At 59.7% G+C, this 57,671-nt stretch carries 50 protein-coding genes (2 of these 50 cut by a window edge); 30 read left to right on the top strand and 20 right to left on the bottom strand.

All coding sequences use genetic code 11. From position 1 onward, the window contains the following. A protein-coding gene (locus tag ACQZ63_RS13860) for an aldo/keto reductase (RefSeq protein ID WP_111802285.1) crosses the window boundary here: on the top strand, positions 1–423 show its 3' portion. 567 nt of this gene lie to the left of the window's left edge; only the last 423 of its 990 coding nucleotides appear in the window; its start codon lies off the left edge, out of view; its stop codon occupies positions 421–423. A gap of 25 nt (positions 424–448) precedes the next feature. Further along, the gene (locus tag ACQZ63_RS13855) at positions 449–1,291 is read left to right on the top strand and encodes an amidohydrolase family protein (RefSeq protein WP_448799280.1); all 843 of its coding nucleotides are present in this window, start codon (positions 449–451) and stop codon (positions 1,289–1,291) included. Positions 1,292–1,375: 84 nt separating this feature from the next. On the opposite strand, the gene ACQZ63_RS13850 is transcribed toward ACQZ63_RS13855, so the two are convergent. Further along, positions 1,376–2,602: an MFS transporter gene (locus ACQZ63_RS13850; RefSeq protein ID WP_112292321.1), complete on the bottom strand. Its 1,227-nt coding sequence runs from the start codon at positions 2,600–2,602 to the stop codon at positions 1,376–1,378. Between the two features lie 121 nt (positions 2,603–2,723). Between ACQZ63_RS13850 and ACQZ63_RS13845 the strand changes: the two genes are divergently transcribed. From ACQZ63_RS13845 to ACQZ63_RS13805, 9 genes are all read left to right on the top strand, one after another. Then, on the top strand, positions 2,724–3,314 hold the full coding sequence (locus ACQZ63_RS13845) for a TetR/AcrR family transcriptional regulator (protein ID WP_448799279.1): 591 nt from the start codon (positions 2,724–2,726) through the stop codon (positions 3,312–3,314). Positions 3,315–3,609: 295 nt separating this feature from the next. Continuing rightward, on the top strand, positions 3,610–4,647 hold the full coding sequence (locus tag ACQZ63_RS13840; RefSeq protein ID WP_111804669.1) for an NAD(P)-dependent alcohol dehydrogenase: 1,038 nt from the start codon (positions 3,610–3,612) through the stop codon (positions 4,645–4,647). Between the two features lie 378 nt (positions 4,648–5,025). Further along, positions 5,026–5,910, top strand: coding sequence for an AraC family transcriptional regulator (locus tag ACQZ63_RS13835; protein ID WP_003518205.1), 885 nt, complete (start codon positions 5,026–5,028; stop codon positions 5,908–5,910). 96 nt (positions 5,911–6,006) lie between these two features. After that, complete coding sequence (locus ACQZ63_RS13830) at positions 6,007–6,918, top strand: ABC transporter substrate-binding protein (RefSeq protein ID WP_013762239.1); 912 nt, start codon at positions 6,007–6,009, stop codon at positions 6,916–6,918. Positions 6,919–6,989: 71 nt separating this feature from the next. Further along, complete coding sequence (locus ACQZ63_RS13825; protein ID WP_013762240.1) at positions 6,990–8,492, top strand: sugar ABC transporter ATP-binding protein; 1,503 nt, start codon at positions 6,990–6,992, stop codon at positions 8,490–8,492. Continuing rightward, positions 8,482–9,459 (top strand): ABC transporter permease, encoded by a 978-nt coding sequence (locus ACQZ63_RS13820; RefSeq protein WP_112292320.1) that lies wholly within the window; start codon positions 8,482–8,484, stop codon positions 9,457–9,459. The genes ACQZ63_RS13825 and ACQZ63_RS13820 overlap by 11 nt, the downstream gene beginning before the upstream one ends. A gap of 39 nt (positions 9,460–9,498) precedes the next feature. Continuing rightward, positions 9,499–10,230, top strand: coding sequence for an SDR family oxidoreductase (locus tag ACQZ63_RS13815; RefSeq protein WP_448799278.1), 732 nt, complete (start codon positions 9,499–9,501; stop codon positions 10,228–10,230). Between the two features lie 25 nt (positions 10,231–10,255). Continuing rightward, the gene (locus tag ACQZ63_RS13810) at positions 10,256–11,866 is read left to right on the top strand and encodes an FGGY-family carbohydrate kinase (protein ID WP_111804668.1); all 1,611 of its coding nucleotides are present in this window, start codon (positions 10,256–10,258) and stop codon (positions 11,864–11,866) included. 55 nt (positions 11,867–11,921) lie between these two features. Further along, complete coding sequence (locus tag ACQZ63_RS13805) at positions 11,922–12,647, top strand: SDR family oxidoreductase (RefSeq protein WP_112292319.1); 726 nt, start codon at positions 11,922–11,924, stop codon at positions 12,645–12,647. 65 nt (positions 12,648–12,712) lie between these two features. Here ACQZ63_RS13805 and proP read toward each other — a convergent pair whose 3' ends face one another. Together proP and ACQZ63_RS13795 are read right to left on the bottom strand one after the other, a co-directional pair. Beyond that, positions 12,713–14,233, bottom strand: coding sequence for a glycine betaine/L-proline transporter ProP (gene proP, locus ACQZ63_RS13800; protein ID WP_162696607.1), 1,521 nt, complete (start codon positions 14,231–14,233; stop codon positions 12,713–12,715). Positions 14,234–14,418: 185 nt separating this feature from the next. Then, positions 14,419–14,715 (bottom strand): PRC-barrel domain-containing protein, encoded by a 297-nt coding sequence (locus tag ACQZ63_RS13795; protein WP_003518197.1) that lies wholly within the window; start codon positions 14,713–14,715, stop codon positions 14,419–14,421. A gap of 215 nt (positions 14,716–14,930) precedes the next feature. On the opposite strand from ACQZ63_RS13795, the gene ACQZ63_RS13790 reads away from it, so the two are divergent. From ACQZ63_RS13790 to ACQZ63_RS13775, 4 genes are all read left to right on the top strand, one after another. Beyond that, the gene (locus tag ACQZ63_RS13790; RefSeq protein ID WP_038494857.1) at positions 14,931–15,770 is read left to right on the top strand and encodes an inositol monophosphatase family protein; all 840 of its coding nucleotides are present in this window, start codon (positions 14,931–14,933) and stop codon (positions 15,768–15,770) included. Positions 15,771–15,823: 53 nt separating this feature from the next. Then, entirely contained in the window at positions 15,824–16,432 is a 609-nt protein-coding gene (locus ACQZ63_RS13785; protein ID WP_038494860.1) for a dual specificity protein phosphatase family protein, read from the top strand. Then, on the top strand, positions 16,426–18,108 hold the full coding sequence (locus ACQZ63_RS13780; protein WP_065705772.1) for a metallophosphoesterase family protein: 1,683 nt from the start codon (positions 16,426–16,428) through the stop codon (positions 18,106–18,108). The genes ACQZ63_RS13785 and ACQZ63_RS13780 overlap by 7 nt, the downstream gene beginning before the upstream one ends. 97 nt (positions 18,109–18,205) lie before the next feature. After that, a complete protein-coding gene (locus ACQZ63_RS13775; RefSeq protein ID WP_065705774.1) occupies positions 18,206–19,849 on the top strand; it encodes a Na/Pi cotransporter family protein in 1,644 nt (547 codons plus the stop codon). A 48-nt stretch (positions 19,850–19,897) separates the two neighbouring features. Here ACQZ63_RS13775 and ACQZ63_RS13770 read toward each other — a convergent pair whose 3' ends face one another. Further along, positions 19,898–20,884: a LacI family DNA-binding transcriptional regulator gene (locus tag ACQZ63_RS13770; RefSeq protein ID WP_003518188.1), complete on the bottom strand. Its 987-nt coding sequence runs from the start codon at positions 20,882–20,884 to the stop codon at positions 19,898–19,900. Positions 20,885–21,402: 518 nt separating this feature from the next. Here ACQZ63_RS13770 and ACQZ63_RS13765 point away from each other — a divergent pair. The 7 genes from ACQZ63_RS13765 (at position 21,403) to ACQZ63_RS13735 (ending at position 29,541) form a co-directional block, all read left to right on the top strand. Then, positions 21,403–23,256, top strand: a complete 1,854-nt coding sequence (locus ACQZ63_RS13765; protein ID WP_448799277.1) for an ABC transporter permease — start codon at positions 21,403–21,405, stop codon at positions 23,254–23,256. Further along, entirely contained in the window at positions 23,256–24,389 is a 1,134-nt protein-coding gene (locus ACQZ63_RS13760) for an ABC transporter ATP-binding protein (RefSeq protein ID WP_003518184.1), read from the top strand. The genes ACQZ63_RS13765 and ACQZ63_RS13760 overlap by 1 nt, the downstream gene beginning before the upstream one ends. Before the next feature lie 44 nt (positions 24,390–24,433). After that, entirely contained in the window at positions 24,434–25,561 is a 1,128-nt protein-coding gene (locus ACQZ63_RS13755) for an ABC transporter substrate-binding protein (RefSeq protein WP_111802282.1), read from the top strand. Between the two features lie 64 nt (positions 25,562–25,625). Then, positions 25,626–26,726, top strand: coding sequence for an ABC transporter substrate-binding protein (locus tag ACQZ63_RS13750; protein WP_448799302.1), 1,101 nt, complete (start codon positions 25,626–25,628; stop codon positions 26,724–26,726). Positions 26,727–26,799: 73 nt separating this feature from the next. Next, positions 26,800–27,888, top strand: a complete 1,089-nt coding sequence (locus ACQZ63_RS13745; protein ID WP_080801794.1) for an ABC transporter substrate-binding protein — start codon at positions 26,800–26,802, stop codon at positions 27,886–27,888. Positions 27,889–27,947: 59 nt separating this feature from the next. Beyond that, a complete protein-coding gene (locus ACQZ63_RS13740) occupies positions 27,948–28,865 on the top strand; it encodes an inositol monophosphatase family protein (protein WP_162691744.1) in 918 nt (305 codons plus the stop codon). Positions 28,866–28,914: 49 nt separating this feature from the next. After that, positions 28,915–29,541 (top strand): dual specificity protein phosphatase family protein, encoded by a 627-nt coding sequence (locus ACQZ63_RS13735; protein ID WP_013762253.1) that lies wholly within the window; start codon positions 28,915–28,917, stop codon positions 29,539–29,541. Between the two features lie 113 nt (positions 29,542–29,654). Here ACQZ63_RS13735 and ACQZ63_RS13730 read toward each other — a convergent pair whose 3' ends face one another. Next, on the bottom strand, positions 29,655–31,214 hold the full coding sequence (locus ACQZ63_RS13730) for a TerC family protein (RefSeq protein ID WP_019566897.1): 1,560 nt from the start codon (positions 31,212–31,214) through the stop codon (positions 29,655–29,657). A 301-nt stretch (positions 31,215–31,515) separates the two neighbouring features. Then, a complete protein-coding gene (locus ACQZ63_RS13725) occupies positions 31,516–32,532 on the bottom strand; it encodes a DUF1402 family protein (RefSeq protein WP_448799276.1) in 1,017 nt (338 codons plus the stop codon). A 258-nt stretch (positions 32,533–32,790) separates the two neighbouring features. On the opposite strand from ACQZ63_RS13725, the gene ACQZ63_RS13720 reads away from it, so the two are divergent. Continuing rightward, complete coding sequence (locus ACQZ63_RS13720) at positions 32,791–33,456, top strand: transglutaminase-like cysteine peptidase (protein WP_065663440.1); 666 nt, start codon at positions 32,791–32,793, stop codon at positions 33,454–33,456. Positions 33,457–33,526: 70 nt separating this feature from the next. On the opposite strand, the gene ACQZ63_RS13715 is transcribed toward ACQZ63_RS13720, so the two are convergent. The 6 genes from ACQZ63_RS13715 to ACQZ63_RS13690 all read right to left on the bottom strand — a co-directional run bounded on the left by ACQZ63_RS13715 (position 33,527) and on the right by ACQZ63_RS13690 (position 39,700). Next, positions 33,527–34,612, bottom strand: a complete 1,086-nt coding sequence (locus ACQZ63_RS13715; protein WP_025595105.1) for an ABC transporter ATP-binding protein — start codon at positions 34,610–34,612, stop codon at positions 33,527–33,529. After that, positions 34,609–35,436: a carbohydrate ABC transporter permease gene (locus tag ACQZ63_RS13710; RefSeq protein WP_003518166.1), complete on the bottom strand. Its 828-nt coding sequence runs from the start codon at positions 35,434–35,436 to the stop codon at positions 34,609–34,611. Before ACQZ63_RS13710 ends, ACQZ63_RS13715 begins: the two co-directional genes overlap by 4 nt. Continuing rightward, positions 35,433–36,335 carry a carbohydrate ABC transporter permease gene (locus ACQZ63_RS13705; RefSeq protein WP_003518164.1) on the bottom strand — a complete coding sequence of 301 codons (903 nt, stop codon included), beginning with the start codon at positions 36,333–36,335 and terminating at the stop codon, positions 35,433–35,435. The genes ACQZ63_RS13710 and ACQZ63_RS13705 overlap by 4 nt, the downstream gene beginning before the upstream one ends. A 114-nt stretch (positions 36,336–36,449) precedes the next feature. Further along, positions 36,450–37,682, bottom strand: a complete 1,233-nt coding sequence (locus ACQZ63_RS13700) for an ABC transporter substrate-binding protein (RefSeq protein ID WP_025595104.1) — start codon at positions 37,680–37,682, stop codon at positions 36,450–36,452. 68 nt (positions 37,683–37,750) lie between these two features. Then, the gene (locus tag ACQZ63_RS13695; protein WP_111802279.1) at positions 37,751–38,653 is read right to left on the bottom strand and encodes a sugar phosphate isomerase/epimerase family protein; all 903 of its coding nucleotides are present in this window, start codon (positions 38,651–38,653) and stop codon (positions 37,751–37,753) included. 12 nt (positions 38,654–38,665) lie between these two features. Further along, positions 38,666–39,700, bottom strand: a complete 1,035-nt coding sequence (locus ACQZ63_RS13690) for a Gfo/Idh/MocA family protein (protein WP_112155632.1) — start codon at positions 39,698–39,700, stop codon at positions 38,666–38,668. 139 nt (positions 39,701–39,839) lie between these two features. On the opposite strand from ACQZ63_RS13690, the gene ACQZ63_RS13685 reads away from it, so the two are divergent. Continuing rightward, the gene (locus ACQZ63_RS13685) at positions 39,840–40,877 is read left to right on the top strand and encodes a LacI family DNA-binding transcriptional regulator (RefSeq protein WP_019566904.1); all 1,038 of its coding nucleotides are present in this window, start codon (positions 39,840–39,842) and stop codon (positions 40,875–40,877) included. A gap of 8 nt (positions 40,878–40,885) precedes the next feature. Here ACQZ63_RS13685 and ACQZ63_RS13680 read toward each other — a convergent pair whose 3' ends face one another. Continuing rightward, the gene (locus ACQZ63_RS13680; RefSeq protein WP_112155633.1) at positions 40,886–41,764 is read right to left on the bottom strand and encodes a hypothetical protein; all 879 of its coding nucleotides are present in this window, start codon (positions 41,762–41,764) and stop codon (positions 40,886–40,888) included. A 129-nt stretch (positions 41,765–41,893) separates the two neighbouring features. Beyond that, a complete protein-coding gene (locus ACQZ63_RS13675; RefSeq protein WP_448799274.1) occupies positions 41,894–42,925 on the bottom strand; it encodes a GlxA family transcriptional regulator in 1,032 nt (343 codons plus the stop codon). A gap of 100 nt (positions 42,926–43,025) precedes the next feature. Here ACQZ63_RS13675 and ACQZ63_RS13670 point away from each other — a divergent pair, with 100 nt between their 5' ends. The 6 genes from ACQZ63_RS13670 to purU all read left to right on the top strand — a co-directional run bounded on the left by ACQZ63_RS13670 (position 43,026) and on the right by purU (position 50,427). Further along, positions 43,026–44,279, top strand: a complete 1,254-nt coding sequence (locus tag ACQZ63_RS13670; RefSeq protein WP_003518155.1) for a sarcosine oxidase subunit beta family protein — start codon at positions 43,026–43,028, stop codon at positions 44,277–44,279. Positions 44,280–44,290: 11 nt separating this feature from the next. Beyond that, on the top strand, positions 44,291–44,611 hold the full coding sequence (locus ACQZ63_RS13665; protein WP_019566908.1) for a sarcosine oxidase subunit delta: 321 nt from the start codon (positions 44,291–44,293) through the stop codon (positions 44,609–44,611). Then, positions 44,608–47,598 carry a sarcosine oxidase subunit alpha gene (locus ACQZ63_RS13660; RefSeq protein WP_448799273.1) on the top strand — a complete coding sequence of 997 codons (2,991 nt, stop codon included), beginning with the start codon at positions 44,608–44,610 and terminating at the stop codon, positions 47,596–47,598. The genes ACQZ63_RS13665 and ACQZ63_RS13660 overlap by 4 nt, the downstream gene beginning before the upstream one ends. 13 nt (positions 47,599–47,611) lie before the next feature. Then, on the top strand, positions 47,612–48,166 hold the full coding sequence (gene soxG / locus ACQZ63_RS13655) for a sarcosine oxidase subunit gamma family protein (protein WP_065705789.1): 555 nt from the start codon (positions 47,612–47,614) through the stop codon (positions 48,164–48,166). 17 nt (positions 48,167–48,183) lie between these two features. After that, a complete protein-coding gene (gene glyA / locus ACQZ63_RS13650) occupies positions 48,184–49,452 on the top strand; it encodes a serine hydroxymethyltransferase (protein WP_019566911.1) in 1,269 nt (422 codons plus the stop codon). Between the two features lie 90 nt (positions 49,453–49,542). Continuing rightward, a complete protein-coding gene (gene purU / locus ACQZ63_RS13645) occupies positions 49,543–50,427 on the top strand; it encodes a formyltetrahydrofolate deformylase (RefSeq protein WP_065705836.1) in 885 nt (294 codons plus the stop codon). Between the two features lie 24 nt (positions 50,428–50,451). On the opposite strand, the gene ACQZ63_RS13640 is transcribed toward purU, so the two are convergent. The 6 genes from ACQZ63_RS13640 to ACQZ63_RS13615 all read right to left on the bottom strand — a co-directional run. Continuing rightward, complete coding sequence (locus ACQZ63_RS13640; protein ID WP_065705791.1) at positions 50,452–52,545, bottom strand: mechanosensitive ion channel domain-containing protein; 2,094 nt, start codon at positions 52,543–52,545, stop codon at positions 50,452–50,454. Further along, positions 52,542–53,159: a ParB-like protein gene (locus ACQZ63_RS13635; RefSeq protein WP_065705793.1), complete on the bottom strand. Its 618-nt coding sequence runs from the start codon at positions 53,157–53,159 to the stop codon at positions 52,542–52,544. The genes ACQZ63_RS13640 and ACQZ63_RS13635 overlap by 4 nt, the downstream gene beginning before the upstream one ends. After that, complete coding sequence (locus ACQZ63_RS13630; protein ID WP_376909215.1) at positions 53,143–54,774, bottom strand: SulP family inorganic anion transporter; 1,632 nt, start codon at positions 54,772–54,774, stop codon at positions 53,143–53,145. The genes ACQZ63_RS13635 and ACQZ63_RS13630 overlap by 17 nt, the downstream gene beginning before the upstream one ends. A 219-nt stretch (positions 54,775–54,993) precedes the next feature. Next, positions 54,994–55,389, bottom strand: coding sequence for a (R)-mandelonitrile lyase (locus ACQZ63_RS13625; RefSeq protein WP_003518141.1), 396 nt, complete (start codon positions 55,387–55,389; stop codon positions 54,994–54,996). Positions 55,390–55,552: 163 nt separating this feature from the next. Then, a complete protein-coding gene (locus ACQZ63_RS13620) occupies positions 55,553–57,466 on the bottom strand; it encodes a PhoX family protein (RefSeq protein WP_025595095.1) in 1,914 nt (637 codons plus the stop codon). 129 nt (positions 57,467–57,595) lie between these two features. Beyond that, positions 57,596–57,671, bottom strand: partial view of a 4'-phosphopantetheinyl transferase family protein gene (locus tag ACQZ63_RS13615; protein WP_448799272.1) — the 3' portion only. Its footprint extends 638 nt past the window's final position; only the last 76 of its 714 coding nucleotides appear in the window; the start codon falls outside the window, past its right edge; it ends in the stop codon at positions 57,596–57,598.

Genomic DNA, 57,671 nt, shown 5'->3' with positions numbered 1-57,671 from the left:
AACCTCATGGAGATAGACGAGATCGACTGCATTCTTCTGGCGGGTCGTTACACGCTGCTCGACCGGTCGGCTGCAGCAAAGCTGCTGGGGCGTTGTGCGGAAACCGGCACCTCGCTCGTCATCGGCGGCGTCTTCAACTCTGGCATTCTTGCGACGGGTGCAAGGCCGGGTGCGACTTTCAACTATAGTGAAGCAGCAGCAGATGTCATGGAGCGGGTGCGCGCCATGGAGCTCCACGCTGCCGGGCACGGGGTTGCACTTGCGGCCGCTGCCCTGCATTTTCCGCTGCAAAATGCCGATGTCGCAAGTGTCCTGATCGGCACCGCAAAACCGGACAGCCTTTTGCGCAACCTGTCTATTTTCGAAACGGCCGTGCCGGACGCCGCCTGGGCGGGTTTCGACGCGCTCGCCCTCGAAAACTGACCGCAACGACAGGGAGGAGGACGCCATGGATCTGATCGATACTCACCAGCATCTGATCTTGCGAGGCAAGCTCGGTTATGCCTGGACACAAGGGGAGCCCAGCCTTGCGGGAAGCTTCACCCAGGCTGATTACGCAGCGCTTGTCGAGGGATGTGGCGTAGTGGGTACGATCTTCATGGAAAGCGGGGTGGATGACGGCGACTATCAGGCCGAGGCTCGCCTCATCGCCAGCATGATCGGCGAGGGTGCCTTGCCGATGTTCGGCCAGATCGCCAGTTGCCGACCGGAAACGGATAATGGTTTCGAAGCCTGGCTGGAGGAGTGCCGCCACCTCAACGTGGTCGGTTTCCGGCGCATTCTCCACGTCATGCCCGACGACCTCAGCCGCGAGGAAAATTACCGACGAAACGTGCGCACGATTGGAAAGGCCGGATGGCCGGTCGATCTGTGTTTTCATTCCCGCCAGCTTGCCATTGCCGCCGAACTTGTCGGGGCCTGCCCCGATGTGCGCTTCATGCTCGACCATTGCGGCACGCCGGACATTGCCGGAAACGATTTTCGGGAGTGGAGCGGGCGTATGGCCGACTTGGCGACGCTGCCCAATCTCTTCGTCAAACTCTCCGGCATCACCGCCTATTGTGCACCGGGATGCGCGACGCTGGAAAGCGTGACACCCTATGTGGAAACCGTGCTCAACTTGTTCGGACCTGAGAGAATGGTCTGGGGCGGCGACTGGCCGGTGGTCGATCTCGGCTCGGGTCTACCGGAATGGATCGGTATGACGAGTGAGCTTCTTTCGACGCTCTCGCCCGACGAGCAGGCATTGATCGGCAACCGCAATGCCAGACTGTTTTATTTGGCGACATAGCGTGCAGCTTTTCATGCCGATTGTGCATTGCGTCGGCCGGATATGCCAAGAAGCGCGCCGGCGCGCGCTTCATACGTCTGTGCTTTACTCGGCTGGCTGCGCTGCGGCTGTCGTCGCAGAGCGGTTGGCCTCTCCAGAAAGGCTGCGCTGACCGAGGCTGATAATGGTGACTGTCGAAAGGGTGGCGACAATCGATACCCAGAAGCCGTTGCTCGGGCCGAAATTATCGATCACCCAGCCGGAAATGAAGGCGCCGAGCGCCATGCCGATACCGATGCCGGTCATCACCCAGGTCACGCCTTCCGTCAGCATCGATTCCGGTACGCGGCGCTCGATCAGGCCAAATGCCGTGATGAAGATGGGAGAGATTGCAACGCCGCTGAGGAATACGGCGAAGGCAAGCAGGGAAACTGTCGTGCTTGCAAAGAGGAGCGGCAGCGCGGTGAGCGCAAGGACGCTGACGGCGATCAGCAATTGCCGTTGCAGCGGCATTTTGGGGTTGATCGCGCCCAGAAGCAGGCCGACGACAAACGAACCGATGGCATAGACGCCGATGACGAGGCTGGCAGCTTCCGGTTGACCGAGTTCTTTGGTGATGGCAACGGCACTTACCTCGGCTGTGGCGAAAGTCGAGCCTACGAAGATCAGGGCGACCGTGATGATCTGGACCGAACGCAGCCGGATAGCCGAATGTTGCCTGCTGCCACTTTCAACCGCGCGTACCTTGGGTTCGGTCGATCGTTGCATCAGAAAGGCAAAGGTACCGAGTGCCAGCGAGGCGGTGCTGATCATCATACCTGCTTCCGGAAAGAGTGAGACCGCGAGACCGACGGAGAGCGAGGCGCCGGCGATGTAGACAAGTTCGTCGGCGGCGGATTCAAATGCAAACGCAGTGTTCAGCTCAGGCCGGTCACGGAAGATTTCCGTCCAGCGGGCGCGCATCATCGCGGGAATACTCGGCATGGCCGCGGCGAGGAAGGCCGAAAGAAAGAGCGTCCAGGCAGGCCATCTCTGGTTGGTCGCGATAATCAGGATAGCAAAGGCGATGACCGATATGATGGTGGCCGGGACAAGGACGCTGCTCTGGCCCTTGCGGTCCACCAATCGGGAAATCTGCGGCGCAACGGCGGCATTGGTCAGCGCGAAGGTTGCCGAGACCGCACCGGCAAGCCAATATTCGCCATGGGTCTGGGAAAGCATGGCGACGATGCCGATCGGTGCCATCGCAATCGGAAGACGGGCAAAGAAGCCTGCGGCGGAAAAGCCTTTGGCGCCCGGAGCCCGGAAAATTTCTCTATATGGATTAGACATCGGGATGCACCTTGTTTAGGGAGTATCCACCACAAACATACGTGGCGTATGCAAACGAAATAATTGCATACGTCGCGTATGTCAACTAGTATACGCGACGTATGTAGAATTCGGAGAAAAAATGCGCAAACCTCGCAGTGAAATGATTGCCGAGACGCGGGCGAAGCTTCTGGTCGTTGGCCGCAAGGCATTTGGCAGCATCGGCTATGCCGAAGCTTCGATGGACGACTTCACTGCCGAAGCAGGGCTGACCCGCGGCGCGCTCTATCACCATTTTGGCGACAAGAAAGGCCTGCTGCTGGCGGTTGTGGGTGAGATCGACGCCGAGATGACGAAAAGGCTCTGTGACATCTCGTCTAGGGCCGCGACGCGTTGGGAGGGTTTCGTTGAGGAAAATGTCGGTTACATTCTCATGGCTCTGGAGCCGGAAATCCAGCGGATCATGTTCCGTGATGGGCCAGCCGTTCTCGGCGACCCTTCACGTTGGCCAAATGCCAACGGTTGTATCTCGGCCGTTGCGCGAAGTCTCGATGCGCTGAAGCAGGAAGGGACGATCGTCGACATTGATCCGGAGGCCTGTGCGCGTTTCATCAATGCGGCGAGCAGCAGTGCAGCCCAGTGGATCGCGAATTCCGACGACCCCGAAACGACCTCGAAACGCGCCGTCGACAGTTTCCGCACCTTTCTGGAAGGGCTGAGGATCACACGCTGATCCGCTTGTCGCCGGTTCTGCTTACACATCAGGGTCAATCTCGTTCCGGCTGAGTGGGTAACCCTGAGCCGGCGATATTCCCTGAAGCGCGCTGAGCGAATCGTGCTGTCTCTCTCCCCCGTAGACTCGTTGGCGCGCCAGGGATGATAAGAAATTGCGGGCTCATCGATACAGTTTTTCCTCCTTGAAGAAAAACCGGCCGATCCGGCTGATTTCTGTTTACTTTTGTCGAAATTGCAACGCATCACGCTGTTTGAATTCGCTGTAAGGCCTTTCGCAAACTACGGAGGATGAGATGAAAGCACTGGTGCTGGAAGAAAAAGGAAAGCTCTCGCTCAGGGAGTTCGACATTCCCGGCAAGCTCGGACCCAAGGATGTGCGCATCCGTACCCATACCGTCGGGATTTGCGGCTCGGACGTCCATTATTATACCCATGGCAAAATCGGCCATTTCGTTGTGCATGCGCCGATGGTGCTGGGCCATGAAGCTTCCGGAACGGTAATCGAGACCGGTGCCGAGGTTGTGCATCTGAAGCCGGGTGATCGCGTCTGCATGGAGCCGGGCATTCCCGATCCGACCTCGCGCGCCTCCAAACTTGGCATTTACAATGTTGATCCGGCGGTCAGCTTCTGGGCAACGCCACCCGTTCACGGTTGCCTGACACCGGAAGTCATTCATCCCGCCGCCTTTACATACAAGTTGCCCGACAACGTTTCCTTTGCCGAAGGCGCCATGGTGGAACCCTTCGCCATCGGGATGCAGGCAGCGCTCAGGGCGCGTATTCAGCCCGGCGATGTTGCCATCGTGACGGGCGCCGGTCCGATCGGCATGATGGTTGCGCTGGCGGCGCTAGCCGGCGGTTGCGCAAAGGTGATCGTTGCCGATCTTGCCCAGCCGAAGCTGGATATCATCGCAGCCTATGACGGCATCGAGACCGTCAACATCCGCGAACGTGACCTGTCGCAGGCCGTGGCTGATGCGACGGATGGCTGGGGTTGCGATGTCGTTTTCGAATGCTCTGGCGCTGCACCCGCCGTGCTCGGTATGGCGAAACTCGCACGTCCCGGCGGCGCCATCGTCCTCGTCGGTATGCCGGTCGATCCGGTGCCGGTCGATATCGTCGGCTTGCAGGCAAAAGAGCTGAGGGTGGAGACGGTTTTCCGCTACGCCAATGTGTATGACCGTGCGGTCGCTCTCATCGCGTCCGGCAAGGTCGATCTGAAGCCGCTGATCTCCGCTACCATTCCCTTCGAAGACAGCATTGCCGGTTTTGACCGTGCGGTGGAGGCAAGGGAAACGGACGTGAAACTGCAAATTCTGATGCCGCAATAATCCCTTCCGGCAAGCCGCCTGCCGATGCAGGGGCGTCAAAAACCCTTCGGAAAAGTATAAGCTCGACCTGCCGGTGATCGGCGGGTCGAGCTTTAAAAAATCATCACATCGATCTTTAAGATGCGCATTTTCTGGGCGTATGGCGTGCAACTGCGCGAAAAAATGGGCGCAACCGCTGGCTTAGTTGTCGGCGGATGCGCGGCACTCTTCAATTTCTGACAAAAAACAGTCAAAAAAGTATCGGTAATTTCCCCGGTATGATGTGGAAGTAAATGTGCAGCAGGCCATATGCTCCCCATCAACGCCTGGGACGAGCCATAAAGAGGAATGGCTTTGCTCCGCGAATACGGCGGACGTGACCGATGGGAGGAAACATCGATGCAGCCCGATCTGGAACTGGTACATATCCGCAAGGGCGAATCCTTCGCCGCCTGGCGGCATGGCTATCCGTTCCGCACCGTGCGCTGGCATTACCATCCCGAATATGAAATTCATCTAGTCGTGGCGACGTCAGGCACGTTCTACATTGGCGATTTCGTCGGTCGCTTCGGCCCGGGCCAGCTAATCATGACTGGCCCAAATCTCCCTCAAAACTGGATCAGCGAGATCGAGCCGGACGAGATCGTTCCCACGCGCTCTCTCGTCATCCAGTTTCCGGAAGCTTTTATCGAGGATGCCTGCGCTTCCATGTCCGAGATGGAGGTAGTTCGCGCCCTTCTGGACCGCAGCCGCCGCGGCATTCTGTTCGACGATGAGACCAGCGATCGCGTTCGCCCGCTGATACTGCGTTTGATCGAGGCGCAGGGGTTGAAGCGTCTTGCGATTTTTTGGGAAATTCTCGATCTGCTGGTCAATGCGCCGGCGCCCGAGGTACTGGCGAGCCTTAGCTACGAGCTGGACCTGACGGGCATCGGCGATAGCGGCATCAACCGCGCCTTGTCGCATCTGCGCCAGCATCTGACCGAACAGGTCGAGGAAATCGATCTGGCCGACATGGTTGGCCAGAGCCAGAGTGCCTTTTCCCGTGCCTTCAAGCGACATACGGGAACGACTTTGGTGCGCTATCGCAATCAGCTGCGTATCGATCTGGCCTGCCAGATGCTTCTGGTGGATCAGGACGTGAAGGTGGCGGAAGTCTGCTACGACGTGGGCTTTTCAAACCTTTCGAATTTCAACAGGCATTTCCTGAAGCTGAAGGGAATGTCGCCATCGAGGTTTCGTACGGTATTCGCGGCCCAGAAGGCAGCGGTCATGGCGGATTAAACCAAGATACATCGCGGATTTTTCACCAATTCGGGCAGAGGACTGTCCGGAAACGGGCTCTTATTGCCCAGATTTTCCAAACGGGAGGAAGTTACTATGAGAATGAAATCCAAGTTCCTGATGGCATCGGCCGCACTTGCAATGATGGCCGCTCCGGCGCTAGCACAGGACAAGCTGAAAATCGGCATGACGTTCCAGGAACTGAACAACCCCTATTTCGTGTCCATGCAGGAAGCGCTGAAGGAAGCCGCGGCAAGCATCGGCGCTGATGTTGTCGTCACCGACGCCGGCCACGATGTGGCAAAGCAGATTTCCGACGTGGAAGACATGCTGCAGCAGAAGATCGACATCCTGCTTCTGAACCCGACCGACAGCGCCGGCATCGAAGCCGCCGTGCACGCTGCCAAAGCTGCCGGCGTGATTGTCGTTGCTGTCGACGCCAACGCAAACGGCCCGGTCGACACCTTCGTCGGTTCGAAGAACCGTGACGCAGGCTACAAGTCTTGCAAGCATCTCGGTGATGCGCTCGGCGGCAAGGGTGAAGTCGCAATCCTCGACGGTATCCCGGTCGTGCCGATCCTGCAGCGCGTCGAAGGCTGCAAGGCAGCGCTTGCCGAATTTGCCGATATCAAGCTTGTCGACACGCAGAATGGTCGTCAGGACCGCTCCGTTGCGCTCGGCGTCGTTGAAAACATGATCCAGTCCCGTCCGAACCTCGCCGGTATCTTCTCGGTGAATGATGGCGGCGCAATGGGTGCACTCGCTGCGATCCAGGGCTCCGGCAAGGACATCAAGCTGACCTCGGTTGATGGTGCTCCCGAAGCTGTGAAGGCAATTGCCGACGGCGGCCCTTTCATCGAAACGACCGCGCAGTTCCCGCGTGACCAGGTGCGCGTTGGCCTTGCCATGGCGCTTGCCCAGAAGTGGGGCGCCCGCGTCGTTCCGAAGGAAGTACCGATCGACGTCATGGTCGTTGACAGCAAGAACGCCGGCGACTTCAGCTGGTAAGAATTCCTCCCCAGGTCCCGTCCCCGCCTCGTGTGGGGGCGGGACATGTCCCGACCATCGAGGAGGGTAAAATGCTGGAACTGAATGGAATAAGAAAAAGCTTCGGCAAGATCGAGGTCCTGCGCGGCGTTGACCTGCAGGCGCGCGCCGGCGAGGTGCATGCGCTTCTGGGAGAGAACGGCGCTGGCAAGTCGACATTGATGAAAATCCTGTGCGGCATTTTGCAGCCCTCGGAGGGCACGATCCGCATTGACGGAAAGGACCGCCGCTTCGCCAATTACGACGAGGCGATTGCCGCCGGTATCGGCATCGTGTTTCAGGAGTTCAGCCTGATCCCCTATCTCGATGCGGTTGAAAACATGTTTCTGGCACGCGAAATCCGCGGACCGCTGCGCCTGCTGAACAAGCGCGCGATGCGTAAACGTGCCGCCGAAATCATGAGCCGCCTGGCCGTGGACGTTCCGCTCGATGTGCCGGTGCACCGCCTTTCCGTTGCCCAGCAGCAATTCGTGGAAATTGCCAAGGCGCTTTCACTCGATGCCCGTATTCTCGTTCTCGATGAGCCGACTGCGACGCTTACCCCGTCCGAGACCGAGCATCTCTTCAAGGTCATGCGCGAGCTGCGGCGTCAGGGTGTCGCTATCATCTTCATTTCCCATCATCTCGAGGAAATATTCGAGATCTGCGACCGCATCACCGTCCTGCGTGATGGCGAACTCATCGGCTCCTGCCTCACCTCTGACGTCGATAATGACCGTCTGGTGGAGATGATGGTCGGACGGCGCATCGAGGCCAATTTTCCGCCCAAACCGAAGATCGATACAGCTGCGCGCAACGTGATCGAGGTCGAAGAGCTTCAACTGAAAAAAGGCGGGCCGGTCTCGCGCTTTACCCTGCGGCAGGGTGAGATACTCGGTTTTGCCGGGCTTGTCGGTTCCGGGCGTACGGAAACGGTGCTGGCCATGCTTGGCGCGCATTCCGCTTCGCGCCGCAAGATCAAGGTCGATGGCGTCGAGACCCGCTTTTCCGGCCCGGATGAGGCACTGATGCGCGGCATTGGCCTGCTGCCGGAAAGCCGCAAGGAAGAGGGTCTGATCACCAGTTTCTCCATCCTGCAGAACATCTCCCTCAACAACTATCGCAAGTACCAGAAGGCTCACTGGTTTATCGACCTGAAAAAAGAGCTGGAGCACACGAAAAAGGCGATGGCGCAGGTTCAGGTCAAGGCACAGGGACCCTATGCCCGCGTGGACACGCTGTCCGGTGGAAACCAGCAGAAGATCGTTATCGCCCGCTGGCTGAACCATGACATGCGCGTCCTGATCTTCGACGAACCGACGCGCGGCATCGATGTCGGCGCGAAGGCGGAAATCTATGCGCTGATGCGCGAATTCGCAGCCAAGGGCTATTCGATCATCATGATCTCTTCGGAGCTGCCGGAAGTGATCGGCATGTCGGACCGCGTCTGCGTGTTCCGCTCCGGGGGCATCGTCGCCACCGTCGAGGGCGCAGACATCAATTCAGAAACAATAATGACAAACGCCACCACCGGGAGGGTTGAACATGTCGCTTGATGCAAATACCGGCATTGCCGAAAAGACGAGCGGTTTCGGCCTTGGCAGCATGCTGCGCTCGCCACTCGCCCTGCCTCTGGCGGGCCTGATTGTCGTATCGATCCTGATGGGTCTTGCGAGCGACAATTTCTTCAGCGTGAACAACATCATGAACGTGCTGCGACAGGTTTCAGTCGTCGGCATTCTGGCCGTGGGCATGACATTCGTCATCCTCACGGGCGGCATCGACCTGTCGGTCGGCGCGGTCATGGCGCTTGTCGGCACGCTGTCTGCCGGCTTGATGGTGAATACCGGCCTGCCTGCGTCGCTCGCCTTGCCGGCCGGGCTGTTCATCGGACTTGGCATCGGTATCTTCAACGGAGCACTTGTCGCCTGGGGCAAGATGCCGGCCATCATCGTCACGCTTGCGACGATGGGAATGGCGCGCGGTCTCGGCCTCATCTATTCCGGCGGTTATCCCGTCAGCGGCATTCCGAGCTGGATTTCCTGGTTTGGCGTCGGCCGCGTTGGCGTCGTGCCGGTGCCTGTTATCATCATGGTGGTGATTTACGCCGTGGCCTGGGTGCTTTTGCAGCGTACGGCTTTCGGTCGTCACGTCTATGCACTCGGCGGCAACGAGTTGGCCGCGCGCCTCTCCGGCGTCAAGACCCGGCGCGTCAAGCTTGCCGTCTATGGTATCTCAGGCGTGACGGCAGCGCTTGCAGCTCTCATTCTGACCGGCCGGCTTATGAGCGGACAGCCCAATGCGGGTGTCGGTTTCGAGCTGGATGCCATTGCGGCCGTGGTTCTCGGCGGCACGGCGATTGCCGGCGGACGCGGGCTCATTCTTGGTACCCTTATCGGCGCGGTGCTGCTCGGCATCCTGAATAACGGTCTCAATCTGATGGGCATCAACCCTTATCTGCAGGATGTCATCAAGGGCGGCATCATCCTGCTGGCCATCTATATCGGGCGCGAATGGCGCTGAGCCGGCCCGGAAACATCTTCATAAACGCAGGAGAATTAAATGTCTGAATTGCTGCAAGGCAAGATCGCGGTCATCACCGGCGCCGCGTCCGGTATTGGCCTCGCCACCACCGAGGCGCTGCTGGAAAACGGTGCAACCGTCGTCATGGTAGACTGGAACGAGAAAGCCCTGAATGAACTTGTCGGTAAACTCGGCAAGCGCGCCATCGCGCAGGTCACGAACCTTCTGGATGCAGACAGCTGCAATGCCATGATCCCGGAAATCCTTGAGAAGGTCGATCACATCGACATTCTCTACTGCAACGCAGGTACTTATATCGGTGGCGATCTCACCGAAACCACGCCGGAAGCCATCGACAAGATGTTGAACCTCAACGTCAATGCCGTGATGAAGAATGTACAGGCCGTCGTGCCGCACATGTCGGAGCGCAAGACCGGCGACATCATCGTCACCTGCTCGATCGCCGGACATTTCCCGACCTATTGGGAACCGGTCTATTCGGGTTCGAAATGGGCGATCACCAGCTTCGTGCAGGGCATGCGTCGCCAGATGATCCCGCATGGTGTGCGCATCGCGCAGGTCTCTCCCGGCCCGGTCGTCTCGGCCCTTCTGGCAGACTGGCCGGAAGAAAATCTTCGCAAGGCCAAGGAATCGGGTAGCCTCATCGACGCGAGTGAAGTGGCCGATGCGGTTGTTTACATGCTGACCCGCAAGCGCACCGTCACCATCCGCGACATGCTGGTGCTGCCCACCAACTTCGACCGCGTTTAAACTACACTCCCAAGGAGTATCGCAAATGGCTTCCTACCTGATTGGCGTCGATGTCGGTACCGGCTCTGCCCGTGCCGGTGTCTTTGATGTGGCGGGCAGGCTTCTGGCCACCGCCAAGCGCCCGATCACGATGCATCGTGAAGACGGCGGCATAGCCGAACAATCGAGTGGTGAGGTTTGGAAAGCCGTTTGCGACAGCGTGCGGGAAAGTGTCTCGCGCGCCGGCATAGATCCCGCGGCCGTGGTTGGCATCGGTTTCGATGCCACCTGCTCGCTCGTGGTGCGCGGGCCTGAGGATGAGACCCTTCCGGTCGGCGCGCCGGATCATCCAGAGCGCGATATCATCGTCTGGATGGATCACCGCGCCGTCGAACAGGCGGAGCGGATCAATGCGGGCGAACATGCCGTTCTGAAATATGTCGGTGGCCGGATTTCCCCGGAAATGCAGACGCCCAAGCTGCTCTGGCTTCGCGAAAACAGGCCGGATATCTATGCGCGCGCCGAGCACTTCTTTGACCTGACGGACTTCCTGACCTGGAAAGCCTCAGGCGCGCTCGATCGTTCCGCGTGCACGGTTACCTGCAAGTGGACTTATCTCGCCCATGAGGAACGTTGGGATGCGGAATATTTCACCCGCATCGGGCTTGGCGATCTGGCGGAGCAGGGATTCCGCCGTATCGGTGAAAGCGTCGTTCATCCAGGCACGGCGCTGGGTAATGGTTTGACCGATGAGGCCGCAACAGCCATGGGGCTGGTTACTGGAACTGCCGTTGCCGCCGGTCTGATCGATGCGCATGCCGGGGGTGTCGGCACGGTGGCTGCGGGCGGCGACGCTTCGCGGTGCCTCGGTTACGTCTTCGGTACCTCTTCCTGTACCATGACAACCACCTCGGAGCCGGCTTTCGTGCCGGGTGTTTGGGGTCCCTATTATTCCGCCATGGTTCCCGGCGCATGGCTCAATGAAGGCGGCCAATCCGCCGCCGGTGCGGCCATTGATTATCTGGTGCAATTGCACCCGGCATTTTCAGAGGCAAAGGCGCTTTCCGAAAAAGAAGGCAATTCATTACCTGCATGGCTTGCCGACCGTGCATTGGCTTTGGCCACGTCTGCTTCCGCTGCCGTAAAGATTGCCGAGAATTTTCACGTGGTGCCGGAGTTCCTCGGCAACCGCGCGCCCTTCGCCGATCCTCATGCCCGTGCCGTCATTGCCGGTTACGGCACCGAGACGGGGGTGGATTCGCTTGTCGCGCTTTACGTGGCGGGGCTTCTCGGCCTCGGTTACGGGCTTCGCCAGATCATCGAGACGCAGGCGCGTCATGGCGCTCCCGTGGAAACGATCAGTGTCAGCGGCGGCGCGGGCGCGCATCCGCTTGCCAGACAATTGCTGGCGGATGCGACGGGGCTTCCGGTTGAACTCACTGAATGCGAGGAGCCGGTGCTTCTGGGATCGGCAATGCTTGGTGCAGTTGCTGCCAAGGCCTATCCCGACCTGATTTCCGCAATGCCCGCCATGTCGCGTATTGCCAAATATTCGGCACCGGACGCTGCATTCAGCCAAGTGCACCAGTCACGCTACGACGCGTTTCTGGCACTGCAAAATGCGGCGCGCGCCATTCGTTCCGCAAACCATTCCTGAAGCGCCACACGCTTCCATCGTCCGGCCGTCTTGGCCGCAAAATAAAGAGGATTCCATGCAGTTTTCCGGAAAATCCGTCATCATCACCGGCGCAGGCAAGGGCATCGGCCGTGCCTGCGCTATCCTGATGGCCGCGCGCGGTGCTGAGGTCGTGGCAATCAGCCGGACCCAGTCTGATCTCGACAGCCTGAAAAGCGAAATCGGCGGACGCTCGATCCGTGTCGATCTCGCAGATGTGGCGTCGACGCGGGCCGCGATGGTCGAGGCGGGTCCATGCGATTTTCTCATCAACAGCGCCGGCATCAACGTGCTCGAAAGCGTGCTTGATATGAGCGACGAAGGTTATGAGGCTGTGCTGGGCATCAATCTGCGTGCCGCGCTCGTCACCTGCCAGGAATTCGCCCGTGCCCGCATCGCAAAGGGCGGCGGTGGCGCAATCGTCAACATCACGTCAATTGCCGGTCATCGCGGTTTTCAGGATCATCTCTGCTACGCGGCCTCGAAAGCGGGGCTTGAAGGCGCGACCCGCGTTCTTGCCAAGGAACTCGGGCCGCACGGCATCCGTGTCAACGCCGTGGCGCCGACCATCACGCTGACTGAACTGGCTGCCGAAGCATGGAACGATCCGGCCAAGAGCGCACCGATGATGGTTCGCCATCCGCTGCAGCGCTTTGCCGAGGCCGAAGACGTGGCACAGAGCATCGCACTGCTTCTGTCAGATGATAGCAGCATGATTTCCGGCGCGGTGTTGCCCATCGATGGCGGGTTCCTCGCCGTCTGACGTTTAAGGGATGCGCGGGCTGCAAATGCATCGCCGCGCATCCTATTCCAGGACTGGATATCCGCTCAGGTCAGATCCGGATGTCTGCCAACCAGCTGGTTGCGTTTTGCCTGAAGAATTTCCTTCTGTTCTTCAAGTTTGAGCAATTCGTCGTCTATCTCATCGACGCTTTTCTCGATGTGCAGATATTGCTCTGCAAGAAGCGACTTCGCTTCCTTTCGGCTAGATGCATTCGGCGTGTCGCCATAAAGCGGCCGGTTGGCGGTTTCCTTGAGGAAAAATGTCGTCACAATGCCGAAGATGGCCGCGACCATGAGATAGTAGGCCGGCATATAGATATTTTCCGTTACCTCCACCAACCATGCAGTGAGTGTCGGCGTGAGCCCGGCAACGATGATCGAAATATTAAACGCGATAGCCAGCGCGCTGTAGCGGATGCGGGCCGGGAAAAGGGCCGGGAGGGTGGATGCCATGATCCCAATCAGGCAGTTAAGTGCGACCGCCAGGATAAGCAGGCCGAAGAAAATCTGAACAACCTGTCCGCTGGCGATGAGATGAAATGCCGGCAGTGAAAGAAACAGGATCGCCGTGCTGCCAACCGCCAGAAACGGCCTGCGTCCGATCCGGTCGCTCAAAAGCCCGATGGCGGGCTGGACGAACAGCATGCCAACCATAACCGCGATGATGATGAGGACGCCATGGTCCTCGCTGTAATTCAGCGTCTTCGACAGATATGTCGGCATGTAGGTAAGCAGCATGTAATAGGTGATATTGGTCACGAGGACCATGCCTATGCATATTGCCAGCGAGCGGGAATGTTGGCTCACGATCTCGGCGATGGGAACCATGGGGCGCTCTTTCAGCGACTGCCGGTCTTCTTCTTCGGAGCGCTGCAGGCGTTCGGTGAAGGCTGGTGTTTCTTCTGCCGCGTGGCGCAGATAAAGCCCGATCAGCCCGAGGGGTGCCGCCAGAAAGAACGGAATGCGCCAGCCCCAGTCGAGGAACTTGGCTTCACCCATCGCGGTGCTGAGCAGCACGACGAGCCCCGCGCCAAGCACAAAGCCGGCGATGGAGCCGAAGTCGAGCCAGCTTCCAAGGTAACCGCGCTTCCGGTCAGGTGCGTATTCCGCCACGAAAATGGCCGCACCGGTATATTCGCCGCCAACGGAAAACCCCTGGGCAAGCTTGCATAACAGCAACAGAATGGGTGCCCATATGCCGATGGTGGCATAACCGGGGATGAGGCCGATACAGAAGGTGCTCGCGGCCATGATGATGATTGTCAGTGAGAGGACTTTTTGACGCCCGAATTTGTCGCCCATGGCGCCGAAAAATACGCCCCCCAATGGGCGGATGAGAAAGGGGACGGAGAAGGTTGCGAGCGCCGCCACCGTTTGAACGGCGGGTGACGCGTCAGGGAAGAAGACCTTGCCGACGGCATAGGCGACGAAGCCGTATACGCCGAAGTCGAACCACTCCATCGCGTTACCGAGAGCGGCTGCCGTAACTGCTTTTTTGACCTTCTCGTCATCGATGACGGTGACGTCGTCGATGCTCAGCGGAGTGGCCTGTATCTGGTTGTTCAATCACTGTCCCCCTGAACTGCATTGCGCCCGAATTTTTTGAGCGCCATGAAAATGCTCGATACGCTTAAGCGTTCCATCGGTCGGCAGAACAATCGGGCCTTAGCTCATCTTATGGGGAGTATGGGCGGGGTCGCCCGACAGGAGAAAAAAGAACGCCCGGCTGGTAGCCGGGCGTTTTTCAAAGATTAGTGGTGATGCTCAGGCATTTCCTTGAGCTGATCCTTGGTCCACGAGGTAATCGCGTGGACATCGCCGTCTTCATCGCGCATGAAATCGAGATCGCTGAGCGGTACGGCGACGGGCTTTGCGCCGATGCCGAGAAAGCCGCCGACGTCGATGATCGCGGTGCTTGCCGCGCCGACGCCATGGACATGATCGACCTTGCCGACCTTGTGGTCATCTGCGCCATAAACTGTTGCACCTTCCAGAACCGACGGGGTCAGTTCGGTTTCAACGAGGCGTACGTGATTGGCGTGATCCATTTTTCTTCCTCCTGCTTGGGTTGCGATATGGAAACTCCCGCAGTGCAAAACCGTTCCATCGCGTCTGGGGGATTTTGGGCTAAACCGGTTGTCTGAATGCTTAGGGGACTGGTATGAACTCCAGCGGACCGCCCGCCACAAAATCACGCTTGAAAAGATTGAACACGTGTGCAATATGAACGCGTGTTCAATCTTTTGAGGGATGGTTATTCCGCATGGACCTGATGCCTTATCCGGATACGTTGGCAGCCCGTGCCGAACTGTGCCGCAGCGTTATTCTTTCCGCCGGGGAACTGGTGCTGAAAGGCTTTCAGGGCGAGGCGACACGCAGCTTCTCGATGAAGGGCCCGCAGGACTTTCTGACGGTGACGGATGCAGCCTCCGAAGCGCATATTCGCGGCGCGATCTCTGCCTGCTTTCCTAAGGACAGTTTTTTCGGCGAGGAGGGCGGCGGTGTGATCGGTGATCGCGTCTGGGTCGTTGATCCCGTGGACGGCACCGCAAATTTCGCCCGCGGCATTCCGCACTTCTGCATCTCCATCGCCTATGTCGAAAACGGGCAAACCGAAATCGGCGCTATCTATAATCCGGCTCTGAATGAACTTTATTTCGCCCGACGCGGCGAGGGGGCAACGCGTAACGGGCAGCCGATCCAGGTTGCGCAGACGGAACGTTTCGATGCGGCCTCAATCGAAATGGGCTGGTCGACCCGTATCGAGAATGCCACCTATCTTGATGTCGTCAAGAACCTGCTCGATATGGGCACCAACGTGCGCCGCGCCGGTTCCGGTGCGCTGGCGCTTGCCTATGTGGCCGATGGCCGCTCCGATGCCTATCTCGAATTGCACATGAATTCATGGGATTGTCTTGCGGGACTGCTACTCGTCAGCGAAGCTGGCGGCGACGTCTGCCCTTTCCTGGAGATCGGTAGTCTTGAAAATGGCGGGCCGGTGCTGGCCGCAGCCAGCGGTGTTGCAAGCGGCGTCAGCCGGGCATCGAAGATACCTTTGGCAGAGCGGCAGCCTTCGGATCGGCAGCGGGCCGTATCGGCCTGAGTTTAGACGAGCGCCCGTCCGTGAAGGGTGCTTGGTGCATGTGGAGGAATGAGATGGATGGACCCGTTTATGCCCGGCCTGCGATCAGCCTGATTGCGGAAGGGCTCGGCCCGCGTAACGTTGCGCTCTATATCGGCGGCAGCGATGGTGCGAGCGACCTTGGGCTCCTTCACCGGCACGGCATTACCACCGTCGTCAACTGCGCCGTCAATCTGGATATCAATCTCGTGCAGGCGTTGGCGGAAGATGGCGACAGGTGCGCGGTGGGGTATGGCGACATCCGTTATTATAAGCTCGGTCTTATCGACGGCGAAGGCAGTCCGGACACGATGATGCTGGGGGCCTATTATATTCTCGACGGCGCATTGCGGCAGACCATGCCGAAGCGCGAAACCTATCCGTTCCCCGATGGCGGCAATGTGCTCGTCAATTGCCGCAGCGGCCGCAGCCGCTCGGTATCGCTGGTCGCGCTTTTCCTGCACAAGCAGCAGCCGCATCTTTACCCTAACCTCGACGATGCACTGGCTGTGATCCGCACGAAGCGGGAATTGCGGCCGGACGAATGGTTCGAGACACCGAAACCGATGCTTTATGCTGCTGCCCGCCGCGCTTCCGACTGGATCGATATGGTCGAAGGCAGAAAGACTGTCCAACCATGCTGAAACGCACGCTTCCTTCCGTCGCCGTCATTGCCGACGCCCATTTCCATGACACGGCGGCCGATTTCGGTTTTCCCGGAATAGAGGTCGATGGAGAACGCATCACCATGCGTAGCTGGTCGGATACACGCGAATCCACCCGTGTTTTCAACGAAAGCGCCGATGCGCTGCATGCTGCACTCGAAGAAGTGCGGCAGCGGGGCATTCGCCATGTGGTGCTGCTTGGCGACTATACCGACGACGGCCAGCGCGCGACATCCGAAACGCTGAAGGGTATTCTGGAGCGTCATCGTGATACCCATGGCACCGCCTTTTATGCGCTGCCCGGCAACCACGATATTTTCGGCCCGCGTGGCCGACATCATACCAAGGAGTTTCTGACGGAGAACGGCAAATGCCTTTCCGTTTCAAGCGATGCGCGGCGGGCCGGTGATCGGGTGGTGATCAGCGACCGGATGTATTGCGAAGGCTACCCCGTTGGCCTTGGCCCGATGGGGGCTTTCGGATATTTCCGCCAGCCGGACTATCTGCATTGGGAAACACCGTTCGGGCTTTCCGATGCGACGGAAGATCGTCTCTACGAGGTGCGTTCCCCCGATGGCACCAATATCTACTGGCTGATGGACGCATCTTATCTGGTTGAGCCGGAGCCGGGCCTCTGGCTGCTCATGATCGACGCCAATATTTTCGAACCGCTTGACGGCACTTTCGAGACGGGTGAGGAAGCGGCTTTCACCGACAGTACCTCTGGCGGCTGGAATGCGCTTTTGCGCTGCAAGCCCTTCATCATCGACTGGATTGCCGATGTGCGCAAAAGAGCGCAGGCGCTCGGCAAGACTTTGCTCGGCTTTTCGCACTATCCGGCGCTCGATCCCTTCGATGGCGCAAGCGGTGCCGAAAGTGCGCTGTTCGGCGAAACCAACGTGGTGCGTCGCACGCCGCGCAAGGCGGTTGAGGATGCGCTGGTTGAGGCCGGGTTCCAAGTCCATTTCAGCGGGCATCTGCATGTGGAAGGCGTAACCCGGCGTGGGGAAGGGGAAACCTCGCTCACCAATATCGCCGTGCCGTCTCTGGTTGCCTTTCCACCCGCCTTCAAGGTCGTCCATCCCCAGCAGCACGAGATTTCCATCGAGACGGTGGAAATGGCCGCGCTGCCGATTAACAGCCGCATTTGCCGGGGGTATGCGCAGGAAATGGCACTTGCGGGCGAGGATGAGGACCGCGCATTTGCGGCCGGCAATTATGGTGATTTCCTGCTTGGCCACAAACGCGCGCTTATCAGGCATCGTTATTTCACCAAGGAGTGGCCAGCCGGGATCGTGGCGGCGATTGCGGATAAAACCATATCCGAGGTTATCGGCCTACTTGGTGAAAAAAGCCTTGCCTCGCATGATGCCGGGCTTTCCTCCGATCTGCCGATGTTCGAGCTTATTGCTGACTGGTATTGCCTGCGTCAGGGCGCGGGGCTGGCGCTTGTCCATATCGCGCCTCAACGGCTTTCCCTTTACCGGATGCTGGCGGAGCGGTTCGGCCGTGAGCCCGATCACCACGACGGTTCGGTTAAGAGTTTTATCGAAATCTTCTTCGGTGCCCTTGGGCTGTTTCTCGACCGTGCCGAAGGCGGTTTGCGGCATCTGGAGCTCCGTCTCACACCGCAACTCCAATCCGTTGCGGTGTGATCCGTAGGTTTTTTCGACGCAATCCGCGATGTGAACGGGGCAGATCAACGTCCCCTCGGGGAAGAGTGGCGGCAAGCAGGACAGGCGAGGTGATCTAGTGGAATCGGTCGTTGTCAGCATCAATCTGTTCGGCGCGGTGGCGCTGCTGCTTTTCGGCCTTGGGCAGATCAAGGACGGAATGTCGCGTGCCTTCGGCGCCAAGCTTCGCATCGGGCTTGCCGCCGGTACACGGGGAGGGTTTCGCTCCTTCATCGCCGGTCTCGTGGCGACGATCGCCCTGCAGAGTTCGACAGCCACGGCGCTGATGGTTGCCTCCTTCGTTGAAAAAGACTTGATCGCACCGGCGATGGCGCAAATCGTGCTGCTCGGCGCGAATGTGGGTACTGCGACGACCGCGTGGATTGTCGCACTCGGTCTTGGCTGGCTGTCGCCGATGCTGATCCTTGCCGGTGTCATTCTATTGCGTGGAAAGTCGGTGCAGCGGCAGGGTGCGGGTGCTGCCCTTGCCGGTGTCGGCCTGATGCTGCTTTCCCTGCATCTTCTTTCCGCGGCGACGGATCCGATCCGGCAGTCGCCGGCGCTTAACCTCTTCATTTCCATGCTCGGCAATGCCTGGCCGGTCGCGTTGATCTTTTCCGCGGTGCTGGCCGTGCTGGCATCATCGAGCCTTGCCATCGTCGTCCTCATACTCTCGCTTGCGGCAAGCGGCGGCATTGAAACAAGCCTCGTTATCGTGCTGGTACTCGGCGCCAATCTCGGCGGCGCGGTTCCGCCGGTGCTGGCGACGTTGAAGGCGCCGGTCGCGGCGCGCCGGGTGGCGCTTGGCAACCTCATCGTCCGGACCACCGGCTGTGTCGCAGCCCTGCCTCTTGCCGGGTACGGCGCGGCACTGCTCGACATGTCGCCTTTCTCGCACGCCAATCTAGCGGTCGATGCGCATCTCCTTTTCAATCTTGCTGTTGCCGCGATCGCATGGCCGCTATCGCCGTTGTTGCTGCGGATGACGACCGCGCTGCTGCCGGAAAAAGAGGGAACCGAAAGCCGCCGCAGCTATCTCGACAGTCATGATCTGGGTCAACCGGTTGCGGCGCTTGCCGGTGCAAGCCGCGAGGTCATGCTGGTTGGTGACCTGATCGAGCGCATGCTGCGTCAGGCGAATGACGCCATGCGCGACAGCGATCTTTCCAAGCTCAATGATATCAGTACGCTGGAAGGCCGGGTCGACAGTATCCAGCATGCCATCAAGGTCTATGTCTCAAAGGTGGGCCAGGACGGTTTGTGCCAGAAGGATCAGCGACGTGCGATGGATATCGTTGAATATGCCATCAATCTCGAACATATCGGCGATATCATCGAGAAGGGCATCCGCCCGGAAATCGCCAAGAAGATCAATCTTGGTCTCAGGTTTTCCGATGATGGCAAAAGCGAGCTGGAACGTCTATTCTCCATCACACTCGACAATATCCGCATGGCGCAATCCGTTTTCGCCACCCGCAATGCCGACCTTGCCCGTCGGCTGGTGGAGGTGAAGGAAGACGTGCGCCGGCTGGAAAAACAGTCATCGGAGCGACATCTCCAGCGCCTGCGCGACGGCCTGACCGACAGCATCCAGACAAGCTCAGTGCATCTCGACATGCTGCGCGATCTGAAGCGCATCAACGCCCATATCGCCGCCGTCGCACATCCGATCCTCGATGAAAGCGGTCTCCTGATCGAAAGCCGGATCAAGCAGGCGGGTTGAAGCCATGCCAGTAAAACGGCGCTGTGGTTTTTGCCCAGGAGTGCTCTTCTAGCGCGCGGTGATCCTTTCGACCATCTCAACGGGCACGACCTGAAGCCGGGTCTCGGGCTCGTCGCTGTCGAGGGCGGTCAGGACCTTCTCGGTCAGCGCGTCAAAGGATTGGGCAACGGTCGTCAGCTGATAGCTTTTCCAGCCCGCCTGCGGAATATCGTCGAAACCGACAATCGACAGGTCTTCAGGAATTCGGCGGCCCATCTCTAGCCTTGCTGCATCCATGAAGCCAAGTGCCAGCAGATCAGTCACGCAGAAGGCGCCGTCTATTGTCTTGTCCGTCAGCAACTCGCAGCCTGCCTGATAGCCGCTGTCATAACTCGTCGGACCGCCCGACCATGGAACGACCTCGATACCCTCGATGCTCATGCGCTGGGTGAAAGCGCCGGCGCGGCGCAGCTGTGCCGGTGTCTGGCTGCCGCTGGAAACGACCGCGACCTTCCGGCATTTTGCCGCCACAAGCCGCATGGCGGCGAGATCGGCGCCGTGGGAATCGTCGCTCAGCACCATGTTCGTATCGGTCCGGTCGAGGCGCTGGTTGATGAGGATGAGGCGCACGCCATTGGCAATGCATTCGTCGACGATAGATGCTGGCGGCTCGCCGGAGAGTACGACGATGGCCTGGGCGCGAAACTCGAAAAGCAGTTCGATCAGCGGCGCGATATCCTTGCGTGCATCGGCCGCATTCAGCAGCAGGCATTGCAAGCCGCGACGCAGAAGGCCGATGCTGAGGAGGTCGAGCTGTTTTGAAATAAACGGCGAGCTGAGATTGGCACCGACCACCCCGATGAGATTGGATCGGTCATTATTGAGGCCCTGGGCCAGACGGTTGACGCGGTAGCCAAGCTCATGCGCGGCTTTCAGCACCTTGCGCCGGACGGCCTTCGATACGCTGCCGCCGGGGGTGAATGTGCGCGAGACGGCGGAGCGCGAGACACCAGCCTTTTTCGCCACCTCTTCGGCCGTCACGAACCCTCTCGCCATTCAACTTCCCCGTTGCAAAACCTCATGTCTGATATCACAGGCCATAAGGGTCGACTATTCCAATCGAAATATTTCAGGTGCGAAGCGCTTTTGCTGATGGAAGGCGGTTCTCGCTTTCGCCGGCAAATATATCGTCCTTTCCATTTTCATTCTGCGGGAAAAAATGACTGCTTGTGCGTCGATAAAAAAATTTGCAAAACACGTTCAATAAAACCGTTTAAAAACAATGGCATATATCAATGATCACGTGTGCATTTTTTCGTTGACAAAATGCCGTTTAGGATGGATCATGCATTCCAAGGTTAAGCGCTATATGGAATATTTATTCCACGTTTTGCTTGCCGGCGATGTTTCCGGGAGGAGCTGGATCATCGTTGCTCGCGGGCCTGATGTGCCCGCTGCTGAAGCATTGACGCATTGCTCATGTTCGACGCACGCGCCGCCTGTTCCGCAGGTTGCGCGCAGGCAGATGCTTGCCGGCGTGTCGGAGCAATGTTGCGGCCATATGGGGAGGAATAATGGCTCTTTTAAGCGAATCAACGAAGGCGGAGGCACTGGGGCGTCCCCCGGCGACCGCGCCTTCGGCATGGCAGGCCTGGCGATATCGCCTCAAGGTCGCGCTCAGGGAGCCGACGACGCTCATCGGCGTGCTAACGGCGTTACTTTTCACCTATCTGATCGTCGTTCCGATCATCTCTATCGTTCTGGATGCCGTCCGTGTCCAGTTCGGCCACGAACGGCGTCTTGGCAAGGATGTCGGTGACCTCACGCTCTATTATCTCGACAGGGCGTTCTTCTCGCCCGTCGCAACGGATCTTTTCTGGCATCCGCTCTTCAACACGCTCACCGTCGCTTTGGGGGCGATTACGCTTTCGCTTGTTATCGGCACGGTGCTTGCCTGGCTTATCAGCCGCACGGACATGTTCGGTCGCCGCTGGTTCGCGACCGCGCTGATCGTGCCCTACATGCTGCCCGCATGGACCTTCGCTCTCGCCTGGACGACGCTGTTCAAGAACCGCACCGTTGGCGGCCAACCCGGCTGGTTCGAGGCGATGGGCCTGACACCGCCGGACTGGGTGGCCTATGGGCGCTTCCCGATCACCATCATCCTTGCCCTGCATTACACACCTTTCGTTATCCTGCTGTTCGGCTCGGCGCTGCGCCGCTTCGACTCGCAGCTGGAGGATTCGGCCCGCATTCTCGGCGCTCATCGTTATCAGGTGGCTTTGCAGGTCATCCTGCCCTTGATGCGCCCGGCGCTGCTCTCTTCCATGGTGCTGATCTTTGCAAAGTGCCTTGGCGAATTCGGCGTACCCTATGTTCTCGGGCTTCCCGTGAAGTTCGAAGTCCTCTCGACATCGCTGTTCCGCAGCATCGCCTCGCGCCAGACCGGTGTTGCCGGCGTCGTTGCGGCCTCGATCATGCTCATCGGCATCATCACGCTGATGATCGATGCCCGCCTGGTTCGCGAAGCCCGCCGTTTCGTGACGATCGGCTCGAAGGGGTCGATGAACCGGCAAAGCCGCCTCGGCAAAATGCGTCTTCCGGCAACGGGCTTTGCGGCCGCTGTCTTCATTCTCAGCGTCGGCCTGCCTTTGCTCACCCTCGCTCTCTCGACCGTCATGAAGATGCCGGCCAAATTCACGTTCGACAATTTCACGCTCGATTACTGGATCGGCAGCAATCTCAACACGGTGGCCTTGCAGACCGGCGTTCTTTTAAGCCCCGATCTATGGGCAGCCGCGAAGAACACGATGATGATCGTTGGTCTTGCCTCGCTCGCATCTGGCGTCCTCGGCCTTCTGGTCGGGTATGTCGTCATCCGCACGCCGGTGCGCGCCCTGTCGGTCTATCTGCGTCAAGTCACGTTCCTGCCCTATCTTGTGCCCGGCATCGCCTTTGCCGCCGCCTATCTCTCGCTGTTTGCGGTTCCGCGAGGGCCGATGCCGGCGCTCTACGGCACGGTGACGATCCTTATCCTCGCACTGATTGCCGACCAGATGCCCTATGCCTCGCGCGCCGGTATCTCGGCCATGACACAGCTTGGAAAGGACCCGGAAGAGGCAGCACAGATCGCCGGTGCCGGTTGGTTCCGCCGCATAGTCTCGATCGTCATCCCCATCCAGAAGGGATCGCTGGTGACGGGGGTTCTCCTGCCCTTCATCTCGGGCATCAAGGGCTTGAGCCTGTTCGTGATCCTCGCGGTGCCGAGCACGGATGTTCTGACCACCTATTCGCTGCGGCTGGTCGACTACCACTATACGCAGGCCGCAAACGCCGTGGTGCTGATCATCGCTGGCATTGCCTATTTCGGTACCCTGTTGGCCCAGAAGCTGACCCGCACAAATCTTGCAGAAGGACTTGGAAGCTGATGCCTACCATCAACCTGCGCGGGGCGCAGAAGAACTACGGCGTGAATTCCGCAAATGCGGTTTCCGATCTCGATCTCGAAATCCGCGACGGCGAATTCATGTGCCTGCTTGGCCCTTCCGGCTGCGGCAAGACCACGACGCTGCGCATGATCGCGGGTCTTGAAAACCTCTCCGGCGGTGAAATCCGTGTCGGCGACAGGGTGATAGATTCCGTCAATGACGGCATATTCGTGCCGCCGGAAAAGCGCGAAATGGGGCTCGTCTTCCAGAGCTACGCGCTCTGGCCACATCTGACCATCGAGCGCAACACCGATTTCGGCCTGCGCCTACGCAAGCTGCCGAAAGCCGAGCGGGAGGCACGCGTCGAGCGCGTCATGCAGGCGCTCGACATTGCCAAGTACCGCGACCGTTATCCGTCACAGCTTTCCGGTGGGCAGCAGCAGCGTGTGGCGCTGGCCCGCATGCTTGCCGTCAATCCCGGCGTGCTGCTTCTGGATGAGCCGCTGTCCAACCTCGATGCCCGGCTGCGGCTGGAAATGCGCGCCGAGCTGAAGCGGCTGCACAAGGAGTTCAAGACCACCATCGTCTTCGTGACGCATGACCAGTGGGAGGCAATGACACTTGCAACGACAATCGCCGTCATGAACGAGGGCACGCTCCAGCAGATGGGTACGCCGAACGATATCTACGACCGTCCGGCCAACCGCTTCGTCGCCGAATTCGTCGGCAGTCCGCCGATCAATATCCTGACCTTCGGCCAGCCCGGCGTGTCTGATATCGCCGACAATGCGGAGGCTTATTTCGCAACGCGCTATCCGCAGTTGCGCGGCATCGCCTCGGTCGGCATGCGGCCAGAGGCGATGGGTTACACGGCAAGGTCTGAGGATGTACCGCAGGGCAGCCTCTTCGGTGAAATGACGGTGACCGGCGTGCTTCCGACGGGCGGCAGCTGGATTCTCGAATTGAGGAGCGAGAACCACACGCTGTTCCTGACCACCCATGCCCTGCCGCGCGTCGATAGTGGCGACCGTGTGTTTTTCCACGTGCCTCCCGACGCCCTGCATGTGTTCGACGCAAAAGGGCAACGGATTACCGAAGCGGACGCCGTGCTGAGGAGCAGTAGCTACAACTGACAACGACGAAAAGACTGACAATCGCTTGCTGAAGGAGGAGCAGTATGAAGCGGAAAATGACGGGCGGCCTTAGCCGTCTCCTGTGTGCAACGGCAATTCTGGCAACGTTTGGCGGCGTGGCGAAGGCGGGGGAGCCTTTCGACCTCAACGCCCTGATCGAGGCTGCCAAAAAGGAAAAGCCGATCACCGTCTATGACAGCACGGGCAAGATCGTGGAAATGGCGAAGAATTTCGCCAAGAAGTATGGCGTGGGCGCGGAGGGTGCGAAGGTAAAGGCAACAGCGCAGCTGGAGATGGTCATCCGCGAGGCGCGGGCCAACAATATTCAGGGTGACGTCTCGATCATCAGCGATGCCCCGGCGGCGATGGCACAGCTTATTCCAATGGGCTTTGTTGAAAGCTGGTTGCCGCCGGATCTCGCTGGCAATATTCCGCCGGAATATCAGGATCCGCTGACCGTCGTCACCAGCGCCAATGTCTGGGCCTACAATACCGAGCTTTTCGACAAATGCCCCGTTTCCAATATCTGGGAACTGACCGACCCGAAGTGGAAGGGCAAGGTGGCGATGCAGGATCCGCTCGGCAAGGCATCCTATGTCGACTGGTTCAACCAGATGGCTAAGCATGGCGATGGGGAGGTGAAGGCGGCCTATAAGGCGCTTTACGGCAAGGACCTCGAGACCGCAGAGTCAAGCGCGACAGCGGCCTGGGTCAAGGCACTTGCCGCCAACGCGCCGCTGCTGACCGATGCCGATGCAGCGGCGGCGGAAGCCGTTGGCACGCCTGGCCAGAAGCAGCCCTTCATGGGCCTCATCAGCTCGGCGAAGTTTCGCGATAATGCCGACAAGGGCATGAAACTCGGCCTCTGCAATGAGCTGAAGCCGTGGATCGGCTGGCTTTATCCAGGTGTCGGCCTGATCACCACGGGCACGGATAGCCCCAATGCTGCAAAGCTCTTCATTCACTACGTCATGACTGCTGAAGGCATCGCGCCGCAGGCGATCGACGGCAAGATGTCCACCAACAAAGACGTAAAACTGCCCGCCGACGAACCTTCGGGTATCGGCGCCGTGCTCGACCGCGTTCTGCCCTACAGCATGGCCACCAGCCTGGAAGACTGGGATGCGCGCGAAACCTGGCAGGACTTCTGGCGCGTGAATTACAAGAAATAATGGGGGGACCGACACAGTGAATATCATGACCAAGAACCGATGTGGTGGCGAGCGGCGGCGGCGGATGGCGGCTTCAGCCCTTTCCCTTATCTTCTCGCTGGCGCTTGGCGGTGCTGCCCACGCGCAGGACGCCTTTAATCTCGATGCGCTCATCGACGCCGCGAAGAAGGAAAAACCGATCACCGTTTATGCGGTGACCGGCAAGATCGTCGACACCGCACAGGCCTTCACCGCCAAATATGGCGTGCAGGCAAGCGGCAAGAAAGTGAACGAGGCAACTCAGGTCGAGTTGATGATCCGCGAACATCGCGCCGGCAATGTCGTCGGCGATGTCAGCGTCGCAACGGATGTCGCCTCCGCCATGGGGGAACTTCTGCCGGAAGGCATTGCCACCAGCTGGTCGCCACCGGATATGGAAAGCGATATTCCGCAAAAGCTGCGCGATCCGCTCGTGGTCGTTTCGGATCCGCATGTGTGGACCTACAATACCGAGAAATACGACAAATGCCCGGTCACCAACATCTGGCAGCTGACGGAGCCGCGTTGGAAGGGCAAGCTTGCCATGCTCGATCTCTTCGACAAGCCGCTTTATGCCGACTGGTTCAACCAGATCGAAACCCATCATGATGCCGATGTCGCCAAGGCCTATGAGGAGCTCTACGGCAAGAAGCTGGAAACGGGCGAAAAAAGCGCGACGGCTGCCTGGGTGAAGGCCTTTGCCGAGAACGCTCCCCTGCTGACGGACTCGAGCACGGTTGCCGATGCGGCGGGCGCTCCGGGACAGACCGATCCCTTTTTCGTCATCACCTCGGCGGCGAAATACCGCGATAATGAGGCCAAGGGGCTGAAGCTCGGTCTTTGCAGTGGCGTCAGACCGTTTTCCGGGTTCCTCTATCCCGGCTTCGGCCTGATTGCCGGGCAGACCAAAAGCCCGAATGCTGCAAAGCTCTTCCTTCACTATCTGATGACGGAAGAGGGCATCTCGCCGCAGACGGTCGATGGCAAAATCTCCGGCAACACGAAAATCGGTCTGCCGGCGGACGAACCATCGCGGGTAGCCGATCATCTCGACGAGTTGATGGCCTTTGATGCCGCAACGGCGGCCGACGACCTCGACAAGCGCGAAGGCTGGCAGGATTTCTGGCGTGTGAACTACAAAAAATAACGGCAGGGCAGGCGCGAGCCTGCCTTGCCTTTTCCTTGGGAGGGGAACGATGAGAAGAAGCAGATTTTTACCGATGACGGCGATAGCCATCGCCGTTGCAGGCTTATCCGCAATGGGGGCTGCAGCCGAAGAAACCTTCGATCTCGATGCGATCTTGGCGGCGGCGAAGCAGGAAAAGCCGATCAATATCTACGACAGCACCGGCAAGATCGTGGAGATGGCCGACAAGTTCAGCGCCAAATACGGGTTAAAGGCGACAGGCGTGAAGGTTTCCGCCAACAGCCAGCTGGAAATGATCATCCGCGAAAGCCAGTCCGGCAATGTGCAGGGCGACGTGGTGCTGATCACCGATGCGCCATCGGCGCTCGCGCAGCTTCTGCCAGCGGGTTTTGTCGAGAATTACCTGCCGGGCGACATGGTTGCGAAAATCCCGGCCCAGTTCCAGAACCCGCTGGCAATCTCCACCAACGCCAATGTCTGGGCTTACAATACGGAAGCCTATGATAAATGCCCGGTGACCAACATCTGGGAACTGACCGAGCCGAAATGGAAAGGCAAGGTCGCCATGGTCGATCCTTTGAGCAAGAGCACCTATACGGACTGGTTCAACCAGCTCGAAGCCCACGGCAACGAGAAGGTGGCGGCCGCCTACAAGGCCCATTTTGGCAGGGATATCGAAAAGGATGCGGCCGCAGCCTGGATCAAGGCGCTGGCGCAGAACGGCCCGCTTGCCACCGATGGCGATGACCCGGTGGCAGAGGCCGTCGGCGCACCCGGCCAGAAGCAGCCCTTCTTCGGCCTGCTCAGCTCTGCCAAGTTCCGCGACAATGCCGACAAGGGCTACAAGCTCGGCCTCTGCACTGGTCTCGATCCCTGGGTCGGCTGGACCTACATCAAGCTTGGGCTCATCGCCTCCAAGACCAAAAGTCCGAACATGGCGAAACTCTTCGTCCACTACATACTGACGGAAGAGGGCATCGCACCGCAGATGAAGGACGGCAAGCTGCCGACCAATATCGACATCAAGATGCCGGCTGACGAGCCGTCGGGGCTGATGAAGGTTGCCGACAGGCTGATGGGTTACGAGTCCGCCACCGGCCTCAACGATTTCGATCGTCGCGAGGAATGGCAGGATGTCTGGCGCGTCAACTACAGGAAATAATCCAGGCTGGCGCGGTCCTGCCGCGCCGGTCCCTCCTTTGCGAAAAAAATAGACTGGATATGCCGATGCAAAGCCCTTCTTCGACTGAAAACAAATCTGGAAATGAGGAGGCGCTTTCCCGCTCGGTGCGGCTGATGAAAATCGCCGAAGCGGCGGCGCGTGCCGTGCGCGATCCGCTGCTGGTGGCATTCCGCTCTGATATGGCGGTGGATTACAAGGTCGATCTCCACGACATCGTCACCATTCACGACAAACGCGCCGAAGCCGCGATCCGCGCCGTCATTCTCGAACGGGAGCCGAATTCGGCGATCATGGGCGAAGAGGGTGGCCAGATCGGCAACGGCGAGGTGCAATGGTATGTCGATCCGATTGACGGCACGGCGAATTTTGCCCGTGGCCTTGCCTTCTGGTGCGTATCGATTGCCGCCGTCATCGGTGGGGAAGCCGTTGCCGGCGTGGTGTACGACCCCGTGACTGACCAGATGTTTTCCGCCGACCTCGAGGCTTCTTATCTCAACGGCGACAGGCTGCGCTCCCGCAGCGTCGCAGATGAAACCCGGGCGACGCTTATCACGGGCTATCCGGTCTCGCGCGATTTCCGGCTGGATGGGCGGGATGCGGCGCTTTCCAATTTCGGTGCGCTTGTCGAGACCTTTTCGACGCTGCGCCGGCCCGGCAGCGCTGCACTCAGCATCGCGCATGTGGCGGCTGGCTGGACAGATGCTGCTGCGGGCTTCGGCGTCAACGCCTGGGATGTGGCAGCAGCCATCCTCATTCTCAAGAATGCCGGGGGAACATACGAGCCGCTGACCTTGGGGAAGGTGGCGGAGGGGTCGGCCGATTTTCTCTGCCCCGGCTATATCGCTACGGGCGAGGGGGCGAATTACCAGACATTGCAGCGGGTGGCGCGATCCATATCCGCAAGCCGCATAGCCAGGGCAGCGATCTCGCCAAGCCAGACGGCTGCAAACGCCTGAACAAGCAAGGACATGACGGCCGCCACATCGGCGCCGATGGAGACAAGACATGCCGCAACCGGAAAAGACCCTATCCCGCGAACAGGAAACCGGCGAATTGCCGAAGCTCAGCCGCATCTATGAGCGGCATCCTCTTTATGGCGTCGATCTCTTCATTTCAGGTAAGGAAGGCGCCAGCGATCTGAAGCTTCTGCGTGAAAACGGCATCACCACCGTCGTCAATTGCGCCGTCAATCTCGACTTCAACTTCGTGGAGCAGCCGCAGATCGTTTCCGATCATGAAGGCAGCGTCTATGGACCCGGCGAAATACGTTATTACAAGATCGGCCTGATCGACGGCGATGGAAATCCCGATACCCAGATGGTTGCGGCCCATTACATCCTGCGGGCGGCGCTCGAACAGATACTGCCCGACAAGCCGTCCTATCCCCGGCGCGAGCGCGGCAGCGTGCTGATCAATTGCCGCGGCGGCCGCTCGCGTTCCGTCGCCGTTGTTGCGCTCTTTCTGCATATGACGTTGCCGGTGGAATTCCCGACGCTCGACGATGCCATCAGCTTCGTACGCGTGAAGCGTGAGCTGCCTGAAAACGAATGGTACAAGGCGCCGAAACCGGTGCTTGCGGAAGCAGCCCGCCGCGCCGCCGGCTGGATTACCACGATCGATGCCGCCCACTAGAGCGGAGGACGGTTTTCACCGGTCGGCCGCTTGCTTGGTGACGCAAATGTGGAGACGGGCCGTGGCTTGCACGTCACGTCGCCATTTCGAAACGGGTTCGGGATTTTTCCAGCTCACGCCTCGGGAAGCGTGGTGTTCCAGACCCGGACCTTTTCAATGTTTCTGTCCGAGCAGGAAACGATCTCGAACTCGAACCCGTCGCCGGAAACACGTTCGCCGATCTCGGGAAGGCGATTGAGGCGCCAGAGGATGTAGCCGGCGACGGTGGAGTAACGATCGTCCTCGTCCACCAGATCGATATCCAGCAGATAGGATACCCGTCTCACGTCGACAGCGCCGTCCAGCAGCCAGGAACCGTCCTCTGCCCGTTCCGAAATCTGCGATTCCTCGCCCTCATCCGGAAATTCGCCGGCGATAGCCTCGAGAATGTCGGTAGGCGTCGTTATTCCCTGAAGCGTGCCGTATTCGTCGACGATGACGGCCATCTGGAGCGGGGATTTGCGCAGCTGCTCCATGACCTGCAACGCGGTGGCGCTTTCATGCACGACGAGGGGTTGGCGCAGCGAGCGCTCTAGGTTCAATTTGCCGTCATGCAGAAGATCGCGCAGCAAGTCCCTTGTTGCGGCGACACCGAGGAACGAATCCAGCTTGCCCTGCGCGAGCATCAGGCGGGAATGGTCGAGTTCCAGCAGGCGGTTCCTTAGCGTATCGTGGTCGGCGTCGACATCGAGCCAGTCGATTTCCGTCCGTGGCGTCATGATTGATACTACCGGGCGCTCGGCAAGCGTAAGGACACCGCGGATCATGTCCTTTTCCTCGGATTTGAACAGGTCGCTTCGTGCCGCCTGTGCCGCGATGACGTCGGCTGTCTCGCCAAGGGACTGTTCTTCGCCGACACGGCCGCCCAGAAGCCGCAGAATGGCATCGGACGTCCGCTCACGCATATCACCGGCGGTGATACGTCTTTCGCGATTGCGCCTGCCAATCTGGTTTGCCGCCTCGATGAGCACGGAAAAGCCGATTGCGGCATAGAGGTAACCCTTGGGAAGGTGGAAGCCGAAGCCTTCGACGATCAGGCTGAAGCCGATCATCAACAAGAAGCCGAGGCAGAGAATGACCACGGTGGGGTGTTTCGACACGAAGCTCATCAGCGGCTTCGATGCTGCCATCATCACGGCCATGGCCACGCAGACGGCGGTAATCATCACCCAGAGATTGTTGACCATGCCGACGGCGGTGATGACGCTGTCGAGCGAGAACACGGCATCAAGCACGACGATCTGCACGATCACCTGCCAGAAGACGGCATGGACGACCTTGCCCTGTTTTGGCTTATGCGCGCCCTCCAGCCGTTCGTGCAGTTCCATCGTTCCCTTGGCGAGCAGGAACGCACCACCGAGAATGAGGATGAGGTCGCGCCCGGAGAAGGAGAAGTCCGCGACCTGAAATAGCGGCCGCGTCAACGTCACGATCCATGAAATCGAAAACAGCAGCAGAATGCGCATGACAAGCGCCAGCGACAGACCGACGATCCGCGCCTTGTGGCGTTGATGCGGCGGCAGCTTGTCGGCGAGGATCGCGATGAAAACGAGGTTGTCGATACCGAGGACGACTTCGAGGACGATAAGGGTAACGAGGCCGATCCAGATATTTGGATCTGCGAGGAATTCCATGGTCAGGGGCCTTTATGGGAACGGGCGCGAACGCAAAAAGCCCCGGACTGAACATCCGAGGTTGAAACCCGTTTCGTTGAAGAAAACAAGAAAGGACGAGGCTGGCTTCGCTTTACGCAAGCCAGCCTCGTTCGGTGTCGACTATCGTCGGTACTGTCGCCTTCGTCAGGCATATCGCGGAATTATCCCACTATCAGTCAATTCATGTGCACGTGGCAGTAGCAGATTCCGGGCGGTCGGGGAAGCGTTTTGCGTGCATCATCCTTTGCGAGGCAGATTTGCAATCCTCCCTGCAAGGGCATTATCGCGTTTTTTCACCGATATCCGAGGTGGTTCGCTTGTCGATGGCCTTGCCATCGAGGATGCCTCTCAGAACGTCGAGGCGCTCGTTGATAAGCCATCCATAGTAGTTTTCAACCGGCAGCAGGTTCTTTGCGCCTGCATCCACGGCCGTCCGCAGGCGTTCGGCGCGACGCCGGGGTTGGCCGACATTGTAGAGAGTGGCGGTGATGCCGGGATTGCCGGAAATGTCGAAGCCTTTTTCCCTGTAGGCGTCGATGGAATCTCGAAGGATAGCGGCGATGTAGATGATGCTCCGGTCAGGATCCATGACGTCACGGTAGATCTCTTTCGGCCTGTCGGCGGAGAGTTTCGGCAGACCACTGGTTCTGTTTACGAGATCGGTAACCTGCAGCGCCGTCAACGGGCTGATCTGGCCAAGACCAAAGGTCTGTCCGGCATAGAAGGGCTGGAAGAAGGCCCGCTGGAACGAAATCGCTTCATAGCTCACGCCATCGACGACCTTGCCGCGGAAACTTGCATCCCAAACGATATCGCGGCAGCTCCATTGCTCGGATGTCGTGGCAAGCGTCGCGCAGGAGCGGAATTCCGGACGCTCGAGAAACGTCTTCAGGGCAACGCCCTGATAGCTGAATTTTATATCGAGTTCCGCATAGGAAACGGCCTTGACGTAATATGTCTGAAGGCGGTCCACGGCGGTGACGTTGAAAGTGTGTTCGCCAACGATGGCGCCGACGATGTGGATAGGATCGATGCCATAGGCCGCTCCCGCCTTCCTGATCTTGCCGAGTAGACCGGGTTCGCTGTTTAGAAGATCGACCGTCTTGCGGAATTTTTCCTCATAGGTCGTGGAAAACGCCCTGGTCCTGATCGCCGAGGCCTGAGGTATTTCCGGCTGTTGGGCGGAGCGGTTTCCGGGAGGTACGACGACCATCTGCTGCGCTGCGGCATTTGAGGGCAGGCAGGCCAGTGCCAGAATGACAGCGGCCGCGCGGGTGGTCTTCGCAAACAGGCTCATGCAGCGTTCTCTAATATATGGATTACTATTGCGTGACGGCCTCTTCATAGGCAGGCCGCCCCGGCGTGGCAAGTTCCCGCTGCTCACTTTACCGTTGCTGGCCGTTCAGATGCCGTGGCTACCCCGGCGTTATCCCAGTCAACGCCGCTCCTTGTCGGGACCATAGGGAGCGGAATTATCGGGTTCGTTAAAAGTCGAGCATTTTGTTTCATGTGAACTCAAATCGCCACCGGTAGGTCATGTCGTCAGGAGACGAACATGACCCATCTCATCAAATTGCTGCAAGCATGTTTCATTCTGGCCGTCGCGGGTTTCGCTGCGCCGGTGCAGGCGTCTCCTTCGATGCAGACTGGCAAGTTCACGTCGCAGCCCATCGGGCATTACGATTTCTGCAAGCGGCATACGGATGAATGTCAGCCGGTCAGGGAAATGCCGCCGCTCAGTCTTACGCCTGATGTCTGGGCTACCCTTGTTTCGATCAACAGCGCAGTCAATATCGAAATCGACCAGCGTTCCGACATGGAAGTGTGGGGTTACGAGGACTATTGGGAGTATCCCTATAACGGCGCGGGAGACTGCGAGGACCTCACGCTGGAGAAACGGAAACGGCTTATGGATGCCGGTTTCCCGGTTTCCGATCTGCTGATCACCGTTGTCCGGGACGAAAAAGGCGATGGCCATGCCATCCTCACGGTAAGAACGGACCGCGGAGATTTCATTCTCGACAATATGAAATCGAAGATCTTTCGCTGGGACGAAACGCCCTATACCTATCTCAAGCGTCAATCCACGGAACATGCCGGTCGGTGGGTGGATATTGAAGGCTCCGGTTCGCCCGCCATCGCCGCCCGCGAGGTTGGCCGGGCCACCGCCACCTCCGCAACCGCGCGCCGCAACATCCTCGACATCATCATGGGGCGCTGAAGCTTTCACCTCGTTGCGGATCGGAAAGCCCCGAAGGGCCGCCCGGTCCGGATATGCCCCATGGTTCGTTTCACCGGCCTCCGAGGCCGGCTCCGGTTTCTTCATCAAATAAATGCAGGTCGGTCGGGTTGATGTCGAGGCCGACGACTTCGCCGCTCCTGACCTCACTGCGTCCCTGTATAGCGATGACCACTTCGGTCGATGTGCCAAGGGTGAGGAAGGTGGCCGAACCTGTGGTTTCCACGGCCGAAACAGGTAACGTCAGCGCCGCGCCGGTTGCGGTTCGAGGTCGGATGTGTTCCGGCCTGATACCAACGATGACACGCTTGCCGGGCGATAAGGGAGCCGGGTTTTTGATGGACTGCTGCGGCTCGCCTTCACTGAAACGAAGCTGAAGCGCCGCGCCGTCCGGGCTGACCGTTGCCGGAATGAAATTCATTGCCGGTGAACCGATGAAGCCAGCAACAAAACGATTGACCGGGCGGTCGTATAATTCCAGTGGCGTGCCCTGCTGTTCGATCACGCCGTCGCGCATGACGACGACGTGATCCGCCATCGTCATAGCCTCTATCTGGTCATGGGTGACATAGACCGAGGTGGCGTGCAAGCGGTCGTGCAACGCTCGGATTTCCTTGCGCATGTGCACACGCAGGGCCGCGTCTAGATTGGAGAGCGGTTCGTCGAACAGGAATGCCTGCGGGTTGCGGATGATCGCGCGGCTCATCGCCACACGCTGGCGCTGCCCGCCGGAAAGTTCGCGCGGATAGCGCTTCATCAGCTTTGACAGGCCTGTGGTGGCTGCAACCTCCTCTGCCGCCTTGCGGGCTTCCGATTTTGCCACGCCGCGCATGCGCAGCGAGTAGGTCAGGTTCTCCTCCACCGTCATGTGCGGGTAGAGCGCATAGGACTGGAACACCATCGCCACATCGCGCTTGCGCGGCGGCACACCGTTCATCAAAGTGCCTGCAATACGCATGTCGCCGCTCGATATGGTTTCCAGCCCCGCCAGCGAACGCAGCAAGGTGGACTTTCCGCAACCGGACGGGCCGACGAGGGCGACGAAGGTGCCCTTCTTGATGGAAAGATGGATGTTCTTCAGCGCGTGGAAGGCGCCGTAATATTTGTTTACGCCGGAAAGTTCGATCTGAAGGGTCATTTTAACGCTCCCGATGTCAGGCCGGAAACGATGCGGCGCTGCAAGAGAATGAACAGGGCAAGAATGGGCGTCACATACATGGTCGCATAGGCCATGATGTTGTTCCATTCGCTGGTGTTGGGGCCCATGAAGGAATTGAGGCCGACACTGGCAGGCTGCAATTCAGCCGCCTGGATCATCGATTTCGAATAGACGAATTCCCCGAATGCCTGCATGAAAATGAGAATGGCGCTGACGAGAATGCCGTTTCTGGCAAGCGGCAGCACGATGTTGAAGAAGGCGCCGACGCGGGAATTGCCGTCCACAAGCGCTGCCTCTTCCAGCTCCTGCGGCACCGCCATGAAGGTTGCGCGCACCAGCACCACGAAGAAGGGCATGCTTTTCGCCGCAATGGCGAGAATGACCGACAGGCGGGGATAATCCAGCAGACCCACTTGCGAGAAGCCGACGAAGATCGGCGTAATCATAAGGGACGCCGGCAGAACCTGCAGCATGAGGATGAGGAAGAGGCCGATATCAACCCAGACGTTGCGATAGCGCGCCAGCACATAGGCGCAGCCAACGCCAAGCACGGTGATGAGCGCCACGGCACTTGAAGCGATGAGCACCGAATTCCACAGATAACGGCCCATATTGCGGCTTTCCCAGACATAGGCATAGGTCTGCCATTGCGGATCGGCCGGCCAGAAGCCCGGCGGGTTCGCAAACATCTCCGAGCCGCTTTTCAGCGAGGTCAGATACATCCAGTAGAGCGGAAAGAGATAGATGACGGCAAGCACGATGGCGATTGCCAGCATCAACCGGTTGCGGGTCGTGATACTCATCCGCGCACCTCATGCCGTGTCGAGCGCACATAAACGACGGAAGCCAGCATGACGAAAACGATCATGATGACGGAGATCGTCGCGCCCTTGCCGAAATCATATTGCCGGAACGAAAGATCCCAGGCCCAATATTGCGCCACGTTGGAACTGTTGTTGGGCCCGCCATCGGTGATGGCGGCGAAAAGATCGAACTGCTGAAGCGTGAAGATCAGGCCGAGCGAGATGATCGCGCCGATGGTGGAACGCATCATCGGCAGGGTGATGGTGTAAAAACGCTGCCAGGCGTTCGCGCCATCCAGCTCCGCCGCTTCGTAGAGATCGCCGGGGATGGAGGCGAGGCCGACAGAAAGAAGGATCATGTTGAACGAGGTGCCGAGCCAGATATTGGCGATGACCACGGCCCAGAGCGAAAAATTCGCGTCCGATCGCCAGAAGATATTGCCTGAGATCATGCCGCTTTCCCGCAGGAAGAAATTCAGCACGCCGAAATCGCCTGACAATATCCAGTTCCAGATCGCGCCGACGACGAGGCCGGGCATGACCCAGGAAACGAGGAACAGCCCGCGCAGCCAGGTGGCGCCGGGAAAGTTCACCCAGAAGAACAGCGCCAGACCGAAGCCGATGGCAAATTGCCCGGCAATCGAGGTGACGACAAAGGTGACGGTGTTGAAAAGGATCGGCAATGTTTCCGGTTGCCGGAACAGGTCGATATAATTCTTGAAGCCGACGAAGGGGCGCACGAAGGTGCCCAGGCTGAACATGTCGACTTCCTGAAAGCTCATGACGATGTTGTAGATGAGCGGCAGGCCCGCCATGACGAACAGGAAGCCCAAAGGAAATGCGACGAGGATGAGGTCGAAACCACGACCGTCGCTGACGCTGGAAAACAGTTTTTTCATGAAACATCCTCACAAGCTCCGATCGGGGCCGCCGCTGCATAAAGCAGCAGGCAGCCCCACCGGGAGGAACCCCTTGGATGGGGCCGGGTGAACCCGGCCGCCCGCCCAGACAGATCAGCCTTCGATCAGCTTTATCTTTTCAGCGGCCTGATCGAGCGCGGCCTTCGGCGTCATCTGACCCGACAGGGCGCCCTGGATAGCGTCCTGGATCGCCTTGGAAATCTTCGGCCATTCAGGCGAGGGACCACGCGGCTGCGCATATTTGAGTTGCTCGATAAAGGTCTTGAGCGCTTCGTCCTTCAGCGCGTTGCCGGTGGGCGGAACGGGAATATCGGAACGCGCCGGCAATTGCCCGAAGTTCTTGAACATGTCCTTGTCCTGCGAGGCGAAAAATTCGATGGCCTTGAAGGCTTCGGCGGGATGTTTGCTCTTGGAGAAGATCGCCCAGTTATAGTCGCCCATGGCCGAAGACCGCGGCGCGTCCGGCGTCGGAACCGGCAGTAGCGTCACGCCCCAGTCGAACTTGGCGTCCTTGAGCATGCGGTCGATTTCCCAAGGACCGGAGATCGCCATGGCCGCGTTGCCGGCGTTGAAGGTGGCGGTGGAATCCCACTGGCTGCGCGTCAGCGTATCCGGCGAGGCCAGCTTTTCACTGAGAAGGGTCTTCCATGTTTCAAGCGCCTTCACCGCGCCATCGGTATTGATGTTTTTGTAGGTGGCGCCGGCCATCTGCGCCCATGGCAGAAACTGGAAGGTGCCCTCCTCGTTGGCCTTGGCGCTGAAGCTGATGCCGTAAACATTCTTGGCGGGGTTGGTCAGCTTGCGGGCAGCTTCCACAAGCTCGTCCCAGGTCTGCGGCGGTTTTGCCGCATCGAGACCGGCTGCCTTGAACAGGTCCTTGTTGTAATAGAGTGCGATCGTATTCGTCGCCTTCGGAACGCCGAAATATTTGCCGTCCCATGTTACGGATTTCAGCGGACCCGGAAAATAGTTTGCCGTCTTGATGACGTCCGACTTCGCAATCATATCCGTCACGTCAAGAAACGCGCCACGTGCGGCGAACATGGCGTGGTTTGGGTTGTCGATGGCGATGATATCGGGCGCGTTGCCGGTCGAGTAGGCGCGCATGGATTCGCTCACCACATCATCGAACTGCAATTGCCGGTATTCGATCTTGATGCCGTTATTGAGCTTGTTGAACTCGTTCACGAGGTTGGGTGCCGGCTGGATGTCCCTGTCCAGCGACCACAGGGTCAAGGTCACATCTTCCGCATGCGCCACCATCGCACCGGCGGATACGCCTGCCAGAACAAGCGCACCGGCGATCATGCATTTCGCGATACCCATAATAATCTCCTCCTCTTGGTTATCGTCTCTGCAATTACTGGAAGCCTTCTCCCAAAGGCTTCCATTCCTCAGGTGGGATCGACGACAAAATCGCCGCCCCGGCAATGTTTCAGATAGTTCAGGCCGTGTACCTGTCCCGTCATTTCCAGCGTGTCGCGATAGACGGGGTCATGCCAGCCTTCGATGTCGATCGAGCCGGACCAGCCGGCCAGGCGCAGTTCCGAAATAATGTCCGTCCAGTTGCTGTCGCCGAAGCCCGGCGTGCGCATGAAGACGAATTTTTCCTTGCCGAAAATCCCATGCTCACGAATGACATCCCAACGAATGGTCGCATCCTTGCCGTGCACGTGGAAAATCTTGTCCGCCCATTTGCGGATCTGCGGCAGCGGATCGATGAGATAAACCATCTGGTGGCAGGGTTCCCATTCGATGCCGATATTCTCGTCCGGCGTTTCGTTGAACATCAGTTCCCACGCATCCGGATTATGGGCGATGTTCCAGTCGCCGGTTTGCCAGTTGCCATCCATGGCGCAATTTTCAAAGGCGATCTTCACGCCCTTGTCCCCTGCGCGTTTGGCAAGCTCGCTCCAGATTTCCTTGTAACGGGGCAGGCTCTCGGGCAGCGGCTTTCCGCGCAGGCGGCCGGTGAAACCGGCAACGCAGGTGGCACCGAAGTGATGAGCATTGTCGATGCAGTCTTTCCAGCCCTGCAAGGTCTGAAGGTCGATTTCCGTTTCCTCCAGCGGATTGCCGAACATGCCGAGCGTGCCGATGGTGATGTCGCGGTCACCGATCGCGTCAAGTGAACGCTTGCCAAGCTCGGCAAGGTCCTGGCCGTTGGTCGTCTGCCAGAAGAACGGTTCGAAGCTCTCGAAACCAAGATCGGCTATCTGCCCGATGCGTTCAGCTGCCTGTCCCTTGGTGGCGCTGACCATGGTGCCGATGCGGATGGATTTTGCCGGATTGCTCACGTCTGTCGGTCCTTATGCTGCGATGGAAACGCGCTGGCCGATGCGGGCGCTTTCAATCGCGCCGATCACCATTGCCAGGCTGTTGATGTTGTCGAAGGAGGCCGTTTCCGGCATCTGGCCGGTATGGATGGATTGAAGAAACGAGAGTATGACGCTGGCGTGGCCGTGCGTATCCTTCTCGGAAATACTGTCGGAAACGTTTACGGTCTTGAATCCGCGTAGAAGACCCGGCTCTTCGCCGGCGACGGATGCGGAGAAATTGTCTTCGCCGTCCCAGAGGATCATGCCCTTGGAGCCAATCAGCCGCCAGCGGGCTTCCCAACTGGTTCTTTCGCCTTCCGCGCACCAGGAGCCGCGATAGGTGAAGACCACATCGTTGGAGAATTCGAATATGGCATTGGCGCTTGCCCCGTGGGCGTACCAGGAGCCTGCCGGATTTTTCTCCACGCAAAACACGTAGAGCGGCTTTTCATCGGCGACGAAACGCGCCGCATCGAAAGTGTGGATCGCCATGTCGAGAAGAAGAACGTTCTTCATCTCCTCGCGGAAACCGCCGAAATGGGGTCCGAGGAAAAAGTCGCAGTGAATGGCCGTCAAATCACCGATAATGCCGTCTTCCACGGCCCGGCGCAGCCGCCGGATGCCGGAGATAAAGCGCCGGTTTTGCACTACAGCATGAATTTTTCCGGCCTTTTCCGCCAGTTCCACCAGCTTTTCGGCTTCTTCCATCGAGGCCGCAAGCGGCTTTTCGCTGAGCACATGACACCCGGCTGCAAGACCGGTTGCAACCACGGCATACCGTGCCTGCGGGATGACGACATCGAACAGGATGTCGGCTTTGGTCCGTGCGAGAACATCGCGGAGATCGACGCCGATGATGACGTCGGTGAGGGAGAATTCTTCGGCAAGCGCGCGTGCCGTGTCTTCGTTCAGATCGACGAACCCGACTATCTTGATCGCGCCGAGAATGTCCGGCGTCGATTGAATGGCGCGCAGCCAGCCTTTGGCCATAGCTCCGCACCCGCATAAAACGGCGTTATATGTCATCTTCTCTCCCCGGTCTCTGGGCAAACTCCTCTTTGCGCAGAGCGTCGTAAACGTTTACGACACTAGGATGATCATGTTAGATATGTCAATACCGTTATTGGGGACGCATATTTCGTACCCGGCTCAGGAGGGGGAGTGCATGAAAGGAATTCGTCAGCTTGCCGATTATCTGGAGATATCGATAGGCACCGTTTCCCGTGCCTTGAACGGCAAGCCCGACGTTAACGAGGAGACGCGGCGGCGTGTTCTGGAGGCGGCGGAAAAACTTGGCTATGTCGCAAACCAGTCAGGCCGCAGCCTCAGGCAGGGGACGACTAACGTCATCGGCCTGATGACCGGCAGCGACGCGCAGACGGTGGAGAACTCCGACAACTTCTTCATGGGAGTGACGGATGGTTTGCAAAGCGTGTTTTCCGCTCACAATCTCGATCTTATCGTTCTGCCGTGTCCCGGTGAGGAAGACCCGGACGAATATCTCAAGCGCATGGTGGCGCGCCGCATGGTGGATGCGATGATCATTTCCTCGACCCGCCGTGTCGATAAGCGTGTCGATTTTTTAAAGCAGACCCGCTTGCCTTTCGTAACGCTCGGCCGCACCTCTTCCAGCGCCGATCATGCGTGGATCGATCTCGATTTCGAGGAGGTTGCGCGCAGTGCCGTCAACCGGCTCGCCGCTGCCGGTCATCGCACCATTGCGGTTGCCGCACCCGATAGCGACGTCAATCTCGGTTACGTTTTCATGGACGGGTACCGGCGCGGACTGGAGGAGAACGGCATTGCTTACGATCCCTCTCTGGTCATCCGGGCGAAATCGAGCGAGCAGGGCGGATATCACGCCGCCAGCGAGTGGCTACAGATGCGGCCGCGGCCAACCGCGCTTGTGCTGATCTATGAGTTGATGGCCCTTGGCCTTTATCGCCGTCTGGCGGAAGTGGGTCTGAAACCGGGGCGGGATCTTGCGGTCATCGGTTTTCGTGATGGTCCACGCGGCCAGTTTCTCGAACCGCGATTGACCAGTTTCCGCATGTCCCTGCACGATCTCGGTGTAATGGTAGCCCAGACGCTTCTGTCTACAATGCCGGCTTATGCGCCGTTTTACCCAAATCAGGCGCGTTACTGCGTCTGGCCGATGCAGCTTGTCGCTGGAGAGAGCGACCCAGGCCCCCCATCATTATAGGCGTGGCGTCAAAGCTTGTGGTCTCGAATGGTCGCAACGCCGAACGGATTGAATTTATATTCGTCCTCCTCATACCGCGTGTCATCGGACAGGTCGGCACGACGATCCTTCACGGCCGCTTCAACGCCGTCGCGGGTCATTTGATCGGCAATATCGTCAATCAGCGCGGCGATCTTCAGTTGCTCGCTATTGGTTGAGGGCTGCTGCTGGTCTTTTCGGGTGAAGTGTATCTCCACGTCAGGCAATCCGACCAGATGAAAGCCGACGCTCCCCATTCCGTCGGCATCGCCGCCGATGGGCCGGCGCGCGAAGGCTAGACGGCAGGTTCTGGCGAATGCCAGGGCGTCGTTTGCGGCCGCGTTACGGCGCGACTGTTCAAAGAGTTCCTTCCACCGCTGCACGCCATGGGCAACGCCGGCGCTTTCACCCTTTACGGCAACTGCGCCACTATCGAGCATGTGGTGCACGAACATCAGGGCTTTACCGCAGGTCGCCACGGCTGTTTCTGCGGCCATTGACGGGCCAAGCACATAAAGAACCGAGCCGTGGCCTGCGACTGCCTCCTCGTCACTCTCCTGATAGGCGTCCGGCTCGACACGATCCCAGCAGACATTGAAGGAGCGTTCCATCCTGTCGTCCGGTTCATCCTGCGAATAATCCTCATCGAGACTGAAATCGCCGGCAAATTTATCGATAGCGGCGCGAGCGCTCTGCCGCAGCGCTGCCAGACCATTTTCCGGGCCAAGAAAACAAAGGACATGCCGGGGTTTGTATTCGGAGCGGGATTGGGCAACTGCCGGAAGGTTGCTCGCGGCCTTGCCGACAGACGGTCTTCCCAGCACAAGGCCACCTAAAAGCGCGAGAACGCCACGACGCTCTGAATTCATCCCATTCCCCCCACGGCTCCCCTAAACAGGATCGAGGACTTTTATACCGGTACGGGCAAGTCTGACCATATCAAATACGTTGATCTATTTTTTGCAGGGCCCGACTTTTCGCAGGCGAACAGCAAAGCCTCAAGGTTGCGGCAACAACACGCCGACTGCGAATTCTTCGTCCGTTGTCGTGTGGCTAATCTGCGTTTTGCGATATTCGCTGGGGCTGAAGCCGCGCTCGGCACGAAGTGTGCGGGAAAGGTGTGGGGCGTCGCAAAACCCGGTGGCGAGCGCAATCTGGGTGATCGGGTCACGCGTGGTGCGCAGGAGGGAAAGGGCGCGGTCGAGCCGCAGCTCAAGATAGACCTTGGAGGGCGTTGCTTTCAGGTCTCCAAGGAAACGCCGTTCGAGGCTGCGTCGGCCAAGGCCGAGATCGCGCGCAAGTTCGAGCACGGTTCTCGGAACCTCGATGTTCTGCTGCATGCGCAGGATCGCCTTTCTGACCAGGGGATCGGTTGCCGTTCTGGTGCTCTGCTGGCCGGGCTGGGGTTTTTCGCCGCTGAGCGCACTGTCGATCATCATGATATTGAGGCTTTTGATGGCGGCCGACTGGCCGACATGGCGCTCCACAAGGAACGCCGCCAGATGCGCAGCACCATGGCCGCCCGAACAGGTCAGGCGGTTACGATCTATGACGAAGAGCTGGTCGGAGACCATCTGCTCGGCGTCGAACCGGTCGAGAAAATCCTGATGATGGAACCAGCTCACGCAGCAGCGATAACCATCCAGCAGGCCGGCTTCATGTAGAATGAAAACGCCGGTGCAGAGCCCGATAAGGGGAGTGCCCGCTGCCGCACGGTCTTTCAGGAACCGCAATGCCTCCGGCGGCAGGGCGCTGTGGTCGCTGATCAATCCGCCGACAACAACGATATAGTCGTAATGCACCGCGTCGATGAGCCGCGTATCCGGTTGCACCTTCACACCACAGCTCGATTGCACATTGCCAAGGGTCGCCGACAGCACGGACCATTCGCACAGGATCGGCCGGGAACGGTCAGCCTCATCGGCAGCAAGACGCAGCACATCGACGAAATTGGCGAAGGCCGACAGCGTGAACCGGTCGGCGAGCAGGAAGGCGACGCTGAGGCGTTTCTTGGCGCGATGAGAGCTCATGGCGCAAATATTCACGCAAACAGACGCGATTGTCCAGCCCGGCCGCTGTAAATCTCCGTAGGCTTTTGAATACCGAGAGTTCCAACCAGCAGGCCCGCTCATGACGCGTTTTAATGCCTTCAATCTCCTGCGGAATGCCCTGACCGGCCACAAGAACTGGGACGAGCAATGGCCCGATAGCCAGCCAAAAGCCGAATATGACGTGGTCATCGTCGGCGCCGGGGGGCACGGTCTGGGTGCGGCCTATTATCTGGCCAGCCAGCACGGTATCACCAATGTCGCTGTCATCGACAAGGGCTGGCTCGGCGGCGGCAATACCGGCCGCAACACGACCATCATCCGCTCCAACTATCTCTACGACGAAAGCGCGCGTCTTTACGATCACGCCGTCGATTTGTGGGAGAACTTGAGCCAGGAACTGAACTACAACGTCATGTATTCGCGGCGCGGGGTGCTGATGCTCGCCCATAATGTCCACGATGTGCAGAGCTTCAAGCGCCACATCCATTCCAACCGTTTGAACGGTGTCGACAATCGCTGGCTTACCCCGGAAGAATGCAAGGAATATTGTCCGCCGCTGAGCATATCGCCAAACGCCCGCTACCCGGTGATGGGCGGTGCGCTTCAGGAACGTGCCGGCACGGCGCGCCACGATGCGGTTGCCTGGGGTTATGCGCGCGGTGCTGCCGCCCGTGGCGTCGATATCATCCAGAATTGCCCGGTCACCGCCATTCGCCGCAATGCCGACGGGTCCGTCGCGGGTGTCGAGACGGCGCGAGGTTTCATCAAGGCGAAGAAGGTGGCGGTTTCCGCCGCTGGCCATACGTCCGTTGTCATGGATACCGCAGGCGTGCGCCTGCCGCTCGAAAGCTATCCGCTGCAGGCTTTGGTATCCGAGCCGATCAAGCCGATCTTCCCCTGCGTGGTCATGTCGAATGCGGTTCACGCCTATATCAGCCAGTCCGACAAGGGTGAGCTGGTGATCGGTTCGGGTACGGACCAGTATACCTCTTATTCGCAGCGCGGCGGCCTGCCGCTGATCGAACATACGATCGCCGCCATCGTCGAAATCTTCCCGATCTTCAACCGCATGCGGATGCTGCGCAAATGGGGCGGCATTGTTGATGTCACGCCGGATCGCTCGGCCATTCTCGGCAAGACGCCGGTCGACGGGCTTTATGTCAATTGCGGCTGGGGCACGGGTGGTTTCAAGGCCACGCCGGGCGCTGCCCACACCTTCGCCTGGACCATCGCGAAAAACGAACCGCACCCGATCAACGCGCCTTTCACGCTGGAGCGTTTCCGCTCCGGCCGCCTGATCGACGAGGCCGCCGCCGCTGCCGTGGCGCACTGAGGAGCTAACCCATGCTGCTGATCCGTTGCCCCTATTGCCATGAAACGCTGCCCGAAGCGGAATTCACCTATGCCGGGCAGGCCCATGTCGTGCGCGCGGCCGACCCCTCGTCTCAGAGTGATGAACAGTGGGAAGAATTCCTGTTCATCCGCGAAAACGCCAGGGGTCCGCATTTCGAGCGCTGGCGGCACCTGCATGGCTGCGGTCGCTTCTTCAATGCGGTGCGCGACACGGTGAGCGACCGTTTCCTGACAACCTATCGCGCAGGCGAGCCGCGTCCTGATCTCTCCTCCCTATCCAGCGCACCAGCCAGCTCCGAGGTGTCGAAATGAACTCCTATCGCGTTTCCGGCCGTGGCCGGGTGGATGCCGCCCGCTCGGTAAGCTTCACCTTCGATGGGAAGACCTATCGCGGCGTAAAGGGGGATACGGTCGCCTCCGCGCTTCTCGCCAATGGCGTACATCTCATGGGCCGCTCGTTCAAATACCACCGCCCGCGCGGCCCTGTAGCGGCGGGTTCCGAGGAGCCGAATGCGCTGATCGGCACCCGCCGCGGCTCCGGCCGGTTCGAGCCAAATACCCGCGCCACGGTGCAGGAAATCTGGAGCGGGCTGGAAACCACCTCTCAGAACAAATATCCCAGCCTGAAATTCGATATCGGCGCAGTCAACGACATGGCCTATATGCTGTTTTCGGCGGGCTTTTACTACAAGACATTCATGTGGCCGAAGAGCTTCTGGAACAAGGTCTATGAGCCCTTCATCCGCGCGGCGGCCGGTCTCGGCGTCTCGCCCACGGAAGAAGACCCCGATACCTATGCCTCGCGCAACCTGCATTGCGACGTGCTGATCGTCGGCGCCGGTCCTGCGGGTCTGGCTGCGGCGCGCGCAGCGGCGGTCGATGGTCTCAAGGTCGTGCTAGTGGACGAAAATGCCGAAGCCGGCGGGACGCTGCTGTCCGAGCCGCAGGCGCAGATTGACGGCCAGCCAGCATGGAACTGGCTGGCGGACGAGTTGAAGGCGCTGAAGGAGCGCGGCGTCAGGGTCATGACCCGCACGACGGCGATTGCCTACTACCACCAGAACATGATCGGCCTTTGCGAAAAGCTGACCGACCATCTCGAAACCGTGACCAAGGACATGCCGCGTGAACGCCTGTGGCGGGTGCGGGCGCGCCATGTGGTGCTGGCGCAGGGGGCTCTCGAAAAACCGCTGGTCTTCCATGGCAATGATCGGCCGGGCGTGATGCTGGCGGGCTCCGCCCAGACCTATCTGAACCGCTATGGCGTCAAGGTAGGCAACAGGCCGGTGGTGGTGACGAGCCATGACAGCGCCTGGTATGCCGCCTTCGATCTTCATGGCGCAGGCGCGCGGATGCAGGCCATCGTCGATACCCGTTCGAAGGTGCGCGAGGAACTGGTGAACGAGGCGCGCGCGCTCGGCATTCCGGTGCGGCTGTCGCATACCGTGACGGCGACTTCGGGCCGGTTGCGTGTGAAATCAGTCCGCGTCAATCCGGTGAATGGCTCCGCGGTCGGCGCGGGGCAGGAAATCGCCTGTGATGCGTTGCTGATGTCTGGCGGCTGGACGCCGTCGCTGCATCTGTTTTCCCATACGCAGGGCAAGATTGCCTGGGACGATCAGCGGACCACCTTCCTGCCGGCCATGACCAATGAGGATTGTGCAATTGCCGGCGCCGGGCGCGGGCTTTGGGGCATTGAAGCGGTGCTGAAGGATGGCGCCGAGCAGGGCCGGAAGATCGCTGCAGCCCTGGGCAAGACGGGCGATACCCGCGACTATGCGGTGGAGCACGACCGCACCGGCAGCGGCGTATCGCTGACGGAATTGCCGAGCGATCGCGATGCCGGCAAGGCCAAGGCCTTCGTCGATTACCAGAACGACGTGACCGCAAAGGATCTGCGGCTGGCCGTGCGCGAGGGCATGCGCTCCATCGAGCACGTCAAGCGCTACACCACCAACGGCATGGCGACCGATCAGGGCAAGATGTCCAATATCAACGGCCTCAACATCGCGGCAGAAGCGCTCGGCAAACGCCAGCCGGAAGTAGGCCTGACGACCTTCCGCCCACCCTATACGCCGACGACCTTCGGCGCTTTCGCCGGTTATCATCGCGGCCAGCATTTCGAGGTGACGCGCAAGACGCAGATCGACAGCTGGGCTGAGGAGCATGGCGCGGTTTACGAACCGGTCGGCCAATGGCGGCGCGCCTGGTACTTCCCCAAACCAGGTGAAGACATGGATGCGGCAGTCGGCCGCGAATGCCGGGCGGTGCGGCAAAGCCTCGGCATGTTCGACGCCTCGACGCTCGGCAAGATCGAGGTCGTCGGGCCGGATGCGGTCGAGTTCATGAACCGCATGTACACCAACCCGTGGTCGAAGCTCGCGCCCGGCCGCTGCCGTTACGGCCTGCTTCTGGGTGATGACGGCTTCATTCGCGACGACGGCGTCATCGGCCGCATGACCGAGGATCGCTTCCACGTCACCACCACCACCGGCGGTGCGGCAAGGGTGATGAACATGATGGAGGATTACCTCCAGACCGAATGGCCGGATCTCAACGTCTGGCTGACTTCCACCACCGAGCAATGGTCTACCATTGCGCTGAACGGCCCGAATGCGGCAAAGCTGCTCGCTCCGCTGGTCGAGGGCGTCGAGCTGACGGAAGAGGCTTTCCCGCATATGTCCTGCGCGGAATGCACGGTGGCCGGCATGCCGGCGCGGCTGTTCCGGGTGTCGTTCACCGGCGAGATCGGCTTCGAAGTCAACGTGCCCGCGCCGCTTGGCCGCAAGCTCTGGGAAATCCTGTGGGAGGCCGGCCAGCAATACGGCATCACCGCCTATGGCACGGAAACCATGCATGTGCTGCGTGCCGAAAAGGGTTACATCATCGTCGGCCAGGATACCGACGGCACGGTCACGCCCTATGATGCCGCGATGGGCTGGGCCGTGGGCAAGACCAAACCGGATTTCGTCGGCAAGCGTGGCCTCGCGCGCCCCGATCTCGTCGCCAAGGGCCGTCGTCACCTCGTCGGTCTTCTGACCGAAGACCGCTCGAAGCTTGAAGAGGGCGCGCAGATTGTCTTCGATCCGAAGCAGCCTATCCCGATGAAAATGGTCGGTCATGTCACCTCGTCCTATCATTCGGATGCGGTTGGCCAGCCGATTGCGCTGGCGCTGATCGAGGGCGGCCATGAGCGGATGGGAGAGACCGTCTATATTCCGATGCCCGAACGCACGATTGCCGCAAAAATCACCGGCATGGTCTTTGTCGATCCCGAAAACACCCGCCTGAAGATCTGACCCGGAGATGACAATGAACATGCGCGTTTCCTCCCCCGTTCCCGGCACGCTGGCCGAGAGCAAAGCAGCCCGGGTCAGCATATTGGCCGCGCAGGGGCGGCTGTCGCTGCGCGCGCGCGGCGATCTGGTCCCGCTCAATAGAGCCCTTGGCCTGACCTTGCCCGACCGGATCGGCGCTCGCACTGCTGCAGGCGAAATCGAGGCCGTGCGCCTTGGTCCCGACGAATGGACGATCCTTGCTCCCGTTGGCGCGGTCGACAGGGTGATTGCGGCCTGCGCTGGCATTTATGCCGGCCATCCGCATAGTCTCGTCGATATTTCAGGAAGGGAAGTGACGCTCGCGATCAAGGGGCCGCTCGCCGCCGAGCTTTTGACACTCGGCTGTGCCCGCGACATCGACACCATTCCGGTTGGCGAGGCCCGCAGAACGATTTTCGATGGCGTGACCGTGGTGCTGTGGCGCGATGCGCCGGATGGTTTCCGTATGGATATCTGGAACAGTTTCGCGCCGCATCTCGGCCATTTGCTTGAAACCGGCTGCAAGGAACTTGCCGCCGAAATCGCCTGATCCTTGAGGAGGAAACAATGCTCAACCGTCTGTCCCATAATGCCGTTTCGGATACGGTGATTGCCGACGCCATCGCCGAGGAACTCGATCGCCAGAAAACCCAGATTGAACTGATCGCTTCGGAGAATATCGTGTCCGCCGACGTTCTGGCGGCGCAAGGCTCGGTGCTGACCAACAAATATGCCGAAGGTTATCCCGGCAAACGCTATTATGGCGGCTGCGAATTCGTCGACAAGGTCGAGCAGGTCGCCATCGACCGGCTGAAGCAACTTTTCGGCGCGGAGTTTGCGAACGTTCAGCCGCATTCCGGCGCGCAGGCCAATCAGGCGGTGTTTCTGGCACTTCTTCAGCCGGGCGACCGGATTATGGGGCTTTCGCTGGCCCATGGCGGCCACCTGACCCACGGTTCGCCGGTCACCATGTCGGGCAAGTGGTTCGATGTCGTCTCCTATGAGGTGGATGCAGAGACGCATCTGATCGATATGGAAAAGGTTCGGGCAAAGGCGCTGGAAACCAGGCCGAAGCTGATCGTCGCAGGCGCCTCGGCCTATCCGCGCCAGATCGATTTCGAAGGCTTCCGCAAGATCGCCGACGAGGTTGGCGCATGGCTGATGGTCGACATGGCCCATTATGCCGGCCTGATCGCCGGCGGCAAATATCCAAATCCGGTGCCGCACGCCCATGTCGTCACCTCCACCACCCACAAGACCCTGCGCGGCCCTCGCGGCGGCGTCATTTTGACCAACGATGCCGATCTGGCAAAGAAGCTGAATTCGGCCGTCTTCCCCGGCAATCAGGGCGGCCCGCTGATGCATGTCATCGCTGCCAAGGCCGTTGCCTTCGGCGAGGCGCTGCGGCCGGACTTTGCCGACTACGCCGGTCAGGTCATAGCCAATGCTCAGGCTCTGGCGCGAGTGCTGACGGATGGCGGTCTGGGGATCGTGTCTGGTGGAACCGACAGCCACATGGTTCTGGTCGATCTGCGTCCGAAGGGCGTTACCGGCAAGGTTGCCGAAATCGCTCTTGAGCGGGCAGGTCTCACCTGCAACAAGAACTCCATTCCCAACGACCCGGAAAAGCCCTTCGTCACCTCGGGCATCCGGCTCGGCAGCTCGGCCGGTACCACGCGCGGCTTCGGCGTGGCCGAATTCGAGCGGATCGGCGTGCTGATCCTGCGCGTCATCGACGCGCTGGCTGTCAGTGCCGAAGGCAATGCTGAGATTGAGGCGAACGTGCGGGCCGAGGTTGCAGCGCTGTGTGAGGACTTCCCGATCTACGGCGCGTAACACGCTATTATCGGTCTCGTTAGCCATGATCGGGCAGGGCGGCATCACCGCCAATGTGCCCGATCGCTGATCCATCAAGGGGAGCAGGATTTGACCAGCTATGTCATGAAAGTCTCGTGCCCGGCACGCAGCGGCATCGTTGCTGCCGTGTCCGGATATCTCGCGCGGTCCGGCTGCAACATCAACGACAGTTCGCAATTCACCGACCTGGAAACGGGCCGCTTTTTCATGCGGCTGAGCTTCGTTTCGGAGGAAGGGATGGAACCCGCTGCTCTCGTCGCAGGGTTCGCTTCCGTCGCCGCCGATTTCGACATGGAATACGATGTCCATGATCTCTCGCGGAAAACGAAAGTCGTGATCATGGTTTCACGCTTCGGCCATTGCCTGAACGATCTGCTCTACCGTTCCCACATTGGTGCATTGCCTGTGGAGATTGTCGCTGTCATCTCCAATCACCTCGAATACCAGAAGCAGGTGGTGAACGAGGATATTCCCTTTCACCACATTCGCGTCACGCCGGAGACGAAACCGGAAGCCGAGGCGGCCATACTGCAGGTGGTGCGCGATGCAGGCGCCGAACTCGTCGTGCTGGCGCGCTACATGCAGGTTCTGTCGGAACGGCTGTGCCAGGAAATGTCTGGCCGCATCATCAACATCCACCATTCCTTCCTGCCTTCCTTCAAGGGCGCAAACCCTTACAAGCAGGCCTATGAGCGCGGCGTGCGACTGATCGGCGCGACGGCCCATTACGTCACCGCTGATCTCGATGAAGGCCCGATCATCGAACAGGACACGATCCGCGTCACCCATGCCCAGAGCGGCATGGATTATGTGAGCCTCGGGAGGGACGTGGAAAGCCAGGTTCTGGCACGCGCCATTCATGCCCATATCCATCACCGTGTCTTCCTCAACGGCAACAAGACCGTGGTGTTTCCAGCTTCGCCGGGCGAATATATGTCCGAACGAATGGGATAAGGTTGGGGCGCGGTTGCCGGAGGCCTATTCTTCCACCGGCCCCGTCCCGTCGCTTGCTTCGGGCTCCTGTGGCCGCGCGCTTCGTGTAGATGTGGGATAGGCGCCCGCCATGCTGGCGAACTGGATGTCGTTTTGCGCAAAGGCATCCTTCAGCATCGAATAGGCCTTGCGGCGCACCATGGAGGATTGCCCGCCGGCGCGCAGCATCATGCCGAAACCAAGCGTCATGCCATATTCGCCGAATTGCTCGACACCCTTCAGCTTGACGGTTTCGATCAGGAACTGTCCGAATTCCGGGTCTTCCTTCAGCGCCTTGCCGATCTCCTTGGTAATGGCCCGGACCTTGGCAATGTCAGTATCGAAGGCGACCGTGACGAGGAATTTGTCGATCGACCAGTCGCGGCTCATATTTTCGACGGCGCCGAGCGATCCGAACGGCACGGTGAAAATCGGGCCGCGATGGTGCCGCAGTTTGACCGAGCGGATGCTGAAGGATTCCACCGTGCCGCGGTAGGAACCGCTCTGGATGTATTCGCCGACGCGGAAGGCGTCGTCGATCATGTAGAACACGCCGCTGATGATGTCCTTGACCAGCGTCTGCGAACCGAAACCGATGGCGATGCCGAAGATGCCGGCGCTCGCCAGCAGCGGCCCGATATTGACGCCGAGTTCCGAAAGTGCCGTCATGACCGCAACCGCGGCGATGATGATGCCGAGCATGTTGCGAAGGATCGGCAGAATGGTCAAAAGCCGGTCATCTTGCGGCTGGCCCACACCCGGTTGGCCGCTCATCGGGTTGCCGGCGGGTGTACTCAACTCCAGCCGCCGTGCGATCATCGACTTGATCGCGATCCAGACGAGATCGGCAAGAAGCAGGATCAGCGCCCCGTGCAGGACGCCGACGACGATCGACGTCAGCAATGCGCCATCGGGCAGGGAATTCGGATGCGCGCGCACGAGGAAGATCAGCCACAGGATGGCAGTCCCGACGATTGCAAGCCGCACGCCTCGCTCGACCAGTACCGGGCGAAGATCGCTTTCCCCATAGGTGCCGATGTCGGTTGCCAGCTTTCGCGCCGCGATGCCAAGCGTCGAGGCAAGGCCGGGCAGAACCAGCGCATAAAGCCCGATCCAGAACAGGACCCCGGCACCGGCAAGCCGCAGCCCGAAGAGGATGATGAGGCTGAAGATCAACGCGACGTCGATTGCCCTTGCCCGCTCCGAACCCGGATCGCCGACCGGGCGACGCCAGATCCAGATGCATGCGAGCAGGAACAGGAGCCCGACCATGGCGGAGGACAGAAGCCCGAGCGTTTCACGCGGGACATCGAGATTTTCGAGCGTCCTGAGCAGGGACCAGAAAATGCCGGCAAGTGTCAGGAGCCATGTCCAGCGGACGATCCAGAAATCGCGCCGGGCATAGGCCTCACGGCCAACGACCCGCCGCAGCAGGCGCGTGAAGGCAAAAAGCAGCGGCAACACGATGCTGGTTGCAAGCCAGGGCAGCAGAACGGCGCTCAGCAAAGGTGACCATTGGATGGCAAGGAACATGGCGGTGGCAGCAATGCCGTAGCCGAAGACGGGCAAAAGCCTCCGCGATACGACAGACGAGGCCTCCTTGCCGATATCCGCGCCGTTCCTGCGGGAGGCCTGCATCGCTATGATCCGGTTCGTGGCAACGCCGCCGGCAAGGCCCGCACCGAACAGGATGGATACGTGCAGCAAGAAGACGGCTGCACCGTAGTTTCTGATCTCGTCGCAAAGCCTTCCCAGCGCCGCGATGATCTGCGTGGACATGCCGGGCAGGTCCCTTGCGAGGCGGCCTAGGTGTTCGCGCCGCTTGCTTGCCCATTGGTCGAGATCGCTCAACTGGCTCTGCGGCGTCAGTTCTGGCGGCTGCTCTGTCCCGGCGGCCGCAAGCTTCTGTGTGAGAAGGGCACGAACATCGTCCTGTCCCAGAAGCTGTAGCAACTGGTCGACTTTCTGCTCTGTCGTCTGTTCCGTAGGGGCCGGTCTCGCTGGCGGCGGTAGTTCCTGCGCAGCTAGGCTCGCCGCGCCCAGTACGAAAACTGCGATGGCAGCCGCCATCACTCGGAAAAGGGAGGGAAGGGTTGTCATCGGTCCGCTCCACACCATCCAGGCAGATGCCGCGCATCGCGCGAGCGTGCCAGTTGCATCGCTTCCTCCACAGCGTCCTCGAAGGAATGTCGCAGCTTCTTGTCTCCCACCCGGCGGCGCAGGAAATCCGCCCAGAGGAATTCACTGAAGGGAGCGTCTATTTTGGCAAAACCGCCAGCGTCGCGAACCGCGCCGGCCAGCGCGCGGAAGGGATCGTCCTTGAGATCGACGATCCGTTTGGGAAGGTTTTCGATGGGATGGCGCACGCCATCCACGTCGAAAGGATAGACGAAGTTGCGATGGTCCATCACCGACCAGAATTCCTGCCGGCCGAGATGGGAAAGATCGGCAACGATACTGGTCAGGACATGTTTCACGCCTTCCTCATGCAAGGCCAAAGCGAGGTGGTGGTGGTCCACCAGATAAAGACGTTGTTTGTGACCAAGGACGACGGGTACCATGTGGTGTCCGAGGAAGTCGGCTCCCTTTTCCTCACGGATGGCGGCCCATTGCCGGCGCTTGTCCTCCACCTCGCGCAGACCGACTGTCATCTGCGTTGGTTTGAGTGAGGTGATTTCAACCGGGGTCAGATGCGGTTCAAGATTGTGTGGCAAGGCTGTCCTCCCGATGCATGGCCGCCGTCACGGCATCATCGACACTGAAATTGCTGCGCGCCACCATGTCGGATCCGCCGCCGACAAGCAGCAGATCCTTCACATGGTCGTGCATGCGCGCGTAATAGACCACGATGCTGCTGCGCTGCATCGCTGCATCGAACTCCAGCAACGCATCAAGCGCGGTGGAATCCAGTTCGAATGTTTCCTCAAGGCTGACAATCGCGATGTGCAGTTCCGGCCGCGCAACGATGTATTTGGTAACGGCGGCAAGGATCGGTTCCGCATTGCCGAAGAAAAGCGGCTGTGCGGGCCGGAGAATAATCATGCCTGACACATCCTTCGCATCCGGGTGGCGTTCCATGTCGACAAAGTCGTGGCTATCGCCCAGCCGGCCAAGATGCATGACATGCGGTAAGGAAAGCCGGCGAACGAAGACGGCGAAGGAAAGGGCGACGGCGACAAGCATGCCGTTCAGCACACCGAAGGCAAGTACGCCGGCTGCGGCGGCAAGTGCCAGATAGGCGTCGTTGCCGAGCCGCCATAAACGGATGATGGGCGCGGGGTCGAGCGCATGCAACAGCGCCACGGCGATCACGGCGGCAAGGACTGCTTCCGGGATGAAAGCGAACCATCTGGCGGCGAGCAGGCTGAAGACCGCCAGGCCGATTGCGGCGATGGCAGAGGCAAGCCGGCTTTGCGGCCCAACCGCCTCGCTTGCTGCGCCTGCGGAAAAACCCGCACCAACCGGCATACCCTGCATGGCGGCGCTGGCGATATTGGCAAGCCCGAATGCTCTGAGTTCGCGATTGGAATCGACAATTTCGCCATGGCGAAGCGAAAAGCTTCGGATGGTGCCCCATGATTCCGCAAAGAGGATGAGGACGAGTGGCGGCGCGAAGCGGGCAACATGCGCGACATCGTCGAGCGACACCGAAAACGGGCCCGCCCATATGCCGGCAAGATCGATCTGGCCGACGACGGCGACGCCCCGACTTTGAAGGTTGAGCAGGATCGAGATGGCAATTCCTGCCACGATGACGACGAGGCTACCGGGGATGGCGGGGCGCCTGCGCAGGAGAAGCAGCACGGCGAGTGCCACAACGCCGACGGCGATGCTTTCAAGGCTCCAGTCCTGCGGGCGGGAGAGGATTTGCAGGAGAATGGAAAGCGGCTCGCCCGACTGCGCCTTTATCCCGAAGAGGCTCGGCAATTGCTTTATGGTGATCAGAATGGCGAGGCCGAAGGCAAAACCGCGCAGCACGGGGCGTGAGATGACACTCGACAGGGCGCCGAGCCGCGTGGCAGCCGCAAGCAGAAACAGCAGGCCCACCAGAGCGACAGTAATGGCAACAAGCAGCATCTTTTGCGCTGGTGTGACCGAGAGCGTCGCAAGCATTGCCGCCAGGATTGCGGCGGAGGACGATGTGGGCGAGACGACCGCAAAACGGCTCTGGCCAAAAATGGCATAGACGATGCAGCCCATGATGGCGGCAAGGATGGCGTGCTGGGCTGGAACGCCGGCAATCCCCGAATAGGCGATCGCTTCCGGTAACATCAGGCCGGCAATCGACAACCCCGCCACCACATCGCGGCGGTTGAGTGTCATGGGCATGGAATTGCAACCGCATTGGCGGTGATAAGGGCAAGGACAATTCCACCGGTTAAGATCACGATTCTCCACCATGTTCCCGCGACGCGATGAAGGTTCACCCAATGCGCATACGAGTCAAAGTTAAAATCGCGCCCCCGAAATATTTCGGCTCTTCCGGATGTTGCTTAACGCTGGAGATCGTCCGGCAGGCAGGACGAGCGCCATTTCGGCCAGGCCACTTCAGCCACCATACTGATCGTCCGTGACGTGCTCCATCCAGTCCACGACCTTGCCGTCTTTCACTTCCTGAAGCGCGATATGCGTCATGGCGACATCGGGTGCCGCCCCGTGCCAGTGCCTTTCGCCCGGTGCGAACCACACGGTATCGCCGGGGCGGATTTCTTCCACGGGGCCACCCTCGCGCTGCACCCTTCCAAACCCTGAAACCACGATCAGGGTCTGTCCGAGCGGGTGCGTGTGCCATGCGGTTCGCGCGCCTGGTTCGAAGGTGACCTGAGCGCCCTGAACCCGCTCTGCATCGAACGGGTTGAACAGAGGATCGATACGGACCGTGCCGGTAAACCATGCCTCGGGGCCTTTGGTTGAGGCCCGTGTTCCCGCGCGCAATATTTCCATGGTCATTCTCCTGACTGGTATCGTGTGGGGAGATTTGAAGCGGTAATGCCTCTCTTGTCCACTGGCGAGTGAAAATTCAGTCAGGCCGCATCGACCCTTGGTCACGGGTGACAGGAACCGGATCTCCGCTATGCCGAGACCCGGTTCCGCCTAAGCCAAAGCGTCAGCCGATCTGCGCGTTGTCGTCACGCTTGATGGCGATAACGGTGGAGCGCGGCAGCTTGCCTTCGCCATCCGGGAAGGGGGCGTCGGGGTGCTGGATGCCGACGAAGTGGGTACGCTTGTCGCCGGACCATGTCTGGCCGGTAACTTCAGAACCCTTCGGCGCGGTCAGGAAACGTTCGATACGGCCGGTCGCCGGATCGCCTGCCAGCATCTGGTTATTGCCCTGGCCGGCGAAGTTGCCCTCGTTGCTGTCCTCTCCGTCGGTCTGGATCCAGAGAAGACCGGTCGAATCGAACATCATGCCATCGGGCGAGTTGAACATGTTGCCTTCGTTGATGTTCGAAGAGCCTGCATAGGCATCCTTGTGAACGGTGGGGTTGCCGGCCATGCAGAACAGGTCCCACTTGAATCTGCCGTCCGCGTGATCGTCGTTTTCCGGGTACCAGCGCACGATCTGGCCGTATTCGTTCTTTTCGCGCGGGTTGGCAGCATTGATCGCCATGGCGTCGCCGCCAGCATTGGCGCGCAACTTGCCGTCTTTCATTTCGCCGCGACGGCTGTTGTTGGTAAGGGCGCAATAGGCTTCGATGGCGACCGGGTTGATGGCGACCCATTCCGGGCGGTCCATCGTTGTCGCGCCCACTTTGGAAGCGGCCTGACGGGTGAAGACGCAGATTTCATCGATCTTCATGCCTGTCGTCTCAGGCGTGAGAGCCAACCATTCACCAGCGCCGTCGTCCGAGAACCTGGCGACGTAGAGCGTGCCTTCGTCTAGCAGTTTCGAGGTGTCGCCACCGGGCACGTAAATGCCGTTGGAGACGAATTTGTAGAGGAATTCGCCACGCTCGTCATCGCCCATGTAAACCACCACGCGGCCGTCACGGGCAATCACCACGGCGGCGTTTTCGTGCTTGATGCGGCCGAGGGCGGTGCGCTTGATCGGGGTGGAGGAGGCGTCCGAAGGATCGATCTCGACCACGTAACCGGCGCGGCGCGGCTCGTTGGGGTTCTTGGCGACATCGAAACGCGCATCGAACTTCTCATAGGCGTAACGGGTCTCGGCGACGATGCCGTAGCGCTTGTAGTCATCCGGCAGCTTGAAGGCGGCATCAGTGGTACCGAAATAGCCGTTGAAGTTTTCCTCGCAGGTGAGGTAGGTGCCCCAGGGCGTGCGGCCGGCGCCGCAATTGTTGAAGGTCCCCAGACAGTCGACACCCTTCGGATCTGCGGCGGTCTTGACGAGGTCCGAGCCTGCGGCCGGGCCGGAAAGCTTCATCGGGGTGTTGTGGTGAATACGGCGGTTGAACGGGCTGTCGAGAACGATTTCCCAGCCTCCGGTGCCTTCCGCAACTTCCATGACGGTGACGCCCTGCATGTTCTGCAGGATCTTGACGTCGTCGGCCGTTTTCGGGTTGCCCTTTTCGGCATGCGGCAGGTTGGTTTCGGGGTTTACATATTCATGGTTGACGGCGATCAGCTGGTGATTGCCAACCATGAACAGTTCCATGCCGTCAGTATTTTCGCCGAAGACCTTGTCGGAGTTTTCAACGCTGACACCCTTGGTAGGGTCGAGGTCGGGCACGTTGGAGAACAGCGGCTGGCCCCACTTGGCGACTGGCTTCCAGCTGTAGCCTTCCGGCACGTGAATGGTGTGGTCGGTCGCGGCAGCCACCGGCTTGAAGGGGAAACGGCCGGCTGCCGCTTCCTGCGCTTCCGCCGAGGTGCTGGTCATCAGGTTGCCGAGCGTGCCCATGGCTGCTGCGGCCGAACCGAAGGCAAGCACGCCACCGAGAAAGCCGCGGCGGGAAATCGCGGTCTCGACCACGCGGTCGAAATCGGTTTCGGCCGGCGGCGGGTTTTGCAGCTCGTCCCACGCATCCCAGGAAAGCTTGCTCGTATCGATGTCGGTCATATCGTGTCTCCACCGTTGCATGTTTGGAATCATTCCAACACGGTGCGTACCGTTTCAGTGTTTCACACAAATGACGGGAACAACGACTTTAAATATGATCTTCACAGAAAAGGATTCTGTATTTTTCCCTTAATGCGGGAGAAGGATACGGGTGAGCAAAAAGCCTTCGAAGCGGCAGAAGTGGAAAGCAATGTCCGTTCCCTTG

It is taken from the genome of Agrobacterium sp. CG160-95 (assembly GCF_053521725.1).
Note: the sequence above shows the minus strand (reverse complement) of the source record. Positions and strands in the feature narration are given on the sequence as shown.

Bases quoted from the DNA above. Each gene is read 5' to 3' on its own strand.
- ACQZ63_RS13670 (WP_003518155.1), top strand. From the start codon at position 43,026: ATGACGCGTTTTAATGCCTTCAATCTCCTGCGGAATGCCCTGACCGGC.
- ACQZ63_RS13660 (WP_448799273.1), top strand. From the start codon at position 44,608: ATGAACTCCTATCGCGTTTCCGGCCGTGGCCGGGTGGATGCCGCCCGC.
- ACQZ63_RS13840 (WP_111804669.1), top strand. From the start codon at position 3,610: ATGAAAGCACTGGTGCTGGAAGAAAAAGGAAAGCTCTCGCTCAGGGAG.
- ACQZ63_RS13790 (WP_038494857.1), top strand. From the start codon at position 14,931: ATGGACCTGATGCCTTATCCGGATACGTTGGCAGCCCGTGCCGAACTG.
- ACQZ63_RS13715 (WP_025595105.1), bottom strand. From the start codon at position 34,612: ATGACCCTTCAGATCGAACTTTCCGGCGTAAACAAATATTACGGCGCC.
- ACQZ63_RS13755 (WP_111802282.1), top strand. From the start codon at position 24,434: ATGAAGCGGAAAATGACGGGCGGCCTTAGCCGTCTCCTGTGTGCAACG.
- ACQZ63_RS13830 (WP_013762239.1), top strand. From the start codon at position 6,007: ATGAGAATGAAATCCAAGTTCCTGATGGCATCGGCCGCACTTGCAATG.
- ACQZ63_RS13710 (WP_003518166.1), bottom strand. From the start codon at position 35,436: ATGAGTATCACGACCCGCAACCGGTTGATGCTGGCAATCGCCATCGTG.
- ACQZ63_RS13680 (WP_112155633.1), bottom strand. From the start codon at position 41,764: ATGAATTCAGAGCGTCGTGGCGTTCTCGCGCTTTTAGGTGGCCTTGTG.
- ACQZ63_RS13705 (WP_003518164.1), bottom strand. From the start codon at position 36,335: ATGAAAAAACTGTTTTCCAGCGTCAGCGACGGTCGTGGTTTCGACCTC.
- ACQZ63_RS13850 (WP_112292321.1), bottom strand. From the start codon at position 2,602: ATGTCTAATCCATATAGAGAAATTTTCCGGGCTCCGGGCGCCAAAGGC.
- ACQZ63_RS13690 (WP_112155632.1), bottom strand. From the start codon at position 39,700: ATGACATATAACGCCGTTTTATGCGGGTGCGGAGCTATGGCCAAAGGC.
- ACQZ63_RS13750 (WP_448799302.1), top strand. From the start codon at position 25,626: ATGGCGGCTTCAGCCCTTTCCCTTATCTTCTCGCTGGCGCTTGGCGGT.
- ACQZ63_RS13625 (WP_003518141.1), bottom strand. From the start codon at position 55,389: ATGGAAATATTGCGCGCGGGAACACGGGCCTCAACCAAAGGCCCCGAG.
- soxG (WP_065705789.1), top strand. From the start codon at position 47,612: ATGAACATGCGCGTTTCCTCCCCCGTTCCCGGCACGCTGGCCGAGAGC.
- ACQZ63_RS13630 (WP_376909215.1), bottom strand. From the start codon at position 54,774: ATGCCCATGACACTCAACCGCCGCGATGTGGTGGCGGGGTTGTCGATT.
- ACQZ63_RS13805 (WP_112292319.1), top strand. From the start codon at position 11,922: ATGCAGTTTTCCGGAAAATCCGTCATCATCACCGGCGCAGGCAAGGGC.
- ACQZ63_RS13835 (WP_003518205.1), top strand. From the start codon at position 5,026: ATGCAGCCCGATCTGGAACTGGTACATATCCGCAAGGGCGAATCCTTC.
- ACQZ63_RS13785 (WP_038494860.1), top strand. From the start codon at position 15,824: ATGGATGGACCCGTTTATGCCCGGCCTGCGATCAGCCTGATTGCGGAA.
- ACQZ63_RS13665 (WP_019566908.1), top strand. From the start codon at position 44,291: ATGCTGCTGATCCGTTGCCCCTATTGCCATGAAACGCTGCCCGAAGCG.
- ACQZ63_RS13720 (WP_065663440.1), top strand. From the start codon at position 32,791: ATGACCCATCTCATCAAATTGCTGCAAGCATGTTTCATTCTGGCCGTC.
- ACQZ63_RS13765 (WP_448799277.1), top strand. From the start codon at position 21,403: ATGGCTCTTTTAAGCGAATCAACGAAGGCGGAGGCACTGGGGCGTCCC.
- ACQZ63_RS13745 (WP_080801794.1), top strand. From the start codon at position 26,800: ATGACGGCGATAGCCATCGCCGTTGCAGGCTTATCCGCAATGGGGGCT.
- ACQZ63_RS13770 (WP_003518188.1), bottom strand. From the start codon at position 20,884: ATGGCGAGAGGGTTCGTGACGGCCGAAGAGGTGGCGAAAAAGGCTGGT.
- glyA (WP_019566911.1), top strand. From the start codon at position 48,184: ATGCTCAACCGTCTGTCCCATAATGCCGTTTCGGATACGGTGATTGCC.
- ACQZ63_RS13820 (WP_112292320.1), top strand. From the start codon at position 8,482: ATGTCGCTTGATGCAAATACCGGCATTGCCGAAAAGACGAGCGGTTTC.
- ACQZ63_RS13845 (WP_448799279.1), top strand. From the start codon at position 2,724: ATGCGCAAACCTCGCAGTGAAATGATTGCCGAGACGCGGGCGAAGCTT.
- ACQZ63_RS13810 (WP_111804668.1), top strand. From the start codon at position 10,256: ATGGCTTCCTACCTGATTGGCGTCGATGTCGGTACCGGCTCTGCCCGT.
- ACQZ63_RS13735 (WP_013762253.1), top strand. From the start codon at position 28,915: ATGCCGCAACCGGAAAAGACCCTATCCCGCGAACAGGAAACCGGCGAA.
- ACQZ63_RS13795 (WP_003518197.1), bottom strand. From the start codon at position 14,715: ATGGATCACGCCAATCACGTACGCCTCGTTGAAACCGAACTGACCCCG.
- ACQZ63_RS13640 (WP_065705791.1), bottom strand. From the start codon at position 52,545: ATGACAACCCTTCCCTCCCTTTTCCGAGTGATGGCGGCTGCCATCGCA.
- ACQZ63_RS13780 (WP_065705772.1), top strand. From the start codon at position 16,426: ATGCTGAAACGCACGCTTCCTTCCGTCGCCGTCATTGCCGACGCCCAT.
- ACQZ63_RS13825 (WP_013762240.1), top strand. From the start codon at position 6,990: ATGCTGGAACTGAATGGAATAAGAAAAAGCTTCGGCAAGATCGAGGTC.
- ACQZ63_RS13760 (WP_003518184.1), top strand. From the start codon at position 23,256: ATGCCTACCATCAACCTGCGCGGGGCGCAGAAGAACTACGGCGTGAAT.
- ACQZ63_RS13855 (WP_448799280.1), top strand. From the start codon at position 449: ATGGATCTGATCGATACTCACCAGCATCTGATCTTGCGAGGCAAGCTC.
- ACQZ63_RS13675 (WP_448799274.1), bottom strand. From the start codon at position 42,925: ATGAGCTCTCATCGCGCCAAGAAACGCCTCAGCGTCGCCTTCCTGCTC.
- ACQZ63_RS13740 (WP_162691744.1), top strand. From the start codon at position 27,948: ATGCCGATGCAAAGCCCTTCTTCGACTGAAAACAAATCTGGAAATGAG.
- ACQZ63_RS13620 (WP_025595095.1), bottom strand. From the start codon at position 57,466: ATGACCGACATCGATACGAGCAAGCTTTCCTGGGATGCGTGGGACGAG.
- ACQZ63_RS13700 (WP_025595104.1), bottom strand. From the start codon at position 37,682: ATGGGTATCGCGAAATGCATGATCGCCGGTGCGCTTGTTCTGGCAGGC.
- ACQZ63_RS13815 (WP_448799278.1), top strand. From the start codon at position 9,499: ATGTCTGAATTGCTGCAAGGCAAGATCGCGGTCATCACCGGCGCCGCG.
- ACQZ63_RS13685 (WP_019566904.1), top strand. From the start codon at position 39,840: ATGAAAGGAATTCGTCAGCTTGCCGATTATCTGGAGATATCGATAGGC.
- ACQZ63_RS13725 (WP_448799276.1), bottom strand. From the start codon at position 32,532: ATGAGCCTGTTTGCGAAGACCACCCGCGCGGCCGCTGTCATTCTGGCA.
- ACQZ63_RS13730 (WP_019566897.1), bottom strand. From the start codon at position 31,214: ATGGAATTCCTCGCAGATCCAAATATCTGGATCGGCCTCGTTACCCTT.